Origin of the sequence: Paenarthrobacter sp. NPDC090520 (genome assembly GCF_044769205.1) — a bacterium.
Taxonomy (GTDB): Bacteria; Actinomycetota; Actinomycetes; order Actinomycetales; family Micrococcaceae; genus Arthrobacter.
The window spans coordinates 280,050-333,938 of record NZ_JBIVXM010000003.1 but is presented as its reverse complement, the minus strand read 5'-3'; the positions used below and the strand labels follow the sequence as shown (position 1 = coordinate 333,938).

General features: G+C 64.8%; 57 protein-coding genes (2 of these 57 running past the window's edge). 26 read left to right on the top strand and 31 right to left on the bottom strand.

Translation table 11 applies throughout. The features are described 5' to 3' along the window. Positions 1-456, top strand: partial view of a Dps family protein gene (locus tag ACIQTZ_RS06350; RefSeq protein WP_402951399.1) — the 3' portion only. Its footprint begins 24 nt before the window's first position; only the last 456 of its 480 coding nucleotides appear in the window; the start codon falls outside the window, past its left edge; its stop codon occupies positions 454-456. Between the two features lie 33 nt (positions 457-489). Next, complete coding sequence (locus ACIQTZ_RS06345; protein ID WP_402978604.1) at positions 490-1,446, top strand: DNA topoisomerase IB; 957 nt, start codon at positions 490-492, stop codon at positions 1,444-1,446. Here ACIQTZ_RS06345 and ACIQTZ_RS06340 read toward each other — a convergent pair whose 3' ends face one another. Beyond that, entirely contained in the window at positions 1,447-2,199 is a 753-nt protein-coding gene (locus ACIQTZ_RS06340; RefSeq protein ID WP_402978601.1) for an FCD domain-containing protein, read from the bottom strand. A gap of 170 nt (positions 2,200-2,369) precedes the next feature. Here ACIQTZ_RS06340 and ACIQTZ_RS06335 point away from each other — a divergent pair, with 170 nt between their 5' ends. From ACIQTZ_RS06335 to ACIQTZ_RS06300, 8 genes are all read left to right on the top strand, one after another. Continuing rightward, entirely contained in the window at positions 2,370-3,329 is a 960-nt protein-coding gene (locus ACIQTZ_RS06335; protein WP_402978599.1) for a polysaccharide deacetylase family protein, read from the top strand. Beyond that, positions 3,326-4,780 (top strand): aldehyde dehydrogenase family protein, encoded by a 1,455-nt coding sequence (locus ACIQTZ_RS06330; protein WP_402978596.1) that lies wholly within the window; start codon positions 3,326-3,328, stop codon positions 4,778-4,780. The genes ACIQTZ_RS06335 and ACIQTZ_RS06330 overlap by 4 nt, the downstream gene beginning before the upstream one ends. Continuing rightward, a complete protein-coding gene (allB, locus tag ACIQTZ_RS06325; protein ID WP_402978651.1) occupies positions 4,780-6,171 on the top strand; it encodes an allantoinase AllB in 1,392 nt (463 codons plus the stop codon). Before ACIQTZ_RS06330 ends, allB begins: the two co-directional genes overlap by 1 nt. After that, the gene (locus ACIQTZ_RS06320; protein WP_402978594.1) at positions 6,168-7,253 is read left to right on the top strand and encodes an NAD/NADP octopine/nopaline dehydrogenase family protein; all 1,086 of its coding nucleotides are present in this window, start codon (positions 6,168-6,170) and stop codon (positions 7,251-7,253) included. The genes allB and ACIQTZ_RS06320 overlap by 4 nt, the downstream gene beginning before the upstream one ends. Continuing rightward, the gene (locus ACIQTZ_RS06315) at positions 7,250-7,987 is read left to right on the top strand and encodes an SDR family NAD(P)-dependent oxidoreductase (RefSeq protein WP_402978591.1); all 738 of its coding nucleotides are present in this window, start codon (positions 7,250-7,252) and stop codon (positions 7,985-7,987) included. Before ACIQTZ_RS06320 ends, ACIQTZ_RS06315 begins: the two co-directional genes overlap by 4 nt. A gap of 178 nt (positions 7,988-8,165) precedes the next feature. Next, positions 8,166-9,608: an MFS transporter gene (locus tag ACIQTZ_RS06310; RefSeq protein ID WP_402978587.1), complete on the top strand. Its 1,443-nt coding sequence runs from the start codon at positions 8,166-8,168 to the stop codon at positions 9,606-9,608. Beyond that, the gene (locus ACIQTZ_RS06305) at positions 9,601-10,554 is read left to right on the top strand and encodes an ABC transporter substrate-binding protein (protein ID WP_402978584.1); all 954 of its coding nucleotides are present in this window, start codon (positions 9,601-9,603) and stop codon (positions 10,552-10,554) included. The genes ACIQTZ_RS06310 and ACIQTZ_RS06305 overlap by 8 nt, the downstream gene beginning before the upstream one ends. Next, positions 10,544-11,638: a membrane dipeptidase gene (locus ACIQTZ_RS06300; RefSeq protein ID WP_402978648.1), complete on the top strand. Its 1,095-nt coding sequence runs from the start codon at positions 10,544-10,546 to the stop codon at positions 11,636-11,638. The genes ACIQTZ_RS06305 and ACIQTZ_RS06300 overlap by 11 nt, the downstream gene beginning before the upstream one ends. Before the next feature lie 78 nt (positions 11,639-11,716). Here the strand turns inward: ACIQTZ_RS06300 and ACIQTZ_RS06295 are convergent, their stop codons facing one another. The 6 genes from ACIQTZ_RS06295 to ACIQTZ_RS06270 form a co-directional block, all read right to left on the bottom strand. After that, positions 11,717-11,992, bottom strand: coding sequence for an HPr family phosphocarrier protein (locus ACIQTZ_RS06295; protein ID WP_397324854.1), 276 nt, complete (start codon positions 11,990-11,992; stop codon positions 11,717-11,719). 29 nt (positions 11,993-12,021) lie between these two features. After that, positions 12,022-14,079, bottom strand: coding sequence for a fructose-specific PTS transporter subunit EIIC (locus ACIQTZ_RS06290; protein ID WP_402978577.1), 2,058 nt, complete (start codon positions 14,077-14,079; stop codon positions 12,022-12,024). A 2-nt stretch (positions 14,080-14,081) separates the two neighbouring features. Continuing rightward, complete coding sequence (locus ACIQTZ_RS06285) at positions 14,082-15,068, bottom strand: 1-phosphofructokinase family hexose kinase (RefSeq protein ID WP_402978574.1); 987 nt, start codon at positions 15,066-15,068, stop codon at positions 14,082-14,084. Then, positions 15,065-15,859: a DeoR/GlpR family DNA-binding transcription regulator gene (locus ACIQTZ_RS06280; RefSeq protein WP_402951390.1), complete on the bottom strand. Its 795-nt coding sequence runs from the start codon at positions 15,857-15,859 to the stop codon at positions 15,065-15,067. Before ACIQTZ_RS06280 ends, ACIQTZ_RS06285 begins: the two co-directional genes overlap by 4 nt. A gap of 578 nt (positions 15,860-16,437) precedes the next feature. Next, a complete protein-coding gene (locus ACIQTZ_RS06275) occupies positions 16,438-16,647 on the bottom strand; it encodes a hypothetical protein (protein WP_397324862.1) in 210 nt (69 codons plus the stop codon). Between the two features lie 54 nt (positions 16,648-16,701). After that, a complete protein-coding gene (locus ACIQTZ_RS06270) occupies positions 16,702-17,133 on the bottom strand; it encodes a hypothetical protein (RefSeq protein WP_402951385.1) in 432 nt (143 codons plus the stop codon). 161 nt (positions 17,134-17,294) lie between these two features. Here ACIQTZ_RS06270 and ACIQTZ_RS06265 point away from each other — a divergent pair, with 161 nt between their 5' ends. From ACIQTZ_RS06265 to ACIQTZ_RS06255, 3 genes are all read left to right on the top strand, one after another. Beyond that, entirely contained in the window at positions 17,295-18,068 is a 774-nt protein-coding gene (locus ACIQTZ_RS06265; RefSeq protein WP_402951383.1) for an ANTAR domain-containing protein, read from the top strand. A 242-nt stretch (positions 18,069-18,310) separates the two neighbouring features. Continuing rightward, positions 18,311-18,769, top strand: coding sequence for a hypothetical protein (locus ACIQTZ_RS06260; protein ID WP_402978571.1), 459 nt, complete (start codon positions 18,311-18,313; stop codon positions 18,767-18,769). A gap of 40 nt (positions 18,770-18,809) precedes the next feature. Further along, a complete protein-coding gene (locus ACIQTZ_RS06255) occupies positions 18,810-19,937 on the top strand; it encodes a glutamate--cysteine ligase (protein ID WP_402978568.1) in 1,128 nt (375 codons plus the stop codon). Between the two features lie 80 nt (positions 19,938-20,017). Here ACIQTZ_RS06255 and ACIQTZ_RS06250 read toward each other — a convergent pair whose 3' ends face one another. Both ACIQTZ_RS06250 and ACIQTZ_RS06245 read right to left on the bottom strand, forming a co-directional pair. Continuing rightward, the gene (locus ACIQTZ_RS06250; RefSeq protein ID WP_402978565.1) at positions 20,018-20,419 is read right to left on the bottom strand and encodes a VOC family protein; all 402 of its coding nucleotides are present in this window, start codon (positions 20,417-20,419) and stop codon (positions 20,018-20,020) included. A 48-nt stretch (positions 20,420-20,467) separates the two neighbouring features. Beyond that, a complete protein-coding gene (locus tag ACIQTZ_RS06245; protein ID WP_400270013.1) occupies positions 20,468-20,890 on the bottom strand; it encodes a helix-turn-helix transcriptional regulator in 423 nt (140 codons plus the stop codon). Positions 20,891-20,916: 26 nt separating this feature from the next. On the opposite strand from ACIQTZ_RS06245, the gene ACIQTZ_RS06240 reads away from it, so the two are divergent. From ACIQTZ_RS06240 to ACIQTZ_RS06225, 4 genes are all read left to right on the top strand, one after another. Next, positions 20,917-21,555 carry an alpha/beta hydrolase gene (locus ACIQTZ_RS06240; protein WP_400335701.1) on the top strand — a complete coding sequence of 213 codons (639 nt, stop codon included), beginning with the start codon at positions 20,917-20,919 and terminating at the stop codon, positions 21,553-21,555. 251 nt (positions 21,556-21,806) lie between these two features. Beyond that, the gene (locus tag ACIQTZ_RS06235) at positions 21,807-22,823 is read left to right on the top strand and encodes a LacI family DNA-binding transcriptional regulator (protein ID WP_402978562.1); all 1,017 of its coding nucleotides are present in this window, start codon (positions 21,807-21,809) and stop codon (positions 22,821-22,823) included. A gap of 8 nt (positions 22,824-22,831) precedes the next feature. Further along, positions 22,832-23,563, top strand: coding sequence for an HAD family hydrolase (locus ACIQTZ_RS06230; RefSeq protein WP_400335697.1), 732 nt, complete (start codon positions 22,832-22,834; stop codon positions 23,561-23,563). 30 nt (positions 23,564-23,593) lie between these two features. Next, the gene (locus tag ACIQTZ_RS06225; protein ID WP_402978558.1) at positions 23,594-25,954 is read left to right on the top strand and encodes a glycoside hydrolase family 65 protein; all 2,361 of its coding nucleotides are present in this window, start codon (positions 23,594-23,596) and stop codon (positions 25,952-25,954) included. A gap of 3 nt (positions 25,955-25,957) precedes the next feature. Here the strand turns inward: ACIQTZ_RS06225 and ACIQTZ_RS06220 are convergent, their stop codons facing one another. The 4 genes from ACIQTZ_RS06220 to ACIQTZ_RS06205 form a co-directional block, all read right to left on the bottom strand. Next, entirely contained in the window at positions 25,958-26,149 is a 192-nt protein-coding gene (locus tag ACIQTZ_RS06220; RefSeq protein WP_402949797.1) for a YegP family protein, read from the bottom strand. Continuing rightward, positions 26,149-26,559 carry a hypothetical protein gene (locus tag ACIQTZ_RS06215; RefSeq protein WP_402949796.1) on the bottom strand — a complete coding sequence of 137 codons (411 nt, stop codon included), beginning with the start codon at positions 26,557-26,559 and terminating at the stop codon, positions 26,149-26,151. The genes ACIQTZ_RS06220 and ACIQTZ_RS06215 overlap by 1 nt, the downstream gene beginning before the upstream one ends. 146 nt (positions 26,560-26,705) lie before the next feature. Next, positions 26,706-27,446, bottom strand: coding sequence for an ANTAR domain-containing protein (locus ACIQTZ_RS06210; RefSeq protein ID WP_400335691.1), 741 nt, complete (start codon positions 27,444-27,446; stop codon positions 26,706-26,708). A gap of 45 nt (positions 27,447-27,491) precedes the next feature. Beyond that, positions 27,492-28,304 (bottom strand): tryptophan-rich sensory protein, encoded by an 813-nt coding sequence (locus ACIQTZ_RS06205; protein ID WP_400335689.1) that lies wholly within the window; start codon positions 28,302-28,304, stop codon positions 27,492-27,494. An 88-nt stretch (positions 28,305-28,392) separates the two neighbouring features. Here ACIQTZ_RS06205 and ACIQTZ_RS06200 point away from each other — a divergent pair, with 88 nt between their 5' ends. Beyond that, positions 28,393-28,917 (top strand): MarR family winged helix-turn-helix transcriptional regulator, encoded by a 525-nt coding sequence (locus ACIQTZ_RS06200; RefSeq protein ID WP_402978555.1) that lies wholly within the window; start codon positions 28,393-28,395, stop codon positions 28,915-28,917. Here ACIQTZ_RS06200 and ACIQTZ_RS06195 read toward each other — a convergent pair. From ACIQTZ_RS06195 to idi, 6 genes are read right to left on the bottom strand one after another with little or no spacing between them, the layout of a single operon-like run. After that, positions 28,912-30,231, bottom strand: a complete 1,320-nt coding sequence (locus ACIQTZ_RS06195) for a prenyltransferase (protein WP_402978552.1) — start codon at positions 30,229-30,231, stop codon at positions 28,912-28,914. The genes ACIQTZ_RS06200 and ACIQTZ_RS06195 overlap by 6 nt on opposite strands. Further along, positions 30,228-30,593 carry a lycopene cyclase domain-containing protein gene (locus ACIQTZ_RS06190; RefSeq protein WP_402949786.1) on the bottom strand — a complete coding sequence of 122 codons (366 nt, stop codon included), beginning with the start codon at positions 30,591-30,593 and terminating at the stop codon, positions 30,228-30,230. Before ACIQTZ_RS06190 ends, ACIQTZ_RS06195 begins: the two co-directional genes overlap by 4 nt. Further along, the gene (crtI, locus tag ACIQTZ_RS06185; protein ID WP_402949783.1) at positions 30,593-32,260 is read right to left on the bottom strand and encodes a phytoene desaturase family protein; all 1,668 of its coding nucleotides are present in this window, start codon (positions 32,258-32,260) and stop codon (positions 30,593-30,595) included. The genes ACIQTZ_RS06190 and crtI overlap by 1 nt, the downstream gene beginning before the upstream one ends. Continuing rightward, entirely contained in the window at positions 32,257-33,162 is a 906-nt protein-coding gene (locus tag ACIQTZ_RS06180) for a phytoene/squalene synthase family protein (RefSeq protein ID WP_402949780.1), read from the bottom strand. Before ACIQTZ_RS06180 ends, crtI begins: the two co-directional genes overlap by 4 nt. Then, positions 33,159-34,265 (bottom strand): polyprenyl synthetase family protein, encoded by a 1,107-nt coding sequence (locus ACIQTZ_RS06175; protein WP_402978549.1) that lies wholly within the window; start codon positions 34,263-34,265, stop codon positions 33,159-33,161. The genes ACIQTZ_RS06180 and ACIQTZ_RS06175 overlap by 4 nt, the downstream gene beginning before the upstream one ends. Next, the gene (gene idi, locus ACIQTZ_RS06170; protein WP_400335678.1) at positions 34,262-34,810 is read right to left on the bottom strand and encodes an isopentenyl-diphosphate Delta-isomerase; all 549 of its coding nucleotides are present in this window, start codon (positions 34,808-34,810) and stop codon (positions 34,262-34,264) included. The genes ACIQTZ_RS06175 and idi overlap by 4 nt, the downstream gene beginning before the upstream one ends. 83 nt (positions 34,811-34,893) lie before the next feature. Between idi and ACIQTZ_RS06165 the strand changes: the two genes are divergently transcribed. Then, complete coding sequence (locus ACIQTZ_RS06165; protein WP_400335675.1) at positions 34,894-35,457, top strand: MarR family winged helix-turn-helix transcriptional regulator; 564 nt, start codon at positions 34,894-34,896, stop codon at positions 35,455-35,457. Positions 35,458-35,969: 512 nt separating this feature from the next. Continuing rightward, positions 35,970-36,437 (top strand): hypothetical protein, encoded by a 468-nt coding sequence (locus ACIQTZ_RS06160; RefSeq protein ID WP_402978546.1) that lies wholly within the window; start codon positions 35,970-35,972, stop codon positions 36,435-36,437. On the opposite strand, the gene ACIQTZ_RS06155 is transcribed toward ACIQTZ_RS06160, so the two are convergent. From ACIQTZ_RS06155 to ACIQTZ_RS06130, 6 genes are read right to left on the bottom strand one after another with little or no spacing between them, the layout of a single operon-like run. Further along, a complete protein-coding gene (locus tag ACIQTZ_RS06155) occupies positions 36,438-38,153 on the bottom strand; it encodes a CocE/NonD family hydrolase (RefSeq protein ID WP_402978543.1) in 1,716 nt (571 codons plus the stop codon). Next, on the bottom strand, positions 38,146-39,111 hold the full coding sequence (locus tag ACIQTZ_RS06150) for an MBL fold metallo-hydrolase (protein WP_402978540.1): 966 nt from the start codon (positions 39,109-39,111) through the stop codon (positions 38,146-38,148). The genes ACIQTZ_RS06155 and ACIQTZ_RS06150 overlap by 8 nt, the downstream gene beginning before the upstream one ends. After that, complete coding sequence (locus tag ACIQTZ_RS06145; protein WP_402978537.1) at positions 39,108-40,034, bottom strand: alpha/beta hydrolase; 927 nt, start codon at positions 40,032-40,034, stop codon at positions 39,108-39,110. The genes ACIQTZ_RS06150 and ACIQTZ_RS06145 overlap by 4 nt, the downstream gene beginning before the upstream one ends. 10 nt (positions 40,035-40,044) lie before the next feature. After that, positions 40,045-41,154, bottom strand: a complete 1,110-nt coding sequence (locus ACIQTZ_RS06140) for an FAD-dependent oxidoreductase (RefSeq protein ID WP_402978534.1) — start codon at positions 41,152-41,154, stop codon at positions 40,045-40,047. Positions 41,155-41,189: 35 nt separating this feature from the next. Beyond that, entirely contained in the window at positions 41,190-42,143 is a 954-nt protein-coding gene (locus ACIQTZ_RS06135; protein WP_402978532.1) for a phosphotriesterase, read from the bottom strand. Between the two features lie 2 nt (positions 42,144-42,145). Then, a complete protein-coding gene (locus ACIQTZ_RS06130) occupies positions 42,146-43,180 on the bottom strand; it encodes a phosphotriesterase (protein ID WP_402978529.1) in 1,035 nt (344 codons plus the stop codon). 216 nt (positions 43,181-43,396) lie between these two features. On the opposite strand from ACIQTZ_RS06130, the gene ACIQTZ_RS06125 reads away from it, so the two are divergent. From ACIQTZ_RS06125 to ACIQTZ_RS06105, 5 genes are read left to right on the top strand one after another with little or no spacing between them, the layout of a single operon-like run. Next, positions 43,397-45,118, top strand: a complete 1,722-nt coding sequence (locus ACIQTZ_RS06125) for an MFS transporter (RefSeq protein ID WP_402978526.1) — start codon at positions 43,397-43,399, stop codon at positions 45,116-45,118. A 26-nt stretch (positions 45,119-45,144) separates the two neighbouring features. Further along, positions 45,145-46,317, top strand: coding sequence for a cytochrome P450 (locus ACIQTZ_RS06120; protein WP_402978523.1), 1,173 nt, complete (start codon positions 45,145-45,147; stop codon positions 46,315-46,317). Next, positions 46,314-46,508: a ferredoxin gene (locus ACIQTZ_RS06115; protein WP_402978520.1), complete on the top strand. Its 195-nt coding sequence runs from the start codon at positions 46,314-46,316 to the stop codon at positions 46,506-46,508. Before ACIQTZ_RS06120 ends, ACIQTZ_RS06115 begins: the two co-directional genes overlap by 4 nt. Then, positions 46,505-47,713 (top strand): NAD(P)/FAD-dependent oxidoreductase, encoded by a 1,209-nt coding sequence (locus ACIQTZ_RS06110; RefSeq protein ID WP_402978517.1) that lies wholly within the window; start codon positions 46,505-46,507, stop codon positions 47,711-47,713. Before ACIQTZ_RS06115 ends, ACIQTZ_RS06110 begins: the two co-directional genes overlap by 4 nt. Before the next feature lie 9 nt (positions 47,714-47,722). Beyond that, positions 47,723-48,337, top strand: coding sequence for a TetR/AcrR family transcriptional regulator (locus ACIQTZ_RS06105; protein WP_402978514.1), 615 nt, complete (start codon positions 47,723-47,725; stop codon positions 48,335-48,337). Between the two features lie 7 nt (positions 48,338-48,344). Here ACIQTZ_RS06105 and ACIQTZ_RS06100 read toward each other — a convergent pair whose 3' ends face one another. From ACIQTZ_RS06100 to ACIQTZ_RS06075, 6 genes are all read right to left on the bottom strand, one after another. Continuing rightward, positions 48,345-49,595, bottom strand: a complete 1,251-nt coding sequence (locus tag ACIQTZ_RS06100; protein WP_402978511.1) for an Nramp family divalent metal transporter — start codon at positions 49,593-49,595, stop codon at positions 48,345-48,347. Positions 49,596-49,696: 101 nt separating this feature from the next. Beyond that, on the bottom strand, positions 49,697-50,500 hold the full coding sequence (locus ACIQTZ_RS06095; RefSeq protein WP_402978646.1) for a CPBP family intramembrane glutamic endopeptidase: 804 nt from the start codon (positions 50,498-50,500) through the stop codon (positions 49,697-49,699). A gap of 38 nt (positions 50,501-50,538) precedes the next feature. Further along, on the bottom strand, positions 50,539-51,288 hold the full coding sequence (locus ACIQTZ_RS06090; protein WP_402978508.1) for a maleylpyruvate isomerase family mycothiol-dependent enzyme: 750 nt from the start codon (positions 51,286-51,288) through the stop codon (positions 50,539-50,541). Next, positions 51,288-52,112, bottom strand: coding sequence for a fumarylacetoacetate hydrolase family protein (locus tag ACIQTZ_RS06085; protein WP_402978505.1), 825 nt, complete (start codon positions 52,110-52,112; stop codon positions 51,288-51,290). The genes ACIQTZ_RS06090 and ACIQTZ_RS06085 overlap by 1 nt, the downstream gene beginning before the upstream one ends. After that, complete coding sequence (locus ACIQTZ_RS06080; RefSeq protein WP_402978502.1) at positions 52,112-53,254, bottom strand: cupin domain-containing protein; 1,143 nt, start codon at positions 53,252-53,254, stop codon at positions 52,112-52,114. The genes ACIQTZ_RS06085 and ACIQTZ_RS06080 overlap by 1 nt, the downstream gene beginning before the upstream one ends. A gap of 110 nt (positions 53,255-53,364) precedes the next feature. Next, positions 53,365-53,613 (bottom strand): IclR family transcriptional regulator C-terminal domain-containing protein, encoded by a 249-nt coding sequence (locus ACIQTZ_RS06075; RefSeq protein ID WP_402978643.1) that lies wholly within the window; start codon positions 53,611-53,613, stop codon positions 53,365-53,367. On the opposite strand from ACIQTZ_RS06075, the gene ACIQTZ_RS06070 reads away from it, so the two are divergent. After that, positions 53,593-53,889 carry the 5' end (the start) of an MFS transporter gene (locus ACIQTZ_RS06070; RefSeq protein ID WP_402978641.1) on the top strand. The gene runs 840 nt beyond the window's last position, so 297 of the gene's 1,137 nt are visible here — the first part of the coding sequence; its start codon is at positions 53,593-53,595; its stop codon lies beyond the right edge, outside the window. The two genes, ACIQTZ_RS06075 and ACIQTZ_RS06070, sit on opposite strands and share 21 nt — an antisense overlap.

The window sequence follows — 53,889 nt, the reverse complement described above, 5'->3', positions numbered from 1 at the left end:
GACAACCTTCAGATCGTCCTGACAGACCTGATCGAGCTCCAACTCCAGGGAAAGCAGGCCCACTGGAACATTGTGGGCCCGAACTTCAGGGACTTGCATCTCCAGCTGGATGAACTGGTCCTTGCAACACGGCAGTTCGCGGACGATACCGCCGAGCGCATGCGTGCCCTCCACGCCCTCCCGGACGGCCGTAGCAGCACCATTGCCAAGGGCACGCGCCTTGAAGAATTCCCCGGCGGACTGGTGAACACCAAGAACGCCGTCAAACTGGTCACCGACCGAGTCGAACGTGCCGTGCAGACAATGCGCGATGTCCACGACGAAGTTGACGACGAAGACCCCACGACGGCGGACCTCCTCCATGAGTTCATCGCCCGCCTTGAGCAGTTGGCGTGGATGATCAACGCGGAGACCATGGGTTCCGGTACGGCCGTGACCGACCCCGACGAAGCCTAACCGGCCCGGGACGACGACGGCAGGGCGGCCGGAATGGCCAGGCTTCGGCGAAGCGACTTGTCCAAGCCCGGCATCGTCCGGCGCCGCTCGGGCAAGGGCTTCAGTTACCGCCACCCCGACGGAACCCTGCTCAACGAGGAGGATCGCCAGCGCATCAAAGCGCTGGCGATCCCGCCTGCGTGGACCGATGTGTGGATCAGTCCGTACGAGAACGCCCACATCCAGGCCACCGGTGTTGATGCGGCCGGTCGAAGCCAGTACATGTACCACCCGCGCTGGCGCGAACGTAAAGACACTGAGAAGTTCCAGCGCGCAGCGGAACTCGGCTCGGTTTTTCCCTCGATCCGCCGGGCCGTCACCCTGCACCTGAAGGACGCTTCCTCGCAGAAGCAGCAAACCCTGGCGGCGGCCGTCCGTCTCATGGACCTTGGTGCCCTGCGCGTTGGTTCGGAAAGCTACATGCGCCAGAACGGCTCGTATGGGCTGACCACCCTGAGGTGCAGGCACGCCCGCATCAAAGACGATGCCGTGGCCCTGAAATTTCCCGGCAAGAGCGGGCAGTGGTGGGATACGTCCATCAATGACCCCGTCCTGGCGGCCTTTTTGGAACCTTTGGCGCGCAGGCCCGGCAAGGAACGGCTGCTGTCGTACAAGGACGACGGCGTCTGGGTCCCCTTGGATGGGCACATGGTCAACGAGTACCTCCGAAGCATCGCGGGGGAGGCGTACACGTCCAAGGATTTCCGCACCTGGAAGGGCACGGCAGCGGCAGCCCTGTGCCTCCTGAAGAATGACGGAACCATGACCCGTCCCCAAGCCTTGGTGAAAGCCATGAAGGAGGCTGCGGAGATGCTGGGCAACACCCCTGCCGTGGCCCGCACGTCCTACGTGGACCCGCGGATCGTGGAGGCCTACCTCGACGGCGGGCTTGAGAAGATCAAGCCCACGGAACCCTCGATCGCCGAGTTCCTGATCGGGAAGCAGAGCTGATCACTTTCCCTTGGAGGCTGTCTTCTCCAGGTAACTCCGGACTGCCTCAATAAGGTGTTCGACGTGCAGGTTCATGAGGCGCCCGGCCAGTTCAACGTCGCGATTCACCAGCGCTGCGGCCAGTTCTGAATGGTCGTGCGCCTGCTCTGCCACGACTTTCGAATTCAGGGAGACTTCCTCGAGCACCCTGGTCAGATTCGGATTCGCCGGCTCAATGAGGAGATCTGCCATGGAGATGAGGATGCGGTTGCGCGTGGCTGCAGCTATGGAGCGGTGGAAGGTTGTTGACGATTCCCGGTCCGGCGACGAACCTGCCTCCACTGCTTTGCGGTGGCTCGCGGCCTGACGCGCGATCTCGGCAAGGTCCTCATCGGTGGCGTCCGCTGCGGCCAGGCGTGCGCCCTCGGATTCGACGGCCCGGCGCACCACCAGAATGTCCAGAAGTTCGCTGAGATCTGTGGTGCTTGCGGCGAGGACAAGGTTGGCGCCGTTTTCCTGGACCCGGAGGGCTCCCTTGAGTTCCTCCAGGCGCCTTTGCCCCAGTTCCGTGACCACGCGTCCTTGCTTGGGGCGGGGGATCACGGTGAAACCTTGCTTATCAAGGGAGCGCAGGAAACGTCCGGCCGTGGCTTCTGCCAGGTGGATGCCGGACTCGTTCAGGGCCTCCGCCAAGCGCGAGGATCCTACGGGCCGTTCCGATTCCCGGATGAGGGTGAGGGCCAGGATTTCCATCTCGATATTCGGCGATGTCACCGGGTGTGCCCTTCTTCCTCGTTGAATCGTCCGCTCGGTTGCATTCAGCCATCTTCCCATAGCCCTCCCGCCCTTGAGCGGTTTGGTGGGCTGTTGACTCCGCAACTATTGTACTTCATCATTGGTGATGAAGTAGTCGATGCTTGTAATCAGGAAAGTGGGTGGAGGCAATGACTGATTCTTCTTACGATGCAGGCCCTGCGCGGGACTTCATCGGATACGGGAGGAATAAGCCTAAGGTCACGTGGCCGGGGAATGCGGCCATAGCAGTGAATTTTTGCATCGCCTATGAGGAAGGTGCTGAGCGTAGCGTCCTGGAAGGTGATCCGCACGGCGAAAGCCTGGGGCCGGGGCGCGATCCTCAGCCGGGGAAGCGGGACCTCGCCGTCGAATCCATCTATGAATACGGCAGCCGGGCCGGCATCTGGCGGATAGCCGATCTGCTCGACGAATACGGACTGCCCGCCACGCTTTTTGCGCCAGCTGTGGCTCTGGAGAAGAACCCCGAGGTCAGCGGATGGGTTGCCGAGCGGGGCCATGATATCTGCGCCCACGGATGGCGGTGGACGGACCCGGCAGAGCTTACGCCGGAGCAGGAACGGGAACGTATCAAGCTTGCCGTGGAATCGATTGAGCGGACGTGCGGACGCCGCCCCGTGGGATGGCGATCCAGAACCGGCCCAAGCCTGCACACCAGGCGGCTCATTGTTGAAGAGGGCGGGTTTATTTACGACTCCGACGCCTATAACGACGATCTCCCCTACTTCCTGGACGTCGGCGCCCGCGAGCACCTGGTGGTTCCCTACACGCTGACTTATACCGAGGGGCGGCTGGTCCAGCCCATGGGGTTCACCAGTCCTTTCGATTTCTGGGAGACCTGCACGCGCGGCCTTGATGAGCTGAGGCGGGAAGGTCACCGGGGCACGCCAAAAATGATGTCCATCGGAATTCATCCACGGCACACGGGCCAGGCGGGCCGAATGGCCGGCCTCCGTGATTTTGTGGAGCACGCATTGGGTGCGGGCGATGTCCTGTTCAGCACCCGCGAGGCCATAGCCCGGCACTGGATCAGCGAACGGCCCTCATTCCAGGCTCCACTCCATCCAGCAAAACCAGGAGGAAAACCATGACGCAGCAATCACTCGGCACGCAGCGCCGGACGGGACACATCAACGGCAGGGCAGTAGACACGGACGACTCTTTCGTCGTCCTGGACCCCGCCACCGGGCGGCCACTGGCGGATGTTGCTGCCTGTGGTGCGGAACAGGTGGACCAGGCCGTCACCGCCGCCCGGTTGGCCTACGAATCCGGGTGGAAGCGAACTTCAGCCGCCGAACGGGCAACGATGCTCCGGAAAATTTCTGCGGCCATCGTGGCCAACGGCCAAGAATTGGCCAGGATCGAAAGCCAGGACACGGGCAAGCCATTGCGTCAGGCCGTGGTGGATGTGAATTTCGCTGCCCGGTTCTTCGAGTTCTACTCCAACATGGTGGAGGCGGTGTTCGGCAGCATCATTCCGGCGGGGACGGACCGTGTGACGTTCTCGATCCGCGAACCCTATGGCGTAACCGGCCACATCACCCCCTGGAACTACCCGCTGGGGCTGGCCACACGGACCATTGCCCCTTCTCTGGCTGCCGGTAATTGCTGCGTGCTTAAGCCGGCCGAGGAAGCTCCGCTGTCCACCCTCCGCCTGGCCGAAATCATGAGCGATGCCGGGCTGCCGGACGGAGTGCTCAACGTGGTACCGGGCAGGGGACCGGAAGCGGGCGCTGCGCTGGCAGCGCACCCCGGTTTGGGAAAGCTGTCCTTTACGGGATCGGTTCCGGTGGGTATCCGGATTGGCCAGGCGACCGCAGCCAACCTGGTCCCTGCGGACCTTGAGTTGGGCGGCAAATCGCCAAACATCGTGTTCGGCGACGCCGATCTCGCCGCCGCATCCAAGGTAGTGGCGCAATCGATCCTTCAAAATGCCGGCCAGACGTGCTCTGCAGGCTCACGCTTGCTGGTGCACCGGAGCGTCCACCAGGAACTCGTTGAGCGGCTGGTGCGGATCTTCGCGGACACCACGCTTGGCCATGGACTGGATGACCCCGGCCTTGGACCCGTGATCTCGCGGAAGCAGCAGCAGAGGGTGCTCGATTACATAGCCCTGGGACGCGGCGAAGGCGAGCTTTTAGTGGGCGGGGGAGCGCCGGGCGACCCTGCGTTGGAGGGCGGTAACTTCATCCTGCCCACGATCTTTGACGGCGTTTCTTCCGCGGCGTCCATCGCGCAGCAGGAGATTTTTGGACCTGTCCTGACTGTCACCACCTTCGATGACACTGACGAGGCGGTCTCGCTCGCGAATGGTACCGACTATGGGCTGGTCGCCGGGGTATGGACTGCGAACGTCGGCCGGGCGCACCGGTTGATCCGGGACCTGAACTGTGGCCAAGTCATGGTCAATACGTTCTCCAATGGTGTGGAACTTCCTTTCAGTGGCCGCAAGCAGTCGGGCTACGGGACTTCGAAGAGCTACGAGGCACTGCTTGGTTTCACGCAGACAAAGGGTGCCGTGATCATGATGTCGGAGCAGTGATGGAACAGTCCGGGATATTGATAGCTGGTGGGCGTGTGGTCCTGCCGGATCGCGTTGTCGAGGCCGACCTCCTGGTGAAGGACGGCAAAATCTCTGGCCTCATGGACCGTGGTGGAATTACTCCTCCGGATGTTTCCCAGTCCGTGGAAATCGTAGACGCCAGCAACCTCGTCGTCATGGCCGGAATGATCGACACGCACGTGCACCTGCGCGATCCGGGCCACCCGCACCGGGAAACCTTTGCGACCGGAACCAGTGCCGCCGCCATTGGTGGCGTGACCACGGTTTTGGAAATGCCGTCCGGGATCCCTGCGGTGGCGGATGCGGAAAGCTGGCATTACAAGAATCAGGTGGTAGCGCCAAAGGCCTACGTCGATTACGGACTTTATGGCGGAGCCGGGCACACCAACACCAACCGGATAGCCGAGCAGGCCGCCGCGGGTGCGGTGGCGTTCAAATCCTTCATGAATGCACCCGCACCCAACGCCGATCCGGGGTTCGATACCCGGGCACTGCCTGACGACGCTTCCTTCCTTGCCGCCATGGAGGCGATCGCAGTGACCGGCCGCGTCGCCGTCGTGCACGCCGAAAGTGACTCCATCTGCGGGTGCCTTGCCGCGCAGATGAAGAACCTCGGACGAAAGGACCTGCGCGCCCACGCACAATCCCGGCCGCCGTTGGCCGAAGAGGAAGCGGTGGCGCGGGCTATCCTCCTGGCTGGCGCTGCGGGTGCCAGGTTGTCCATCGCGCACATCAGTACGGGTGCTGCGGTGGAGCGGGTCCGATGGGCGAAAGCCCAGGGGCAGGCGCTGACGGCCGAAGTGTGCCCGCACCACTTGTTCCACACCTTGTCCGCCAGCGAGCACCTGGGACCCTACGCTAAGGTCAACCCACCGCTCCGCGGAGACGAGGACGTCGAAGCGCTCTGGGCAGGACTGGCCGATGGAACCATCGACTACATCGGCACGGACCACGCCCCCTACACTCCCGCGGACAAGGACAAGGGTTGGAACGACATTTGGAGCGCCCCATCAGGGGTCCATGGCCTTGAATCCGTGGTTCCGGCCCTGCTGACGGCCGTCAACGAGGGGAGGATCACCCTGCCCCGGCTGACCCGCGCCATCTCTCAGCGGGCCGCCGAAGTGTTCGGGCTGAGATCCAAGGGCGAACTGCGGGTAGGCGCCGACGCCGACCTGATTCTGGTTGACTTGGAGCGCGAGGGTGTGATTGATCCCTCGGGCCAACACTCGGCGAGCAAGGATGCTGCCAAGCTCTGGGCGGGGCGCCAGACAAGGGGCGCAGTCACGGCGACGTACGTCCGGGGACACCTCGTTGCCAAGGACGGGCAGGTGACCGGACGTCCCGGTTTCGGCGAACTGGTGTGCCCGTGACACGCATTGGTATCGTCGGCTGCGGCAGCACGGGCCTGGCTTTGGCTGCCCACCTCATGCAGCAGGGTGCAACTGTCCAGTGCATGGTGGATCAGGGGCATGCGCTGCTGCACCGGCTCCGGCACGCAGGACGGATATCCCTGACAGGGCACTTGGGGATTGCCCATTTTCCGGCTCCCCCGTACACGGATGACTATGCCAGCCTGACGGGCTGCGACGTGGTCTTCGTTGCGACCACTGCCGACAGGCACTTGACGCTGGCCCGCCACTTGGCGCCGGTTCTGCGATCCGGCCAGCTTTGCGTCCTCGTCACCGGGTACGTCAACGGGGTTGCAGCCTTCGAAAATGCGCTCGCCGCCGCCGGTGCCACTGTCGGCAGTGCATGCGTGGCAGCACTCAACACCACACCCCATCTTTCCTACGCTTCGGGCGATGGAAGCGTGCACGTCGCCGCGGTCAAGACGTGGTTCGAAGTCTCGGCCAGCACGACGGCAGCATCCAAAGAAGGGGCCATCCGCTTGGCCGAATGGTTTCCGGCCGCATCGCCGGCGCGCCATCAATTCTCTTCTTCCCTTAACAATCCGAACCCCACAGCCCACGTGCCCGCTGCTGTTCTAAACGCAGTCGCCGCCTCCAAGGAAGCTCACGGGTTGGTGCCGCCCCAGGGGGCATTCCATTTGGGCGACTTTGGCGCCCCGGCGCTTGAGGCGCTTAGGAACGTACTCGACGCCGAGCGGCTGGCTGTGATGCGTGCCCTCGGGTTGGGTGCACATTTCGTGGGCAGAAATGACTTTGGCCTGCGGGCTTATGGTCCCGGCGCCCGTGAACCAGATCCACCGAGAACCGGCCACACGTTCCAGCGACGATTCGTAACTGAAGATGTTCCATGCGGCTTGGTTCCGATTGAGTCGCTGGGGATATGGGCCGGGATCCGGACTCCGTCCATTTCCGCCCTCATCTCCTTTATCTGTGCCTTGGAAGGGCGTGATTTCCGGGTTCACCCGACGGTAGGACCCCGTCTGGTTGGATGGCGCGGGGCGGGCAGGGCACACCAACCAGTCGAAATAGGAGCCTCCCCATGAACAGTTCATTTCCCTTTGCAGGCAAACGGATCGCAGTGACAGGCGGCGCCCGGGGGATAGGCAAGGGCGTCTCCGAACGCTTCGCCGGAGCGGGCGCTTCGGTTTTCTTGCTGGACATCGATGGTGAAGAGGTTGCGCTGGCGGCCGAAGCCATTCCCCGTGCGACGGCGGTGCATCTGGACGTTGCCGACGGCCCCGCCACCGAATCCTTCTTTGCCGCCCAAGCACCCTTCGATGTAGTGGTAGCCAACGCCGGGGTCTCCTTGCCTAAGGCAGCCGCCGTGGACACCAGCAACGAAACCTGGGACTGGCTGATAGACAACAACCTCAAGGGGGCCTTCAATACCATGCGCTCCGGGGCGGCTGCGATGCTGGCACATGGACGTCCCGGCAGGATCATCGTGACTTCCTCAGTGGCAGGCCTCACCGCAGAGCCAGGGTACTCGGTGTACGCAGCAGCAAAGTGGGGTCTGATGGGACTCGTGAAATCGATGGCCATGGAACTGGCGCCGTCCGGAATCCTGGTTAACGGCGTGTGTCCTGGCGATGTCCGGACGGGCTTTCTGGATGCTACCGCCGGAAGCGACGTCTACAGCGGTGCACTGGGAAGGCCTGCCGGCATTGCAGAGATGACAGGCATCTACCTGTGGCTTGCGGGTCCCGAAGCAAGCTACGCGGTGGGCGAGATGGTGGTCTTGGACGGCGGACTCTCACTATCTGCGATGGCTCAGTAACTTGCTTCGCCAGCAAATAAATCTATTGCATCATCATCGATGATGAAGTAGATTTATGGTACGGATCACAGAAGCCCATAGGCCCGCTCTCCGGTTCCAGGAACACCTCACCCGGCGGCAAAGATGCCGCCACCACTGAATCTTCGATGCACTCAGCCATCTCCAGGAGGCACCAAAAATGAGTTCTCTAGACATCAAGGGCGGCAGCCCCAGACTTAATTCCATGCTGTTGAAACTGTCCGAATCGGTGGACAAGATCCCGCTCACCCGGACTCACTGGGCGACGATCCTGTTGGTTGTTGCCGGCATGTTCTTCGACATCCTGGAGTCCAACTCCCTGGGCCTGGCCGGCCCCCAAATCATTGCGACCTTCGGGATCTCCAAAGCTGAATTCGCGCTGATCAGTTCCATGACATTCATTGGACTGACCGTTGGGGCCTACCTCGGCGGCATGCTCTCCGATATCAAGGGCAGGAAATTCGCCCTGGTGGCCAACCTCGTTGTGTACTCCGTGGGCGGTGTGCTGTGCGCACTCGCCCCCAACTACGAAGTCCTCATGGGGTCCAGGCTCATTGTCGGCATCGGCCTGGGCGGCGAGTTGGCCGTTGGCATCGCCCTCATTTGTGAAATCATGCCCACCAAGTACCGGGCCCAAGCCGTGGCAGCGCTGAACGTCGGGTCGGGCGGGCTCGGAAACGTCGTCGCTCCGGCCTACGCGGCGCTGGTCCTGGTGGCCCTCGGCAACTTCTTCGGCGGCCCACAGGTTGCCTGGCGCTGGCTGTTCGGCCTGCTGATCCTTCCCGTACTGCTGGTCCTGGTTATCCGACGAAACATGCCGGAGTCGCCGCGGTTCCTGCTTACCCGTGGGGACATAGCCGGTGCGAACAGGAGCCTGTCCGCCTTGGCCGCGGGCAAGGTGCCCGACGAAGAGATCCACATCCGCGAGGACCAGCTGGAAGCCGACAGCAGCGTTGTCCCGGTCCGTCCGGAGAAGATCCGGCTCGGCGAAATCTTCACCCGCGGGCTGCGTCGCCGCACGGCAACGGCCAGCGGCGCGTACTTCATGGTGGTGGCCGCGCAGATGTCGCTGCTGACGCTCATGCCCACTTTCCTGGTGGCCCGCGGTTCCACCCTGGGCCAAAGCCTCCTCTACACCTTGATCATGCAGATCGGCAGCCTCCTCGGCGCCCTTTGCGCTGCGACCGTCACGTACCGGTTCCGGCGACGGACCGTCATGGTCACCGGTGCGATCCTCGGCTGCCTGGTTGGCCTTGGCTTTGGCCTCCTGGCCACCACTGATCCCCTCATCCTGATCTTCGGTTCACTGTTCCAGTTCTTCACGCTGCTGCTGACCACCACCCTGTGGTCGTGGGCTCCCGAATTGTTCCCCACCCGGGTTCGCGGCTTCGGAGTCTCCTTCGTCAAGGGCACCGGTGGCCTGGGCATCATCGTGATGCCGCCACTGATCGCCCTGATCTTCGACAAGGCCGGACTGCCAGGTGTATTCACCACCATGGCCATCATGTTCGCCATAACCGCGGTGCTTGGACTCGCCGGGGTGGAAACCAAGGACCAGACGCTAGAGGAAGCCAACGAAGCGAGGCCGGTCTTCCATGCTTGACCACCACACGGGCCGCGGCGTTGTCCGCATCGCTGCAGCCCGCAACCTTGCCTATCTGCCGCACTACGTGGGGCTCTCCCGCGGCTACTTCGCCGAGCGCGGCCTGGACGTCCGGATCATCGAACAGACCCCCGGACACAGCACCATCACTGAGGCCGTGGCACGCGGAGAAGCGGACCTGGTGCTGGGAAGCGTGGTCTTTGCCGACAGGCTCAACAGGACAACGCCCAGTGTGGTCGCGGCAGTCAGCAATACGCAGACGCGGCATTTCCTGTTCAGGAAAGCCGACGCCGAAGCATCACTCCAAGCACCAAAGGCCTTCGACTGGCAGTCCCTTCGCGGCAGTGTGGTGCTGGTGGCACCGAGCTATGTGCCGACATCGTGGGTTGCCTTCATGGAGATCCTCCACCGGAACGACGTTCCGTTGGGCGATATCAAGCTCCTGATCGGGTACCAGCCTGAAGCAGTGGTGGAAGAATTCATCAACGGTCCGGGGGACTTTCTTCTGGCAGGCGGCCAGGAAGCACAAGACCCACGCTTGGCCGAAGCTGTTGCACTGGCCGAAGGCCTGGGTCCGGTGCCATGGTCGGTCTACTGCGCAACGCGTGCTTGGGCACAAGGCCATGTCCAGGAGCTTGAAGCGTTCCGTGCCGGCCTGGGCGAAGCCCAGCTATGGCTGGCTGGGCGTACCGCCAAGGTTGCGGCTGCAGCCGCGGCGGAATTCTTTCCGGATATCCCGGCTGTTGAACTTGAGGCCACGATCGCACAGTTCCAACGGATCGGCTTCTGGGCGAAGTCATCACGCGCCGTTCCGGAGCAGTTCGAGTCGTGGCAGTCCGCGCTGGTGCGGTCAGGGTTGCTGGCTTCCGATACCCTGCTCCTGACCATGCTGGAGGCCGGCGATGCAGAGCAGAAAGGAACGGAACGTGACACAGATGCAGCTTGAGCACCCCTATCTGTCCAGGATGCCGAGCCGGGACGAGGAACAACGGGCTTTGGAACTCCATGCCCGCGCCACCGTGGTGGATACCTGCGGAGCAATCCCTCCCGGCAGTGGGGGATCCCTGGATGAATCCATAGCCCTTTTGCGCCTCGGCGGAGTGGACTGCGTCGGAATGACCCTCTCGGCCGAGGAACATGACCAGCGAGCCGCCATGGACCAGATCATCTTTTGGAATAGGAATATCCGGAAGCATTCCGAAGACCTCGTGAAAGCCACCTGCGCGGACGACATCCGGCAGGCCAAGGAGGACGGACGCATTGCGGTCTACTACCTTTTCCAGAACGCCAAGCCTTTCGGCGACGATCCCGGAAATGTGGAGCTGTTCAAGGACATGGGCGTGGTGTCGTCAGCGATCACGTACAACAAGCGCAACTTTCTGGGGGATGGGTGCGCCGAACCCGAGGACTCGGGCATCAGCACCATTGGCAGGGAGATGATTGCCGAGATGAACCGGGTGGGTATGCTGGTTGATTTGTCGCATGGCGGCAAGCGCACCCAGTTGACGGCCGCCCAGGCCTCCATCTCAGCGCCGTATTTCTCCCATAACAACTGCTACTCCGTGTTTGGAAACCGGCGCAACGCAACGGACCAGACCATGCAGGTGGTGGCGGACAAGGGCGGCATGATGAGCACCATGCCACTGGAGATCAACCATGATCCAGAAGCCACAGTAGCCAATATGGTGGACCACCTCATGCACACGTTGGACATCTTCGGACCCAACGGCGCGGGCATCTGCACTGACTTTCCCAAGGGCCGCCGGAGTGTCTACGAGACCGCCTACATCGATCAGGAGGGCTACCTCAATATCCAGTACGACGGCACGCTGTACGTCAAACGCATGAAATGGGAGGGGCCGGGCTGCTTGCAGACTCCACCGTGGTACCCCTATGCCGAAGGCGTGAAGAGCTACGAGGGTTTGCCTAACATCACGCGGGAGCTGGTACTGAGAGGCGTGGAGGACAGCACGATCGTTGCGGCGCTCGGCGAAAACTTCATTGACCTGATGAGCCGGGTAGTTGGCTAAGCAAACAACTGACACTGAAAGAGCCTGGTGACACCCATATCCGGGTGTCACCAGGCCCTTCTGTTGTTCAGGCAACGATCAGGCGTCGTGGTCCGTTTCGAGGATCTTCACGAGGCTCTCCAGGGCGGCGTCCGCACCTTCACCCTCGGCCCGCAGCACCACGACGTCGCCGTGTGAAGCGCCGAGGCTCATAAGGGACAGGATGCTGGCAGCATCCATGGCGTCGTCGGCCGGCTCGCCTTCGCGGGCGATGGTGACCTCAAGGTCCAGGTCCCCCGCGGCTTCGGCGAAGATGGCTGCCGGACGGGCGTGGAGGCCGACACGGCTGGCGATGGTGGCTGTACGTTCAGGCATTGGTGCTCCTTTGTGAGGTTGTGGAGAGTCTAGACGGTTGCGGGTACGGGTTCGGCCTCAACGGCCTCCGGCTTGCGGACGGCCCAACGCTTGAGGGCGATGACCAGGAGGGCGGTGATGACAACGCCAACAGCGATCGACAGGAAGAACAACAGGAAGTTGTCGATGGCGAAGAAGACGAACAGGCCACCGTGCGGTGCCTTGGAGGTGACAGCGAAGGCCATGGACAGTGCACCGGTCACTGCGCCGCCCACCATGCTGGCGGGGATGACGCGGAGCGGATCGGCAGCGGCGAACGGGATGGCGCCTTCGGAGATGAAGGATGCCCCCAGGAGCCAGGCGGCCTTGCCGTTCTCACGCTCGGCGAGGGAGAACAGCTTCTTGTCCAGCACGGTTGCCAGGGCCATGGCCAGCGGCGGAACCATGCCTGCTGCCATGACTGCGGCCATGATCTGCCACGGTGCCTGGTTGGTCACTGAAGCGGTACCGAGGCCGGCAACGGCGAAGGAGTAGGCAACCTTGTTGACCGGGCCACCCAGGTCGAAGCACATCATGAGGCCGAGGATGATGCCCAGGATGATGGCACCTGCGCCGGTGAGGCCGGACAGGCCGGTGTTGAGGGCGTTGGTCAGGGCGACGATCGGTGCACCGAGGATCAGGAACATCAGGCCTGAGGCCACCAGGGAGGCCAGGAGTGGAATGATCACCACCGGCATCAGGCCGCGGAGCCAGCGGGCCACGTTGAGCTTGCCCAACTGGTAGGCGATGTAGCCGGCCAGGAGACCACCGACGATGCCGCCCAGGAAGCCTGCGCCCATGAACCCGGAGACAGCACCGGCCACGAAGCCCGGCGCGATGCCCGGCCGGTCGGCAATGGCGTAGGCGATGTAACCAGCCAAAGCCGGAACCAGGAAGCCCAGGGACAGGGCGCCGATCTTGAAGAGCACTGCGCCAAGGTAGGCGCCCAAGGGACCCCAGGCGTTGTCCGGGAACTCGGTGGGCAGGTTGAAGATGCTGTTCTCAACCACGATCTTGTCCGCGAAGCCCGTGATCAGGTAGCCGCCCAGGAGGAAGCCCAACGCAATCAGCAGGCCGCCACCGGCAACAAACGGAATCATGTAGGACACACCCGTGAGGAGGGCGCGCTTCAGCTTCTGGCCGATGTGCTCGCTCTTCTCCTCGGCCTCACGTTCAGCCTGCTCTTCTGCCCCAAAATGGGCCACGCGGTGTGCGTGGGGATCGTCGGCGGCAGCGAGGGCTTCCTGGACCATCTTGGCGGGCTCGTCGATGCCGCGCTTGACCGGAGCATTGATGACCGGCTTGCCGGCAAAGCGCTCCTTGCCGCGAACGTCCACGTCGACGGCGAAAATCACCGCATCTGCCGCAGCGATCACCGCCGGGTCCAGCGGCTTGGCGCCCGAGGAACCCTGGGTTTCAACCTGCAGGTCCACGCCCATCTCGGCAGCAGCGGCAACCAGCGAGTCCGCTGCCATGTAGGTGTGCGCAATGCCGGTGGGGCAGGCCGTAACTGCCACGAGGCGCTTGGGCGCGGCGGCCGCCGTCGGGCTTCCCGCGGGGGCTGCAGAAGCGGCCGGTGCGGCCGCAGCAGCAGGTTCCGCGGCGTGCGCTGCGGGCTTGTCCGCCAGCGCGCCGTCTACCAAGTCCACGATCTCCTGCTCCGACGAAGCCGCACGGAGCGCCGCCGTGAAGTCCTTCTTGATGAGTGAGCGGGCCAGCTTGGAGAGCAGCTTCAGGTGTTCCTGGTCCGCGCCGTCCGGGGCTGCGATGAAGAAGATGAGGTCCGCCGGACCGTCCTTCGCGCCGAAGTCCACTTTGTGGGACAGTCGGGCCATGGCCAAGGCGGGTTCCGTGACGGCGGCCGAACGGCAGTGCGGGATGGCAATGCCGCCGGGAACGCCGGTAGCGGTCTTCTGTTCACGGGCGAAGGCGTCAGTGAAGAGCCCTTCAACCTCGGAAGCACGGCCAGCGTCGGCTACTTTGCCGGCCAGGACACGGATGACGTCGGCGGGGGCATCGCCCAGGTTCTGGTCGAGGGTGACCAATTGGGGTGTGATCAGCTGGGTCACTGTTAGTCCTTCTGGAGGGCCGTGATGGTTACGGCGTCTGGGGTTGTCTGGTGGACTGCCGGGACAGTGGAGCCCGGCAGCGATGCAGCAGCGGCACCATGCGCCACGGCTTGACGGAGGCAGTCCGGGGCGGAACCACCTTTGCTTGCAGCCAGCAGGTAGCCGGCCAAGGACGAATCGCCGGCACCGACAGTGCTGACGGCTTGGATCGGCGGATGCGTGGCAAGCCACGCTCCGTCTGCCGTCACCAGGACTGCGCCCTTGGATCCGAGTGTTGCGAGTACAGCACCCACACCGCTTTCGACGACGGCGGCAGCAGCTTGGGCGGCTTTGGCCGGGTCTGCCTCCAGTTCCTCAGCGGTGGAGACTTGGGTGAAACCGGCCGCGGCGGCAAGCTCCGCAAGCTCTTCGGCGTTGGGTTTCAGGAGATCCGGCTTTCCGGCGGGGTCCCCTTCCAGGGCCGCCGCCAGCGGAGCGCCGGAGGAGTCGATGGCGATCTCAGGTGCGGCGAGCCCATCGGAGCGGGAACGGAGCCGGCGTGCGATGGTGGCGTAGAAGTCGGCGGGAACCCCTGGTGGGAGCGAGCCGGCAAGGACTACCCAGCTGGCGCCACGGGAGCGCTCCAGCAGCAACCCGATCAGGGCCTCTTGCTGTTCGGCGCTCAACTCCGGGCCGGGTTCATTGATCTTGGTGGTGATGCCATCCGGTTCGGTGAGCGTCACGTTGCTGCGCAGCGCCTGGCCGATCGGCAGCGCCGCAAACGGCACACCGCCGTCGTGCAGTCCTGCGAGGACCGGATCCGAATCGGCGCCCGGGAGGACGGCGAGGGTTTCGAGGCCGGAGGCCACGAGTGCCCGGGAAACGTTGACGCCCTTTCCACCGGATTCCTGGTGGACGTGGGTGGCACGCTGCACTTCGCCGCGGGCCAGCGGTCCGGGCAGCTCCACCGTGCGGTCAAGGCTGGGGTTGGCGGTCAGGGTGACGATCATGCGACCACCACGTCTACGCCGGCGTCGGCCAGGGCTGCCGCGAGTTCCGCGGAGGGCTCCCTGTCTGTGATCAAAGTATCCACATCCTTCAGAGTGGCGAACTGGACCAGGGTTTCGGCGTCCAGCTTGGAGGAATCGGCCAGGGCCACCACGCGGCGGGCCGACTTGACGAACGCGGCCTTGACCGCGGCTTCCTCGGGATCGGGGGTACTGAGCCCGAAGGTGGCGTGGATGCCGTTGGCCCCGACGAACGCGATGTCCGGACGGAGCTTGACGGCGGCGTCCACGGTGGACTGTCCCACTGCCGCCTGCGTTAGTCCGCGGACGCGGCCACCAAGGATCTGGAGGGCGACGCCGGGAGTGGCGGACAGCTTGCCGGCGATGGGAATGGCGTGCGTAATCACCACGAGCTCGTCCGTTGACCCGTTGGATGCCGGCGTGCGCTGTGCCAGCAGGTCCGCGAGGGTTTCGGTGGTGGAGCCGGCATCAAGCAGGATGCTGCCGGTGGTGGGCCCGGGAATCATGGCGAGGGCGGCGGCGGCGATGCGGAGTTTCTCTGCCTGGCGCTGAATGGCGCGCTCCAGGATGCTTTCTTCGCGGGTGCTGAGCCGGTCCGAGGGAACCGCGCCGCCGTGGACGCGGCGCAGGTTGCCGGAAACTTCGAGCGCTGCGAGGTCCCGGCGGATGGTTTCGGTGGTGATGCTGAATCGGTCCGCCAGCTCGGTGACACTGACGCGTCCGCGCTCTGTGACGAGTGCGGAGATCAGTTGCTGGCGCTCTTCGGCGAACACTTACCCTCCATTGCGTCATGCGTGAGTCGTTGTCTTCATTGCCTTCCACTCACGGTGACTGCTGTCACACGTAATGTGGAATTGCTTGACTCTATCTGTGTTTGTGTTGGTAAGTCAATAGAAAACAACATAAACACAGATTGCTTGGTGAGGGCGGTGAAACCGGGTTGTGACACGAGGGTGTGGTGACTGCGCCCGGACGCTGGCCCGGGCATGGCAGAGGGCATGACGCACTCCCTGTAGTGCGTCATGCCCTCGTTCGGATCCTGACTGGGGGATTTGCCAGGATCCGGTCTTAGGGGACCTGTCGTCGATGCGGCGCTGGTCCGGGGGTGCGTCAACCTATGGTTCGCGCGGTGTGGGTCCGTCCGGTGGGGTGGGTCCGTCCGGCGGTGTGGTTCCCGGTACGGGTTCCCGCTCGGGAGTGGGCTTGGGAACCGGCGGTGGTCCGGGCTCCGGTAGCGGCACCGGCTCCGGCGTGGGCGCAGGTTCGCGTGCTGTTCGTCCCTCTGGCCCGGACTGCCCCGCCGGGCTGGACTGGCCCTCCGGCCCGGGAGCCCAAGCGGAGGTTGGCTCTGTCATGACTTCCCGTTCCGTCCGTGGCTCCGCTGCTGGGGGCGGAGGGTGCGCGGCGTGGAGGAGGGATACTTGCTGGAATCCCAGCCGGAGCCCAGGTAGTCGATGGGGAGGTTGTCCGGATCCGGCGGATCGGGCAACTTGTGCTTGCGCCCGGCCTGGGGTCCCGCATTGGTGGCCAGCGACTCTTTCCTGCGCTTCTCTGCGTGCATGCGTTCTCTTCCTCTATGTCCGGACCAGGCCGGATTGAACCGAAATGGTGCGGGTTAGTCCGGAATCTCCATCCGGAAGCCGCACGTGCATCCAAGGACGCGGGTGTTGATGTAGACCTCGTAGAGCCGCAACGGTGCCCCGGGCTTGAGCGCCAAGGGTGCCTGGATGCGGCGAAGCTCGCAGCTGCGCGTTTTCATGGGGTTGCCGCAATGCAGGAACTGGCCGCCGAATTGGAGGATGCCCTGGGCACCGCTTGGCCGGTTCAGGATGGCGGCCACCCGCTGCACGCTTGCCAGGTGTTCGTAGGTGTACCTGCACTCCGCGCACTGATAGCTGACGTCCACCCTGTTGGGCGCGGGCGGATAGTGCGACTGGATGGAATCCACCAACAGATGCTGGTCGGTGTTGCAGCGTGGGCACCACAGCGGCTCGTCGGGTGGTTGGTGTGCTTCGTCGGGAACCCTCGAGGCAGGCTGGGCCGGCATGGCATTCACCTCTGTGTGAATATGGGGGCGCCCGTCTGCATGAGCTGTGAAGCGGGGTCCGTCGACGCAGACCGTAGCTAGATTGTGCACATAGGTGCACCGCAGATGCAAGGATTTTTGGGGGATCCGCTCGGGGTGGAAGAGGTGTAGATAATAGTGGCATGGACCAAATTCATCCGGACACGGCCATGCCCGTGGAGGCGCCTGCTGCCGACGACGTCCCCGTGGCCGAGCAGCTCCAGGACCTGGTGATCGACAGTGAGGATGTGGGCGGATTCCTTGGCGAACTCGCCGTGTTCTCCGCCGATTCGGTGTCCGCCACCGTAGGGCTGGGCGTGCTCTGCGGCATCACCTTGAGCCGCCGTCGCAAGGCCTTGACGGTTGCCGGCAACAGCCACGAGGCGCGGTTGATCGACGAGGTCCAGCGGACTTTCGGCGATGGTCCCTGCCTGGAAGCCATGCGCACCCACACCACGGTGCTGGTGGAGGACACTGCCACTGAGGAGAGATGGTCCGACTATTGCAGCGTGATCGCCGGTCGCGGGCATTTGTCCGTGCTGTGCGTGCCCCTGGAATTGGACGAAGGAGCCACCGCCGCGCTCAACTTTTTTGCTCCGCAGGCCCACATTTTCGATCCTGCAACCGTCCGCAATTGCGAGCTGTATGCGAGCCAGGCAGAGCGTTCGCTGCGCTTGGCCGTGCGGATCGGAACCAAGCAGCAGCATGCCGAAGACCTGCAGGATGCCATGGCCTCGCGCACTGCAATCGACCTTGCCTGCGGAATCATCATGGGCCAGAACCGCTGCAGCCAGGCTGAAGCCTTCGGGATGCTGAAAAAGGCCTCCAACGGCCGTAACCAAAAGCTCCGGGACGTTGCTGAAGCCATGATCAAGGCTGTTGCCGGGACCGCCTCGGTATCCCATTTCGACCTCTAGGCGCATGCTGTTAAGCCACTCGTGTCTTGTGACGTGCGGCACTGTTGAACTACATTCATTACTGGGTTAAGCCAATAGCCCCTGGATCCTTACGACCTCGGAGCGCGGCTGACAAGCCCTCTCCAGGGACGCGGGCTCCGACAGGAGCATCAGCTTCTCCCGACCGCTGTTCAGTGTGTCCCGCAAGGGACGGTTGTCGGAAACCACCGCTTTGGTGGTGCTTGCAATAAAGGAGAATGGCAATGACGCTTGGTTCCCCGATTCCTGCCCCGAAACGCTTGCCTGGGGCAACTCCCGCCACTGAAGACGCCGGCTCACGCCCGTGGTGCACAGTGTGCGATACCGATTCGTACATTTTTGTTGAAACAGTGGTTGAGGCCACGCCGAACCAGTCAGAGATTGTCGAAGTCAGCTACACCTGCAGTGAATGCGATACCTTCTACGCCCACGCCGTCCCGTTGGCCGAACTGGTCCCGGAGATCCAGTCGGAATTCCTCTCTACGTCCGCGGCCGGCCTGTGGTTCAGCTGCACCCATTGCGGCGAGCCCATGACACTTGGCCGCCCCACCGAACGGTTCATCGAAGCACCCCGGACCACTGACTATCCGGACACTCCCAGCCTTCTGGAGGTCTACCTGCAAACACAGGTGCTCCACTGCCGGTGCGGCTTCCAAATGGAGGTTCCGCGCCACGTGGGATGACGGGCGTCTCTGAAAACATGACCCGTGGGGAGGGGTGGCTATGCGAACGTTTGGCGTAGAGGAAGAGCTCCTCATTGCCGATCCGATTGATGGGATGCCGCTGGCCCTTGCCTCCGGAGTCCTGGATATCGCCGCGCACCACGAGCAGGATGATGGGCCATCGCTGAAGTCCGAGTTCAAGCAGGAACAGGTGGAGGTGAACTCCCGGCCCTGCACCACCGCCGAGGGCCTTCGCCAGGAAATCCAGCGGGGGCGGGCGCTCGCGGACAAGGCCGCCAGGACCGTGGGCGCACGGGTTGCAGCCCTGGCCACGCCACCTGTCTTCCATGCGACGCCAACCCTGGGCAACCAGCGCTACGCCACCATGGGCGATGAGTTCGGCCTGATTGCCCGGGAACAGATCACGTGTGGTTTCCACGTGCATGTTTCCATCGGGTCGCCCGAAGAGGGCGTTGCAGTCCTGGACCGCATGCGCCACTGGCTTCCGGTGTTGCTGGCCTTGAGCGCCAATTCGCCGTACTGGATGGGCACGGACACGGGTTTCGCCAGTTACCGAACCCAGATCTGGAACCGCTGGCCCACCGCCGGACCCATGGACGTGTTCGGATCGGCGGATGGATACCGGAGTGTCCTGCGGGAGCTGCTCAAGACCGGCGTGCCCCTGGACGAGGGCATGATCTACTTCGACGCGCGCCTTTCCCGCGGCCAGCCCACAGTGGAATTGCGGATCGCCGACGTCTGCCTTTACGCCGGGGACGCCCTGACCATCGCGGTCCTCGCGCGGGCCTTGGTGGAGACCTCGGCGAGGCAGTGGCGGGAGGGCGCGCCGCCGTCGGACGTTTTGACCAGCGTGCTGCGCATGTCCAACTGGCGCGCCAGCCGTTATGGCGTCAACGAGCAGCTGATCCACCCCGGGGAGTTGGAGCCCTGCCCGGCGGAGGATGCCGTGGGTGCGCTGCTGCGCCACGTGGGCCCGGCGCTCACGGAGACGGGAGACCTGGCAGTGGCCCGTGCCGGGGTGGCGGCGATTCTCCGGCGAGGCACGGGTGAACGACTCCAGCGGCACGCCTACAGCCGCCGTTTGCGGCTGGCTGACGTGGTCTCCGCGGCCATCGCTTCGACGCATCAGGACGGCGAACGGACCGACGCCGGACTCATGCTCCGGTAAGTACCGCTCAAGCACGACGACGGCTGGCTGGCTTGGGTGCCCAAGCTGACCAGACCGCCGTCGTACTTCATGTGGGGGCGTCAGCCCTGGTTGATGCGGATCATGTTGCCCGAGGGGTCGCGGAAAGCGCAGTCTCGCGGACCCCATGGCTGGTCGATCGGTTCCTGGAGGACCTCGGCGCCGGATGCGCGGAGCTTCTCGAACGTGCCGTCCAGATCGTCCGTGCTGAAGACGAGCATGGGCATGACGCCTTTGGTGAGGAGTTCCTGGATGGCGTCCCCGTCGGCCTGGGAACGGCCGGCGTGCGGCGGGGAGAGCACCAGTTCGAGGTCCGGCTGGGCGTCGCTGCCGAGGGTGACCCAGCGCTGGCCGTCCGAGCCGACGTCGTTCCTGACGTCCAAGCCCAGTGCGTCCCGGTAGAAGGCGAGCGATTCGTCCACATCGTTGACAGTTACGTGTGCGTATTTCAGTGAGATGTTCATGACTCACACGCTATTGCAGTCGCGAAACGGGCGCTTCTTCGATCCTGCTCAGCTTGTGGGTGCTGTGGTGGCTTTGCGTCGTTCGGGGCGGGTGTGCTGCTTGGCGATGCAGTTGGGCATGGCTTTCACGGCCTCATGTTCGCGGGTGCGGTACTCGCTGGGCGTGATGCCAACAATCTCCGTGAACCGTGAGCTGAAGGAACCCAGAGAGGTACATCCGACTTCCATGCAGGCATCGGTGACACTGGTGCCGGCCCGCAGCAAGGCCATGGCCCGCTCGATCCTGCGCGTCATGAGGTAGTTGTAGGGTGATTCGCCATAGGCTGCCTTGAACTGGCGGGAAAAATGGGCGGGGGACATGAGGGCCCCGGCTGCCATGGTGGGCACATCCAGCGGGCGCGCATACTCCCGGTCGATGAAGTCGCGTGCGCGCCGCAGATGGGCCAGATTGGCCAGTTCCTGCGGTGTCATGCGGTCAGTCTACTAGGCTCAGGCTCATGGATTCAGTGGTTTGGTCGAAGCCCGAAAGTGAGCGCGCGGGCACTCCTTTGTTGGTGATGCTGCACGGCTACGGGACCAGCGAGGAACGCATGGTTTCCCTCTTTCCGCACCTGCCGCAGGAGTTCACGTGCGTGGCCCTGCGCGGGCCGAAGGTGATCGGCGACCACTATGGCTGGTTCCTGCTGGACTACTTCCTGACCAATGATTTTGCCGACGTCATCGCTTCCACCAACAAGGTCTTCGAATGGATCGGCTCGGTGCGGCAGAACCACAGCAGCGTCAGCCTGCTGGGCTACTCGCAGGGCATGGCCATGGCCAGCACCCTTCTGCGCCTCAAGCCGGAACAGTTCGCAGCCACCGTTGGCCTCTCCGGGTTTGTCCTGGACAACGACCTCCTGGCATTGTCTGAGTCCTTCGACACTCCGCCGCCGTTCTTCTGGGGAAGGGACAAGGCCGATCCAGTGATCAACGAGGATGCCATCGCCCACACCAAGGAATGGCTCAACGCAAACATGGCCCTCACCGCGCGCACCTATCCCGGGATGGGGCACCGGATCGAGCCGCCGGAACTGGTGGACGTGAGTGCCTTCCTTCGTTTCTACGTCCTCGGCCCCGCGCCAACCCCGCCCAACTAGGTCGCAGTTGTGCGCGTTATGACAGCTCAAAACGCGCACAAATGCGACTCAGTTGGGGGAGGGGTTGGGATTAGACGGCATGCCGGCACCCCGGCGCAACACCGGCGGTGAGGTCCACGTCACATTTCCGAATCCAGCCCCACTCTGTTGAATGACAAAATTGTAAGCGCTTACACTTTTGGCTGCGGCGCTCCCCAAGCGCCGCCACCACAGGGTGAACTCGAGCATGGAAAGGGTTGAGGCCGTGTTGCATGGTTAGGACGCACCGGGCGACGATCCAGGACGTTGCCCTCCTCTCCGGATTGTCTATTTGCACCGTCTCCAGGGCGCTCCGGAACCTCCCCAACGTTTCAGAAAAGGCCCAGCGGCAAGTGTCGGACGCCGCCAGCAAACTGGGTTACAAGGCCTCGGCCGCGGCAGCCCGCCTGGCCGGCGGCCGCACCGGCTCGGTGGCGATCATCGCCCCCACCGCCACCACCTGGTTCTTCGCCCAAGCCGTGGAAGCGGCCGAGGAAGTGTTCGGCGACAGCGGCTACGACACCGTGCTGATCAGCCTGCGCAACAAGAAAAGCGTGAAGCAGCAGGTCTTCGGCAACCTGGAGCAATTGGCCCAGAGGGTGGACGGGCTGCTGCTGCTCAATGTTGACCTGGACCCCGGCGAAGTGGAAGCATTGGACGCTTCCGGTTTGGCGGTAGCCAGCGTGAGCATGCGGAATGTTCCGTGGGACAATGTTGGTATCGATGACGAACATGCGGCGTGGCGGGCCACCTCCCACCTGCTGGAGTTGGGGCATTGGGACTTGGCTGTCCTTGCGGGCATTGAGCCCGTTGTGAAGGACATTCCCCGCTTCCAAGGCTTCAGTCGTGCACTTGATGAACACCACCTCACCGTCCACCCGGACCAGGTGGTGGGCTGCGAGCCCAGCATCGACGACGGCCGCCGGGCGATGACCGAACTCATGGCCCGCGGTGGAAAGCCCACTGCAGTGTTCGCCCATTGTGACGAGGCGGCGTTCGGTGCGCTCATGGCGTTGCGCGAACACGGCCTGGCCGCGCCAAAGAACATGTCCGTGATCGGCATCGATGACCATCCCATGAGCTGGTTCCTTGGTTTGAGTACCGTGGCCCAGCCCGTAGCGGACCAGGGTGCCTTCGCGGCGAACCTGCTCTGCGAACGACTCGTGAATACCGAAACCCCCAACCCACCCGCCAACCACCTGCTCGATACCAAGCTCATCGAACGCAAGACCACGCGTCACAAGCGCTGAACGGAACAATGCACATGACTGACCTTCGTACTGCCTGGACGGGCGCCTCTGCGCTCCTTTTCGACCTCGACGGCGTGCTGACGCCCACTGCCGTGGTGCACGAGCAAGCGTGGCAGGAACTGTTCGACGGCTACCTCGCGGAACAGAACCACCCTGAGGGCTACCAGGAGAGCGACTACTTCGACCACATCGATGGCAAGCCGCGCTTCGATGGCGTGCGGGACTTCCTGACCTCCCGCGGCATCACCCTGCCCGAGGGACCGACGGATGATGCCCCCACCAACCAGACGGTGCAGGGCCTGGGGAACCGGAAGAACGCCATCTTCAACGAGATCGTGGACACCCGCGGCGTGGAGCCGTACCCGGGCTCGGTGAAGTTCATCAACGCGGCCCTGGAGCAAGGCCTCCACGTTGCCGTTGTTTCCTCGTCCCGCAACGCTCCCGCGGTCCTGAAGGCCGCCGGACTGGACCACCACTTCGAGGTGGTGGTGGACGGGCAGGTGGCTGCCGCCGTCGGGCTTCCCGGAAAGCCGGACCCCGCAACGTTCACCTATGCGGCCTCGCTGCTGGGCGTCCCCACGGAGGAATGCATTGTGGTTGAGGACGCCGTGTCCGGTGTCCAGGCCGGAAGCGCGGGAAATTTCCAGGCCGTGATCGGCGTGGACCGCGGCGCCGGCCGCCAAACCCTTCTTGACGCCGGTGCGACGCTGGTAGTCGAAGACCTCAACGACCTTCTCTGACCCGACTTTTTCAAAGGACTTCATCAGCCCATGGCACTCATCAGCTCTGACCGGCTGCGCTTCCCCTGCGAGCCTTGGAAACTTGTGGAAAACATCCACGTCCCTGGCGACGAGGGAACCCTGGAAACCCTCTTCGCGCTGGGCAATGGCCACCTTGGCATCCGTGGCTCGCACTCGACTCCCGGCGAAGGCGAACTCCCGGGCACCTTCATTAACGGTTTCCATGAGATCTGGGACATCAAGCACGCCGAAAATGCCTACGGATTCGCCCGTACCGGCCAGCGGATCGTGTATGTCCCTGACGCCAACAATTTCTCCATCTGGATCGACGGCGAGGCCCTGAGCCTGGCCGAGTCGACGGTCCTGGACTACCACCGGAGCATCGACTTTGCCACCGGCGTGTACGAGGAAACCACCACGTGGGCCTGCCGTTCCGGTGCCACGGTCACCACGGTGGAGCGCCGCGCGGTGGGCTTCGATTCCCGCGGCTGCCTCGGCCTGGAGCTGTCCGTGAGCGCGGACCGTGACGTGTCAGCGGACATCAGCTCCGCCGTCGTCAACCGCCAGGACCAGCCTGTGGAGGACCACTCGGTCCACGACCCCCGGCGTTCCGGCCGCCACGCCGGGCGGGTGCTCCTGCCGTTGCACCTGCAGGGCGCCGATGGTTCGCTCCGCCTCGCCTGGGAAACTTCGGAATCACGCCAGCGCGTGGCCATGGCAGTGGACCACTGGATTTCGTACGAGGGGCAGCCGTTCGAGACTGCCGTGGCGGAAGACGAGTCATCCGTCCGCTATGTGCTGGCCATCAACGCCGGTGAGCCGTTCCGGCTGGAAAAAGCAGTCAGCTACATGGTGGCCGGATCCGCGGGTGACGCAGAGGACCGCGGCGAGAGCCTGGTTGCCGAAGCCGAAGCCAACCTGGTTCCGTTCAACGAGATCCTGGCCCAGAGCCTTGCCCACTACAACACGTACTGGACCACGGCAGACGTTTCGATCGGCGGGCAGCCCGAACTGCAGCAGGCGGTTCGCTGGGCCATGTTCCAGCTGGCACAGGCCACGGCCCGAGCGGGTGTTGCGGGTATCCCGGCCAAGGGTGTCAGCGGATCCGGCTACGAGGGCCACTACTTCTGGGACCAGGAGGTCTACCTCCTGCCGTACCTGACGTACACCAACCCGGATGGTGCCCGGAAGGTCCTGGAGTCCCGCCACGCCATGCTGCCGGACGCCCGCGTGCGGGCCAAGGAACTGAGCGTGGACGGTGCCCTGTTCCCGTGGCGGACCATCAACGGACTGGAAGCCAGTGCCTACTACGCTGCCGGAACCGCGCAGTTCCACATCGCCGCGGCCATCGCCTTCGCAGCAACCCGGTACCGTTGGGCCAGTGCCGATGCGGGATTCGAGTCCGAGGTGGGCGCGGACCTGCTGATCGAGACGGCGCGGATGTGGGCCTCCTTGGGCTTCTTTGGCAAGGACGGCATGTTCCACATCCACGGCGTCACCGGCCCGGATGAGTACACGGCCGTGGTTAACGACAACCTGTACACCAACGTCATGGCGCGCTTTAACCTGCGGGCCGCAGCGGCGCTGGAGAACGAGGGCATCGCCGATACAGAGCGCATGGTGTGGCGCCAGGCGGCCGAACGCATGTCCCTGCCCTACGACCCCCACCTTGAGGTCTTCAGCCAGGACAACGACTTCATGACCCTGGAGCCGTGGGACTGGAACACTCCCCAGTCCAAGTACCCGTTGCTGCTGAACTTCCATCCGCTGGTGATCTACCGGCACCAGGTCCTCAAACAGGCCGATACCGTGCTGGCGATGTTCCTCCAGTGGCAGGACTTCTCCGCGGAGGAGAAGCAGCGCGCCTTCGACTTCTACGATCCCATTACCACCGGCGACTCAACCCTGTCCGCCTGCGTGCAGGGCATCATGGCAGCCGAGATCGGCTACGGCGAACTCGCGCTGAAGCACTTCACCGAGGCATTGTTCATCGACCTGGACAACTCGCACGGCAACACGATCGACGGTGTCCACATCGCCTCCACCGGCGGGATCTGGAGTTCCCTGGTGTGCGGCTTCGCGGGCATGCGGGACCAAGGCGACGTGCTGCGCTTCGATCCGCGGCTGCCCTCCGAATGGGAAGACCTGGCGTTCCGGCTGAAGGTCCAGGGGCGGTTGCTGTCCGTGGAGCTCTCCCAGGGATCCATGGCGCTTGGTCTGGTCGAAGCGGCCGGATACAGCAATGAGCCGCTCCGTGTACAGGTCCGGGACCACGGCGTCACGGTCGGCCCGAGCACGGTAACGGTGCCGCTTGAGGCGGTACCGGTGCCTCCGGCGTCGGTCTTCCCGAGTTCGTTCCCGACGGCGGGACTTCCGATCGTGGGTGCGTGACCGCTAGCTGGCGCTGGCTGTGTGGTCCTCTACCAGGCCGCTCGCTGCGATTTCACGCAGGGAGTAGATGCCCTTCGCGGCAGTTTCCTTGTCCTGGAAGCACATGGACAGCGCCAGTTCGGTGCCGTTTGCGTCCACGAGCCGTACACGGCAGTCGCCGCCGGCGGCATCAATGAGTTCAAAGTGCCCGGACATTACTTTGCGCTCCTCTCTCCGACAACCGGTTTCTCCGGCTTCGGTGAGGTGGGCGGTTTCACCGGAGCCAGGGGGCGGCCGCCTGCGGGGTGGGCCGCCTTGGCGGCTTCCCTGCGGTTGTTCAGCTCCGATGTGATGAGGTCCAGGAGGGCCTGGGCCGGTTCGGACAAGTGGTGCGTGTCCGGGGACCCAAGTTGGTCGCAATGGACCAGGACGTGGCGGATGCGTTCCAGCTCCCGCGTAGGCACCAGCGGCCAGCGCCGGAACAACTGCCGGACGGCGATGGCGCCAAGGAGAGCGTCCGGTTTGTTGGGCAGGTCATGCGGCCTCGATGCTCCTCGTCGAGCGATCGGGGCAGCGAACGGCGCTACGCCATGGGTATACGTGGTTTTGACTGAATTGGGGGCCATGCGGACCTCCCCGGAGTAGAGCGAAGGAAGCCGGCTGCGTGACTGTAAAAGCAGCTTACAGAATGTGAGTTATGTCATGTCAATCATTACGTGCCGAATTCGTCAAGCGAGTTTAGAATAAGCAGCTTGCTGATCAATTCCAGTGGTCAGTCCTCGAAATGTGCCGGTGCCGTGTGCGGCTGCCCGGCCATCCGATTAACGATCTCCTGGGCGATGTCCCGCAGCTTGCGGTTCCGGTCACTGGACGCCCGGCGGAGGATGTCGAAGGCTTCGTCGTGCGAGCACCGGTTTTGCGCCATGATCATCCCGCACGCGAGGTCGATCACGGTCCGGCTCTCCATGGCGGCCTTGAGGTCATCGCCGCGCTGGTCCGCAGCCGCGATCCGAACCGCCAGCCGCAGTGCCTTACTGGACATGGTGACGAACCGGACAGCGTCATCCACGGTCTTCTTGGTGAACAGCCCGGGCTCGGCGGCGAAGAAGTTCAGGACGGCCGCCGATTCGTCGCCCAGGTCCATGGGAACGCCCAGTGCGCTGCTGATGCCCGCGGCCAGCAAAGCCTCCGAATAGTCCGGCCAGCGCGGATCAGTCGCGGCGTCCTCCAGGATCTTGGGGACGCCACTGTCCAACGCGTCAACGCAAGGGCCCTCCCCGAGGCTTTGTTCGATCCGGTCCAGGACGACGGCCCGCTCACTGCTGCCGCCGATGGTTGCCGTGCGTTTCCGGCGCCGCAACGTCACGGCGCACTCGATGTGAACGCCGGTGGCCTGGCTCATCATGTCGGCGGAGAAGCCCGTGAGCCCGCCCAGGAACTCCTTGATGTCTTCGGTGCCGGCGATAAGGTCCACCAACCGTTCGAAGTCCTCGGCCTTATCTTCAGCAGTCATGGCTTCCAATGTAGAAGCATGGCGCGGCGCTAACAAGCACGCCGGTCAACCGCGCCCACCGCGCACCCGCACCGGCGCCGCCGTCGTTCGCGTCCGGACGATTACCGCGGCTCCCAGTACCGCAACCGCCGCCACGGCCGCGGCGATGGCTGTGGGCGTCGACTGGGGTGCGTCGGCACTGCGGCCCACCGTGATCCACGCGAGCCCCCAGGCGATGGCGGCTGCCAACGCAAGCCGGCCGTGGCCTTTGACCGCCAGGGCAATGCCGACGACGGCGACTACCGCCAGGACCGCTACGGACCACACATCCGGACGCAGCCCGAATCCTGAGAAACCCGCTGCCTTCAACGCCGCGGCAATGTTGGCGCACACGGCCACGCTGGTCCATCCGAGGTAGAGGCCCAGCGTGCCATCGACCACCACGGCCTCCACCCAGGACGAGGCCCGGCTCCGGCTGTAGCGGAGGAAGGCCATCACCAGCACTGCGAGCAGGGCAACAATGACCACGACGCTCACCGGGAGCCAGCCGGCCTGCACCGACAGGATCCACGCCGCGTTCAGGAGCATGGACCCCGCCACCACCCAGCCGAGGGAGCGCTGCCGCGGGTTGCTTCGCTGCGATGGCAGCCATTGCCACACCGTGAAGGCCACCAATCCCGTGTACACCACAGACCAGATGGAGAACGCCGGCGTTGCCGGGGCCAGGAGGGTGGAGTCTGCGCTGAGCGCTCCACCTGCGGCCTGTGCGATGGGCGTGCCGCCGAACACGCCTACCCCGATCATGGAGCCGACGATGCAGACCACCAGGCTCACGGTCACCAAAATTTGGCGTACAAAATCCGAGTTTTTCGTTTTCACGTGCAGAGCCTCTTTCCTTGAGGGACCTCTCCGGACTTACTATCAGATGCTAGGTAAACGAGCTTCATGTTTTGCGAAGGACTGTTGGATGGACGCAGACGGCCACGCCAAGGGCTATTGGTACGGGAAGGACCCGGGACAGAAGGAACTCGCCGTTGGCGTCCTGAATGCCCTCCGGGACTACCGGGTGTCCGAACAAGCCATGCGCAAACGGACCCGGTCCTCCATGCTGATGGGTGAAAAGGACCTGTTGGCGCTTCGGTACCTGTTTGAGGCCGAGGCCGATGGCCGCGTGATGAAGCCGAAGGACCTCGGTGACCGGCTGGGCATAACCTCGGCATCCATGACCACGCTGATCGACCGGCTGGTTGATTCCGGGCACATCCGGCGGGAGCCGCACCCAACGGACCGCCGGGCGCTGATCCTGCGGCCCACGCCGACGTCGGACCAGGAAGTCCGGCACACCTTGGGCGCCATGCACCGGCGCATGCTGGATGTTGCCAGCGGACTGGACCAGGAGCAGGCCCACGTGGTGATGGATTTCCTCCGGCACATGAGCGAGGCCCTGGACACGATCGACCACGAACCCGCCGACGGCCACGAACCATCATGAGCTGAGGCTCCACTGCAGGATCAGGATCAGCGTCACCAGGAATCCTGAACCGTAGTTGAGCCAGATGAAGCGGCGCCAGGCCTTGTTGGTGCGTGCCGCCGTCGTATCCGTGACGTTCCACCAGGGCGCACAATTGGCCACGTACGGCAGGGCCACCACGGCCGCGAGCGGCCCGGGCCACGGCGTCGCCAGCATCGCGAGTCCAGCCAGCAGCCACAGCACGACGGCGAGCCGCACCGTGGCGCGGGCGCCGATCACCGTGGCGATGGAACCGATGCCGGCCTGCCGGTCCGGAACGATGTCCTGCACCGCACCGAACGCATGCGCCGCCATGCCCCAGACGAAGAACGCGGCCAGCAGGATCAGAAGGCCCGCGGTTACGTCCGCCCCGGCCAGCGCCAAGCCCACGACGGCGGGACTGACGAAGTGCGTACTGGACGTCATGGAGTCCACCAGCGGGCGTTCCTTGAAGCGGAGTCCGGCCACGGAGTAAGCCACCACGGCGAAGGCGCTCACCGCGAGGCTGATCCAAGCGGCCGGCCCACCGGCGAAGGCCAGGACCACTAGGAAGGGCACGTTGGTGATGGCGGCCAGCCACAGCATGGGCCGGTGCAGCCGGGGTGGCAGGAGGGCGCCTTCGATGCCGCCCTTGCGGGGATTCTGCAGGTCCGAGGCGTAGTCGAACACGTCGTTGATTCCGTACATGGCCAGGTTGTAGGGGATCAGGAAATAGAACGTGCCCACTACGAGCACCCAGTCGATCTCCCGGGTGGTCAGCAGCATGGCCGCGGCAAAGGGGTAGGCCGTGTTGATCCAGCTCACGGGACGTGAGGCAAGGATGGCCTGGGAAAGCAGTCCGGCGGGACGGGATCCGGAGGGGGCCGGGGGGTTGGGGCGCACGGAGTCGCGGGCACCTTCCGGGGTGGCCGCGTCCGTCTGGGCAGCCGTGCGGCGCGTCAACCACAGCCAGAGTCCGGGCAGCAGCAGGACGGCGGCCAGGGGATAGGCGAAGTCCTCCAGTGGTGCCAGGCCGATCTTTGCGCCGAGGAGATGGGCTTCGTCGTAGTGGAATAGCTCCATGCCGATCATCACCGAATCGAACACCGCCGTGAGGACCGCGAGGGCAGCAAAGGCCAGCCCGACGGCCCGCCAATGCGCTGCAGAAGGCCCCCTGGCGGTGCCGTCCCGCTCTCTGTCCCCACGTTGGGTGCCGCCAGCCGCTATGGCGGGCGCCGCCGTCGTGCTCCTGGCAAAAGCCGCACCGGCAACAGCCGCGGCACCCACGAACGCCAGGGCGAGCCAGAAGTAGGTCATGCGTTCTCCCGCTCCCGTGCGGAGCTGCCCGGAGTTGCCTGCACCAGCGCCCGCCTCTCGAGGATCCGTCGGGCACCCGTGTACAGGACCATGGTGCAGAGAACCAGGAACAGCAGGAACACGGGCTCTTCGAGGGGGAGTTCGGGCGCCAGCAGGATCCCCGTGGCTATGGCCCCTTCGCCACGCAGGAAGATGCCCAGGCCGATTCCCGCCAGGTCCCAGCCGAGGAGGAACACCAGCCCGACGGCGGTGACGATCGCCGCTGCCTTGGCGTCGTGCCAGAAGAAGAGCCGGAACCGGTGGTCAAGGAGCAGCATGCATCCGATGCCGGCGAGCAGCGCTGCCAGGTATACGAAGCCCATCAACCCACCGTCCTGCGGGTGGTGCTGCGGTGGCGCACGGGGCTCGGCCCGGCGCTGTGGTCGCCACGGATCCGTTTCAGGACCAGCTCGGCGCTGATCAGGCACATCGGCACACCGACCCCGGGGGCCGTGGTGGCCCCAGCGTAGTACAAACCATCTACCTTCTTGGAGGCATTCTGCGCCCGGAACATGGCGCTCTGGCCCAGGGTGTGCGCCGGTCCCAGCATGCCTCCCCGCCAGGAGTTGTAGTCCCGCGCAAAGTCCGCCGGGCCAATCGTGTGACGGACAACGATGCGCTCGCGGAGGTCCGGAATGTCCGCCCAGCCGGCGATCTGGTCAATGGCGGCGTCGGCGATGTCCTCGATCCGCGAGTCTCCCGTGCCCTCCGCCCCGCCTGAACCCAACGATGGATCGGCCGGGACGGGTACCAGGACGAACAGGTTCTCGTGGCCGCCGGGTGCCACGCCGGAGTCCGTTGCGCTCGGCTTGCAGACATAGATCGACGCCGGATCGGGAATCCGCGAAGGCTTGCCGAAGATCGCTTCGAAGTTGGCTTGCCAATCACGTGTGAAAAACAGTGAATGGTGCGGCAATTCGGGGAGCTGGCCGCGGACTCCCAGCATCACCAGTACCGCTCCTGGACCGCTCGTCCGGCGCTGCCACCACGAACGGGGGTAGCTGCGGTCCGTGATGTCCAGGAGTTGCGTTTCCGTGTGATGCAGGTCCGCCCCCGAAACGACGGTGTCTGCCACGCTGAAATGCTCCGCTCCGCTTGCGTCCCGCCATTTGACGCCCGTGACCTCGCGGGAGCGCTTGCTGCGGAACGGTGCCGGACCCTGGAAATGGCCGTGTGGCGTGAAGCGATCCTGGGCCTTGGGTTGGGCCTGCCTGGTGGCGATACGCAGCACCTGGGCATCGGTGTGGATCCGGACCCCTGCCTCCACGGCCAAGGCTTCAAGGCGTTGGACGAGTTCCCAGAATCCACCCACCGGATACTGCACCCCATCGCCCAGGTCCAGGGCGCTCATGAGGTGGTACATGGCGGGTGCATCGGCGGGATTGGTCCCCAGGAACACTGCCGGATAGCCCAGTACCTGGCGCAGCACGGGATGCTGGAAGCGCTGCGCGATGAACTTCTCCAAGGGCGTGGCCAACAAACGGGCCAGTTCGGGGAGCCCCCGGAGCACTTCGGGCTGCAGGAGTGCCTTGAGCCGGGTGAACGGGTTGTAGAGGAAATACCGTTCGGCCATGTCTGAGGTGTGCCGGGCGGAGTCCAGATACGCCTTCAGTTGCTTGGCGCTACCGGGTTCAAGCCGTTCGAACGCGTCCCGGACCTGATCGCTGCCCAAGGGGACGGTTACCGGCTCGGGCCGGGTGCCGGCGTCGTCCGGTTCGCTGAAGACACGGTAGGCGGGACTCAGCGTGCGCAGGTCCAGCTGTTCTTCCGTGCTGGTTCCAAGCAGCTCGAAGAAGTGGTCGAAGACGCGCGGCATGAGGTACCAGGACGGGCCGGTGTCGAAGCGGAAGCCGTCCCGTTCCAGCGTTCCCGCGCGGCCTCCCACCCGCGGAAGCCGTTCAAGGAGCTGGACCTCGTGGCCTTCGTGGGCAAGAAGTGCGGCGGTGGCAAGCCCAGCAATGCCACCGCCGATCACTACTGTCCTGGTCATCCGCGGGGTTCCAACCAGGTTGCGGCGACCGCCCGGGCGGCCAGTCCGGCTTTGAAGACATCGGGCACGCGGACCCGTGACTCGTAGAGTTCGGCAACGGATGTCCGCTCGATCCGCCGGGTCAAGGCTGCGAAGAGTGCCAGGGCGCTCCGGACGGCGGCCCTGGCATCGTGGGGGAGGAGCGGGATGACGGCGTTGGCATCGGCCAGCTGGGTGTGGATGGTTTTCACCCATTCGGCACGGTCCGCGTCTTCGAGGTGGTCCGCGGTGCCGAGGTAGCTGCGGCCCAGGCGTGTGGTGTCGTCGGAGAGGTCGCGCAGGAAGTTGATGTTCTGGAAAGCAGCCCCCAGCCGTCCGGCGCCGTACTCCAAGGCCGCAGCGTCGGCGTCGTCCATGGCCTGGCCCCGCACGAAGACCTTGAGGCACATCAGTCCCACCACCTCGGCCGAACCGTAGACGTAACCCTGGTGGGCGGCGGCGTCGAAGCGGAGCGGTGCGGCCGGGGCCGAGTCCTGGTTGCCCAAGTCAGTGCGCATGGAAGCGAAGAACGGGTCCACCAGGGTCTCATCGATTCCCGCCACCCGGGCAGTCTGTGCGAAGGCGTGGATGATGAGGTCGCTGCTGTACCCGATCTTCAGCGCCCGGTGGGTTTCGTCCACAAAGTGGTCCAGGGCCTCGCATTGCTGCTCACGGCTCAGTCCGGCCTCGGCGGTGACGCCGTCCACCAGCTCGTCGGCCACGCGGACCAGGGCGTAGATATTGCGGACGTGCTGGCGATGCCGCGGACCCAGGAGGCGCGTGGCCAGGCCGAAGGACGTGGAGTACGCCGCGATGACCTGGTTGGCGGCGCGTTCGGCGGTGCGGGTGAACTGGCTGAAGGAGGTGTCCACGTCAAGGCTCATGATTGGCGTCCTTCGAGTTGTCCGGCGAGCTCCAGCAGCACATCGCGGGCTCCGCCGGGGATGCCTGCGCTGGAGATGGCCTTGCGGAATTCATTCGTTTGCTGGTCGATGTGGCCTTGGACGAAGGTTTCCGCCCCGCACCCGGACAGTTGCTCCCGGACTCGTTCGGCGTCGCGGCCGCCCAGGTCCGCGCGGCCAAACCATGGTTCGATCCCGGCCCACGCGCTTGTCTTCCGCGCGTAGGCGATGATCGCCGTTTGCTTGCCTTCGCGGAGGTCGGAAAAAGGATCCTTGCCGTGCTGGCGCGGATCCCCGAAGGTGGACAGGAGATCGTCCTGGAGTTGGAACGCCAGGCCCAGGTGGCGGCCCGCCGCCGCCAAAGTGGACTCGGTGGAAGGCTCGACGCCGGCAAGCGTCGCCGCGGCGCGCAGGGGCAGTTCGAACGTGTACGTCGCAGTTTTGTAGCCGCACATGGTCAGGATGGTTTCGAGCTCGGGGGCGACGATGCCGTCTCCAAGGCCCACATCGAGCTGTTCTCCGGCCACTGTCTCATTGATGGTGTGTTCCAGCAGGTCCAGGAGCCTGATCCGGATTTCCTGCGGCAGTTCTGCGCGGGCAAACGCCTGGTGGGTTGCGGCGAGCAGCATATCGCCCATCAGGATGCCGCCCGTCTGTGCCCAATGCAGGGCGCTGTCCGGACGGCCGGCGTCGGGCCTTCCCCCGGACGGCGGCAGTTGGCCGGCCTCTGCAAGGAGGGACCCGATCAGGTTGGGGCGTCCCCGGCGCACGAGGTCGCCGTCGATGACATCGTCGTGCAGCAGGAAGGCGTAGTGCAGGAGTTCGATGGCGGCGGCGATGGAGATGGCAGTGCCTCGGTCCCGGGCGTTTGCTTCCGTCAGCGAGTCGTAGGTCTCCACGAGCAGCAGGGGGCGGACGAACTTTCCGCCGAGCACGTTCTCACCGGCGATCTGCCACAGCCGGTGGAATTCGGGGCCGTACCGGACAGCGGCCTTGGTCCGCTCGCCAATGAGCGTGGACAGTTCGCCCTCGATGGCCGAGCAGAGATGTGGCCTGGCCCGGACCATGTTCGGCATGGTGGTCATGCCGAGACTCCCAGGGTGAGGCCCTTCGCCTCAAGGAGTTGGGGGAACTGCAGGGCGAGCCATGGGCTGAACGCGCTGGCTGTGTGTTCTAGTGCTCCAGACAACAGATCCGGCGAGACCCACACCCAGTCCGCCACCTCCGTGGGGTTGGGCTGGAGTTCACCATGGATCTGTGCAACGTAGACGGGGCAGAGTTCGTTTTCCACTACGCCCGTAGGGTCAACCGCCCTGTAGCGGAAGTCCGGAAGGGCCAGTTCCAGGCGGGTGATGTCTGTCCCGAGTTCGAAGCGCGCCCGCCGCATGACCGCTTCCTCCGGATCTTCACCCGGGCCGGGGTGTCCGCAGAAGCTGTTGGTCCACACGCCGGGCCAGGTCTTCTTTTCCGGGGAGCGGCGGGTCAGGAGCAGCTCGCCGGCGCGGTTCATGAGGTAGCAGGAGAAGGCGAGGTGCAAGGGCGTGTCCTCTGTGTGCACCCGGGATTTGAGGGCTTCCCCGATGGGCGTGCCGGCATCGTCCAGGAGGACAACCATCTCTGCGGTGTTCATGGTGAGCCTTCCTCCAACGCGAGTATTGCTAGACAAGCTAGAAAAAAGACTACCATGTAGGCAGTTAGGTGTAACATACTTTCATGCTCAAAAAGGGAGAAGTTGACGCAGCGTCCTCCTCCCGTCTCTACGACATGGAAGCCAACGATCCGTTGCAGCAACTTGTGGACAGGAGTGGGCTCAGCGACGCCGACCTGCGGCAGATCAACCAGCTGATGGCCGCCATGGGCCGGCTGCGCGACGCGGAAGAGCGCTTGTCGGAGGCCTCGCTGAAGTACATGAAGCTCAACCCCTCGGACATGCGGGCGCTCCACTACCTGATCGTCTCTGCGAACAGCGGCATCATCGCCACCCCGGGCGCCATCGCCGCCCAGTTGCAGATATCGACGGCGTCCACCACCAAGTTGCTGGACCGCCTGGAACGCGCGGGCCATGTCACCCGGCAGCCACATCCCTCCGACCGGCGGGCGCTGGCCATCGCCATCACACCGGAAACCCATGAGGCTGCCATGCAAACCGTGGGTAGGCAGCACGCCCGGCGCTTCCTGGCCGCCGCGCGCCTGACGCCGGCCGAAAGGGACGTGGTGATGCATTTCCTGGATGACATGGCCGAGGAGATCTCAGTGGATAAGGATTCCTGGGAGTAGGGGGATTGCTCGACGGGGTGTGCCTGGTGGCCGTCCGCTACCCGGCGAGCCGACCGCCGTCGTAATCCGCTACGCAGTGCTGTGCCGCTACCACCGACTTTGACGACCGGAAGGTGGTCGGAAGCCCACTGGCCCGGCGCGTCGGCACTCTCCCCATCCAAAGGGGGTCGTGGCGGTACGCCGGACTCGCGAAACACGGGTGCCGTTGGCTGCCGGAGTGCAGCTGATAGAGCATTCCGGTAAAGGGGGTGTTTGGTGAGAGAGGGTCGGCGGGTGAGGGGGTGTTTGGTGAGAGAGGGTCGGCCGGTGAGGGGGTGTTTGGTGAGAGAGGGTCGGCGGGGCCGATTGGGCCTTACGGACGCCGTGTGCAGAATCACACAGTGAGGTGGCTGATCACCTGTTGAACGGTGGCCTGTCCGGTTGATAAATTTGGTAGCGGCAAGTCATGCCACTCCCCATTTTTTCCCGCACAGCACCTAAGCACGACGGGCACACATTTTTGAAAGGCCACCATGGAATTGCTGTGGGAAATTGCCGGTTGGACGGGCGCCGTACTCATCCTGAGTGCCTACTTGAGCGTCTCCATGGGCTGGTTGAAAGCGGGCCGGCGTTTCCAGACGGCCAACCTGATCGGGGCGGTCGCCTTCATGATCAACGGCGCTGTCCACGGGGCATGGCCGTCGGTGGTCACCAACGTGGCCTGGTTCCTGATTTCCGCGATAGCACTGGTCCGGATGCGCGCCACGACTGAAGCCCCCTTGGCCGTGGTGGAGGAAGTTCCGCAGGTCCAGTTCCCCGGCGTCCCGGACACCACCGGCCAGATCGCCGTAGTGGAAGCCATCACCTCGGCCGTGCACGGCGACGTTGAACACCGCGTGGCTGAGTGCCAGGCGAGCCTGGCCGGCGGACACGCAGACTACGTGCCCGCCGAGGACTGCACCGGGAAGCAGCCCGTAGGCCTGGCCGCTGGTGTCGCCTAGCTAGCGGGTCAGGGGCAGCACGATCCGTGACGGGTGCGCAGCATCCCTGAAGATTTTGTGCGTCACGGGCCGTCCCACAGGCAAATGGAACGCATCCGGTGGAAGCAACGCGTTGTGCTCGTCTGCCAGCGGCTCGTTGTTGGACAACTCCAGCGTGAGCCGGTGCCCCGGCCGGAAGGAATTGGCGAACGGGTAGAGCCGGATGACGTATTCTTCCACCTGGCCCGGCTCAACCGGCACCGAACGAGTGTGCGGGTGGTAGGGGTCGCCCTCGCTGGACCGCTCGCCATCCAGTTCCCGGTGTGAGGCCTTGAGGTAGCCACTGGTAATGAGTTGCCGCTTTCCGGCCGGAGCTTCGTCCCACAGGCGCAGGATGAAGTTGGTGTCCGGCTGGTCGATCTCCACGAAGAGATGCGCAGCACCGGTGCCGATCATTTCCGTGGCTTCCTCGAACGGCGGAGTGCTCCAGCTCAGGATCTCCACCTTGTCCGTGACGGTGAGCGGCGCCTGATAGAAGCCATCCGGGGCAGCATATTCCGCGCCCATCAACTCCGGCTCGGTGGACAGCTTGCCGCGGGGGCGCAGGTAGAGGGACGTAAATCCAACGTCCTTGGGTGGCCATTGCGCGGAGGTCACCACCTCGCGCGAACCTTCCACGAAGACACTGACCGCGGGCTCATCCATGATGCCGTTGTCGATGCCCTTGATCCAGTAGTCGTACCAACGGAACATCTTGTCGTGTTCCTCGATGAACGGCCGGGACTGCATGGGTGGGTACGGGCCGATGTCGAGCTTTTTAGGGCCTTTGAGTGCGTGGAACAGTTCGATGGTGCCGTCCATGGTCCAGCCGCGGCCCTGGTCGATCTGCAGCCACACAGGGATATCGATGTTCGGAGCCAGGGTTATGGGGTTCCGCTCCTCGTACCATTCACCGTCCAGGTGGTTCATGACAATGTCGAACCAGGCCTCGTGGTTGGTGGGGTAGTTCAGGGCGTGGACCAGGTTGGGCCACGCGGCAATGTCCGGGTCCTGCAGGCGTTTCTGGACCAGTTGTTTCAGCTCCGCCGGCGTGTGCGACTCCACCATGCGCGACTTCACCCTGTCCGTGAACGCCCAGCCGGAGTCTCCGCCGCGTCCTTCCCGGGCGGCGCGGGGCATGAACCACATGACTCCGCCGTGATAGGTGGTTTCGTAGAAGTCGTAGTGCCCGCCCGAGACGAAGATGGCCTTGAGGCTCGGCGGGCGTTCGGCCGCGGCGAGGACCTGCATGGACCCGAAGTAGGAAATTCCCACCATGCCCACGTTGCCATCACACCACGGCTGTGCGGCCACCCACTCGATGAAGTCGTAGGCGTCCTGGCCCAGGGATACCCCGCCGGCGTTGTAGTTGCCGATGTGGTCGCCGCCGGAATGGCCGGAACCGCGGAGGTCGCCGATGACGTGCACATAGTCTTCGGCGACAATGCGGGCGATGTCTCCGGCCTCGATGCAGCCATCCCACATGGGACTGGGCCTGCGCTGTGGAGGAGTAGTCAGCGCGAGGGCCTGCAGTTCCTTCCCATAAGGGCTCAAAGCAACGAGCGCTGGCCGAGGCTTGTCCTCAACGCCCTGGTAGGCGTCGGCGGCGAGTTGCACTCCGTCCCGCATGGGTATGCGGAGGTTTTTGCGGACAGCGATTTTCCCGCTGCCGGTGTCAATCAACTGGATGTCATCCATGGGTTGCTGTCTCCTCTTTCATCGACTCTTCCGTCGGCAGGAAATTGGTTCGGTAGCCGTGCAGCGACGTGAAGAACGGCGAAGGCTCCAAGGAGGGATCGCCGTCGTACCCCAACGCTTTGGCCACCGGCTCAAAAGGCGAGTAGGGAGAATCGGTCTCCCGCAGGCCTGCAGCGAGGCAGCCGCGGGCGGCGTCCCGGACGCGCGCCTCAAGGCTGATGCTCGCGTCCAGGGCGCGTCCCGCCTGCGTTTGGTCAAGCACGACGCCGAACGGCTCACCGTTGGGGTCCCGGTACGGATGCCCGAGGTACAGGCGTTCGGGCCGGACGTCGTCGCGCAGGTACTCCAGGCTGGCCCGGTAGCCGTCCGGATCGACGAAGCCGGGGAAGCCGTTGGCCGCGCCGTGGGCCTGGACGGCGTCGCCAACAAACACGTCTCCCTGGCCGTCAAGGACGTAGGCCACTGAGCCCGGGGTGTGGCCCGGAAGGGCATGGACCGAAACGGTAACGCCGCCGCCGAGCGGGATGCGCTCACCGCCGCGGACCAACAGGCCAGGTTCCATCTCCCCTGAAATCACCGCTTCCGCGGCGGCGCCAACCTTCAGGCCGCCGTCGGGATCCCGCAGGTACTTGCCGCGATCGGCGAGGTATTCGTCAACGTGCGCTTGCCGGGAACGCAGGAAGGGGGCGTCTGCTTCATGGATCACCACCGTGGCCCGGCGGCCCGTGAGCTCCCACAAAGCATGGGCACCACCTACGTGGTCGATGTGTCCGTGCGTCAGCAGGATCCAGCGGACGTCCTCGATCCTTCGGCCGATGGCTTCTAGCGCCGGAACCATTCCCTCAGCGGGGGAGGAAGCGATGCCGGTGTCCACGATTGCCGGTTCGGGGGCGTCGATGAAGAAGCTGTAGAGCCCAAAGCGGCCCCACGGCGACATGATGGGATGCACGCTGGTCATAGCCCGGGTCTCCCGCCGAGGAACTCCGCCGTCTCGGCGAACACCTTGTGGAACTCCGGGATCCAGGAGAAGTGCTGTACGAAGCCATGGTTCGCTCCCGCGTAACGGCTCACGGAAACCTCGACGCCGGCCTCCGCCAGCCGCTGTCCGTACAGTTCACCCTCGTCGCGGAGGGGATCGAACTCGGCCGTGATGATCAGCGCCGGCGGCAGCCCACCGAGGTCCTCCCGTTTGAGCGGGGAGACGAGCGGGTTGGCCGGCTCCGCGCCGCCGTCGAGATAGAAGGCATTGAACGGTGCCAGCCCGGCGGTCTCCAGGCCGAAGCCTTCGGCGTTGTCGCGCAGCGAGGCGTAACGGTCCACGTCGAAGTCCAGGTCCAGCGAGGGGTAGTACAGGATCTGGTGCGTGATCCCGTGGAAGCCGTCGTCGTGCGCTTTGGCCGCAACCGCGGCCACGAAGTTCCCGCCGGAACTATCGCCCGCGATCGCAAGGTTGCCCCCGCCCAGGAGTTGCTCCTGTTCCACGGCCCAGCGGACCACCGCGTAGCAATCGTCCAGCCCGGCCGGGAACGCGGCCTCGGGCGCCAGCCGGTACCCGACAGACACCACCGTGTGGCCGGTTTCCTTCGCCAGCGCACGGGCAACGTGATCGTGCGTGTCCAGGCTGCCCAGGAAGAACGCGCCGCCGTGGAAGTAGATGATCAGCCCATGCTGCGCCGAGCCGGTAGGTGTGTAGATGCGCACTGGCACGGGCCCGGCGTCGGTTTCCGCGAGGGAATCCACGACGTCGGGAAGCGGCAGCCGCTGTTCGGGCGGCGGCACCTGGGCTGCTTCGTGCGCGCGCATGGCCGCCGGATCGAGCGGCGAGCCGTCGGGAGCGGGCAGGGTGCTGAGGACCTTGGCGATCTCGTGGTGGATTGGCATGGCGGGTCCCCTAGGCGTTGGCCGGAAACGCGGACTCCACGGCGTCAGCGTGCCAGCCTTGGCGTGAAACACGCTGCAATTCGTCCGTGAGCGGTTTGCGGTGTGTCTGGTAGAGAGCCAGCGCTTCTGGCACCGATGATCCCTGCAGCAGGGCTTCGGTCAGGCCATCGGCGTCCAGGATGGCGGAATTGGCCCCCTGGCCCTGGTGGTGGAGCATCGCGTGCGCGGCGTCGCCGAGCAGCGCCACACAGCCGGTGTGCCAGGAATCGAGGGGGTCGATGTCGAAGACGGAGCGGCTCGTGACGGTGCTGAGGTCCAGTTCCTTCGCCACCTGGATAATCCGCTCGTCGAAGCCTTCCAGGAGGTTCACGAGGTAGTCGGTGGTGATCTCTGGAGCCCACGATCCGTCCTCGGAGCGTGCCGTGATGTCGTAGGAGAGCTGGCCGCGGTGGCGCAGGGGCAGGTTGTAGGCAATGGTGCCGTTGTCGCCCATATAGAACCGCGGGTTGTCATCGGTGACAAGGCCATGGGCGTCGTCAATCGATATGACGGCGCGGTAGGCGTGCTCGCCGGAGAACACGGGTTCCTTCTGCGAGAAGAGTTGGTGCCGAATGGTGGAACGGATACCGTCGGCGCCGATCACGAGGTCGGCGGTGACGGTGTTGCCGTTCTCGAACGTCAACGTGGCATCCGTGCCGTTGTCCTCGATGCCGGACAGTTTGTGGCCCAGGTGCACGGTGCCCTCCTTGAGGACACCGAGCAGGGCATCAATGAAGTCGCCCCGGTGGATCATGCGGTTGTGGTTCACCTGGGCATAGGCGTGCATGAAAGGCCACTCCTCGGTGGCCAGGATGTGCCCGCCGTCCGCGGTCAGGATTTCCAGGTGGTCGCTGGGGGAACTGACCGCCTCGATGGCCTGGAACATGCCCCACTTGCGGAACAGTTCAACCGACGGCGGACGCAGGCCAATGCCTGCACCCACCTGGGCCAAGGCAGGGGCTTGCTCATAGACGTGGACGTTCTCCGCGCCGATGCTCTGCAGGGCCTTGGCCGCGGAGGCGCCGCCATAGCCGCCGCCGATGATGGCGATCCTGAGGTTCTTGATGTCTGAAATTTCCATGGCTTGTTCAGCTTTCTTGGGTAGGTCGGTGGGGCTCAGGCCTGGAGCGTGAGGAACGCGGCCGGGTTGTCCACAAAGATGGTCTTGATGGCTTCTTCTTCCAGGCCGGCTTTGCGCAGGTCCGGGATCAGGTCCTCGAAGATGTAGTTGACGGTGTGGCCTTTAACGCCGGGCCAGCCGAGGGGGCTGCAGTTGGCATCCGCGCCGGCCAGGGCCTTGTCCAGATGGCCGGCGTTGAGGAACCGCAGGAAGTGGTCCAGACGTTCCTGCCGGGGGCGGGCCCAGAAAGGCGGGTCCTCCAGTTCGGTTTCGTAACCGAAGGTGTCGAAGCCAACCCGACCGCCCTGCTCCGCAATCCAGGTATCCCGCGTGTTTTCGGCGTTCACACCGTCGTCGACGTGGCCGAAAAGGACGCGGTCCAGCGGCAGTCCCTCCTCGGCGAAAATGGCGATGGCGTTCTCGGCGTCGATCGCGAGGTGGGTCAGGATCGGCGCCCCGGTCTGCACGGAGGCGCGGGCGGCCGCGCGGTAGATGCGCTTGTCCAAATCAGTCATGCGACCACCGCGGCTCACACCCACCTTGATCACACCGGCCCGGCTGCCGGTGGTGCCGATGCCCACCGTGATCTCGTGGACGAACACCTTCGCGAGGTAGTCCACCGAGGCACGGGCAAAATGCGGCAGGGCAGTGTCCCCGCCAACGAACCCCGTGCAGGCCACGATGTGCACGCCGCTCTTGGCGGAAAGCGACTTGTAGTAGTCCACGTCGCGGCCGTTGCAGATGCCGGTGGCGTCAACGAACGTCCCGCCGCCGTACTCGTGGAACGCGCGGAGCTTGGGGACGGTCTCCGCGTACCGTTCTTCCGGCGTCTTCCACCAGGTGGTGTCCAACTCGCTGCCGGGCATGCCGTACCCGATGTGTTCGTGGATGGCCACGAGGCCCAGTTCCTCGGCCGGGATGGTTCCCAGCACGGTGTTTACTCTTGCCATGGTTACCGCCTTGGGGAAGGAGTCAGAAGGTCGCGGGGGTTGTCCACGAGGATGCGCCGGGCGTCCTCTTCACTGAGGCCCAGTTGCTTGAGCAGGGGCACGAACGAGGAAAGGACGTGGCTGAACGGCAGGTGGTACTCCGGATGGCACTTCGCCACACCGACCGCGTTGCAGGACAGGATGATCCGGTTGCCATGACCGGCCTCCACCAGGTCAAGGACCAAAGCCGCGCGCTCGCGGTCAGTCAGGTACTGGGGGTCTTCGTTGAGGCCCACATGGTCCAGCCCCACGAACGCGCCCCGGCCGGCAACCTCCAGCACGGAGTCTGCAGCATCCCTGCGGTCCAGTCCGCCTACCAGGACCCGTTCCGCGGGAAGTTCCTCGGCCAGGACGATGTCCAACTCGCCGAGGGCATCCGCGCCGAAACGGATGGAAAGTGGAGCTCCCGTGCGCAGCGCAGCCCGGGCTGAGCCACGGAACAGGCTCTCCTCCGTGGGAGTCATTCCGCTGCGGTCTGCCGTGGTGGTCACCAGGCCGGCACTGCCCCTGCGTTCAATGCGCGGGACCACCATGCCCTCGGTGACTTCTTTGCTGAAAAGCTCCGCAAACCTGTCGGCCGGCCACGGGGTGGGCGGATTGGTCTGCGGTGTCAGGAAGTAGCCGCCGAGCATCTCTTCGGGGCCCATGCCCGTTGACGCGATGATGTGCACGCCCGTGGAGCGGGAGAGTGCCTCGTACAGGGTGACGTCCCGGCCATGGAACATGCCGGTACTGTCCACGATGGTCCGGCCGCCGTGGCTGCGGAAATCGATGAGCTCGGCCGCGAGGGCCTCGAAGATCTCCGCGCGGTCCATGGAAATATCCGGAGCGTACTGGGCGCCCGGAACTACCGAGAGCAGCGCTTCGTGCACTGCCGTCACGCCCAGTTCGTGGGCGGAGACCGGGCCGAGGACGGTGTTGACGGTCCGCGCGGACAGGTCCGTGGCGGCGGGTCTCCCGGCGATTTCTGCGCTGTCGGGGCTGAGGGGTTGGGTCATTGGCTTCTCCCTTGAAGTCCGGGGTAGCTGTGTGGAGGAAACAGCATCTCCGATTTCTTTACATTGTGTCAAGTAAATAATCTGAGAGATTATCTCTTGACATAGTGTAAATTTTTCATCCAGACTGTGATGCATCACACCCCTCCCCACCAATCGACCCGAAACGGTCAATCGACCCGAAACGGTCAATCGACCCGAAACAAGGGAGTTTCATCGATGAGCCAAACCCCCGTAGTGGCAAGCCAGGGCTCGGCCCGTGCCACCTTTGTTGCCGCCTACAGCGCGGTCACCCTCGCCCAAATCACCAACGCACTCCCGGGCGCTCTCAACGGCACGTTCGCAGCCGAATTCCACACGTCGGGCGCGGGACTGACCTGGATCGCGGGGATGTTCATGATGGGCATCGTGGTCTTCGAACTCAGTTGGGGTCTGTTGGGTGACCTCTTCGGCCGGAAGAAGCTGCTCTATGCCGGTGCCGCCCTGAGTATCGCGGGCTCGGTAGTGGCCGCCTTGGCCACCAGCACCGGCATGATGATCGCCGCCCAAGCGATTGGCGGCATCGGCGCTGGCATCCTCTTCCCGATCTCGCTGTCCATGCTCGCCGCCATCACCCCGGACCACCGCGCCCGCGCCAAAGCCATCGCCACCTGGGCGGGGTTCCTGTCACTCGGCGCTGTCATCTCGCCGTTGCTCGCAGGGCTGACGGCCCAGTTCTTCACGGTGCCCGCCGCCGGGCCCGGCGCCCCGGCTGAATTCAGCGGTTGGCGTGTGGCGTACTACGTCGCAGCCGGGATCGCCGTGGCGGTGCTGCTGGTGGCACTCAAGGCGAAGGACTCCGCCGTCGCCAGTTCACGCAAACTTGACCTGCCAGGCCAGGTGACCTTGGCGCTCGGCCTCATCGCGGTGCTGTTCGCCACGGTCCAGGCTGTCGACGCCGGCTTCGCCGCCTGGGAGGTTGTTGCCAGCTACGTGCTCGGCGGGGTCCTGCTGGTGGCCTTCGTGGTCATTGAAATGCGCAGCGACGATCCCCTCATCCACTTGTCCCTCTTCAAGAACCGCGCCTACTCCATCACAGGCATCGTGGCCATGACCGGCATGTTCGCCTTCCTGGCCATTTGCTACAGCACCAGCGTCGCCGTGGGTGGCCTGGCCCTTGCGGAGGCCTGGAAGGTGGGAGTGCTGTTCGTCTTCATCCAAGGACCGGCCTTCGTCCTCATCCCTGTGGTCGGATGGCTCATCCACCATGTAGCTCCGCGCTGGGCGCTCACCGCCGGCTTCGGCTTCATGGCGCTTTCCGGCTTTTGGTTGTCCACGTTCTCCCTGGGCACGCCTGAGGCATTTGGCGGCACCGCGTGGACGGCCTTCATTCCACCGCTGCTGATGCTGGGGGTCGGCTTCGCCCTGACGGTCGGTTCCATCACCGCCGTCGCCATCAATACCGTGGAACCGCACCACATCGGCATGGCCTCGGCCACCACCAATCTCCTCCGCGATTTCGGTTTTGCCCTGGGTCCCGTGATCGGCTCCGCCGTCGCGTTTGGTGTGGGAGCAACCGCCTTTGCCGGACCGCTGGCCGGAATCCTTGGCGGGGCAGGCCTGCCTGCTGAAGCCGCAGCGGGACTCAGCCACGTGCCACCCTTGGGCTTCCTCTCCGGGTGGGACGGCGTCATCGCCCAATTCTCCGGCGAAGCCGCGGCAGGCGGAGCGCCCAGGGAAGCCGTTCAAGGCATGGTCCAGGCGCTCGCTTCCGCGCAGCCGCAGATCCAAGGAGCGGCAGGTGTTTCCCTCGGCCAGGGATTCCAGGTGGTCTACCTCGTTGCAGCCATCGCGGCCAGCGTGTCCGCTGCCCTCACGCTGTTCATTTCGAACCGTTCGTCCGCAGCTGCCCATGCGCCTGCCCAGGAAGCCGCGCAAGCGTCCGCGAACGCCCCCGTCTAAACCCACTCCCACGAAGGAGCAGAACCATGAGCACACCTACAGAATCCCCCCTCGATATTTGGGATGACGCCGTCCTGGTGGACCCGTACCCGGCCTACGCCACCCTGCGGGACCAAGCCGGCGTGGTGTACCTGCCCAAAGACGATCTCTACGCCCTCACCCGTTACGACGTCATCCGGGATGTCCTCGCGGATCCGGCAACATTTTCGTCCACCAGCCTCGGCTTCAATCCCATGGTCAACGAGGCTTTGCAGGGAACTTCGCTCGCTTCCGATCCGCCCGTCCACACCCAACTCCGAGCCACCTTGTCCGCCAACCTCACACCCCGTGCCCTCCGCGGCCTGAAGGTTGTCATTGACGGAAAAGCGGACCAGCTCGTGGAGGAGCTCGTCGAGAAGGGCAGCTTCGACGCGGTCGATTCCTTGGCGCGCGCCTTCCCGCTGGAGATCGTGGCCGATCTCATCGGCTTCACGGGACCGGTGAAAGCGAACATGCTGCGCTGGGGACAGGCCGCGATGCAGGTGATCGGCCCGCTGAACCAGCGCACGCAGGAAAGCTTCCCGATCGCCGGGGAACTCTACGGTTGGTGCTCCTCCGTGACGGCCGGGGACCTCGCCGAGGGATCCATTGGCCGCGGCATCTTCGACGCGGAGGCCCGCGGCGACATCCCGGAAGGCGCAGCCGGCCACATCATCCACCAGTACTTGGGCGCTGGCGTGGACACCACCATCGCCTCCATCGGCAACATCGTGGCCCTCTTCGCCCGGCACCCGGAGCAGCTGGCCCTGGTCAGGGAAAACCCCGAGCTGGTCCCCGCTGCTTTTGCCGAGGTGCTCCGCTACTGGGCTCCCGTGCACATCTGGGGCCGGACCACCACCCGCGAAGTGGAGATCGACGGCGTACTTGTGCCCGCGGGCGCCCAGCTCGGCATCCTCTTCGGTGCCGGCAACCGCGATCCCCGGCATTACGACAACCCCGACGTTTTCGATATCACCCGCAACCCGGTGGACCACCTCTCCTTCGGTTACGGACCGCATGGATGTGCCGGCCAGGGCCTGGCCAAGTTGGAGGCCCACGCCGTCATCGATGCCCTTGCCCGGCGGGTCAAGTCGCTCGAGATCGGCGGGGAACTGCGTCTTCCCAGCAACATCACGCGAAGCCACGAAAAGCTTGACGTCCTGAAGGTGGTGGCGGCATGAGGATCGAACTCGACCGGCCACGTTGCGAAGGGCACGGGCTCTGCGAGGAAGCCGCACCGAAGCTGATGCACCTGGACGACGACGGCGAGTTGCTCATCGACGTGCCGGAAGTCGACGGTGCGGACGCCGAGGCGGCAAGGGCAGCGGTGCGCGTCTGCCCTGTGGCCGCACTCCGTTTGGCGGCCGCATGAGCATGCGAAGAATCGTGGCGGTCGGCAACGGCATCGCGGGGCAGACGGCGTGCGAAGCGCTCCGCGGCGCAGGTTTCGACGGCGAGCTGACGGTTGTCGGCTCTGAGCGCCATCGGCCTTATAGCCGCCCGGCGCTTTCCAAGGCGCTGCTGCACGGCGACGACGGCAGCGTGGCGGGTGGGGTGCGGGCCCACCAACTCCCGGAACCGGCCCACGGGGCTGCCGAACTGCTGGGCGTCAGTGCCTCCGGCCTGGACGTGGACGCCCGCCTGGTGACGCTCGACGACGGCACACGCCTTCCGTACGACGGCTTGGTGATCGCCTCGGGGGCCCGCCCGAAGCAGCTACCGGGCACACCCGACGACGCCGCCAACGTCCTTACCCTCCGCACTCTCGAGGACGCAGGCGCACTGAAACGCCGGGTCTCTGGGCGGCCCTCGGTGATCGTGGTGGGCGGCGGCCCGCTCGGCATGGAGGTGGCCTCGGGCTGCCTGCACGCTGGCTGCGACGTCACGCTCGTCTCCGACGCCCGGCCCCTGTCGAAGCAACTCGGACACCATCTGGCCGGAATCTTCACCACGGCAGCACGGGCCCGCGGCCTGAAGCTCGCTGGCGGCGGTCCGGCGCGGCTCCTGGAGGGGTCGAAAAACCCCGACGGCGGCGCCCGCGTTGCGTTGGCGGACGGCACCATACTGGAGGCCGACCTCGTGGTGGTGGCCATCGGAGACCAGCCCAACACCGAATGGCTTGCCAGCAGTGGGCTCCTCGTGGACGGCACGCTCCGGGCGGATTCCCGGGGCCGCGTCCGGCCGGACGTCGTCGCCGCCGGTGACGTTGCCTTCATCCCCACCCGGCAGGGACTGCGGCGCGTCCCGCTGTGGACGAGCGCCATAGACCAAGCCAAAGCGGCCGCCGTCGGACTTCTCCTGGGTGACGCGGCGCCCGAACTGGACGTACGGCCCTACTTTTGGACCGAAGGGTTTGGGCTCTCGCTCAAGGTCCTTGGGCCTACGCCAGTGATCGGCGAGCCGGATTATTGCGAGCCGGGCCAGGAAAGCGGATCGCTGCTGATGCGTTGGGTCGATCCCGTGAACGGGGGAACGGCCGCAGCCATTAATTACCGCATACCGATCCCGAAGCTCCGCCGCCTGGCCCAGTCAGGTCCTGTGGCGGACGGCTCCAGGACGGTAGCAGCCCACCGATAGGATTGGCCCATGTCCTCCCTGCGCGAAGCCCAGAAACAGCTGACCCGAGACACGATCATCGACCGTGCCCTGGAGCTGTTCACGGAGAAGGGTTACGCCGCCACCACTATTGACGAGATCGCGGCCGCTGCGGGCACCACCCGGGTGACGTTCTATGCCTACTACCCCTCGCGTGCGGACCTGATGAAGGATTTCATGGGCCGCGTCAACGCCGTCTTGGACCGTGCGAATGGCCCGGACAGCGCTTCTACCGCGCCCGAACTGGTGGACGTGGTGAAGGCCGGCGAACTGGACGGCATCCGGGAGTGGCTCGAGTCGCGGGCTGCCCTCTGGCCGGTCTTCCGCCCATACCTGGATGTGCTGGACGAGGCCGCCGCCGTGGACCGCGATGTGCGGGAACTGGTGGACGGTTGGCATGAGGAAGTCATCTCGGACATCGTCCGGGGCTTGGAGCAGGCGGGACGCTTCAATCCGGAGACGCACCACATCCGTGGCACGCTGGCCTTCACCCAACTGGACTACGTCGCCACCCTCTGGACCCGCCGCAAGCTTGAACCCAACCGGGAGCATGCCTTGGAGGTACTGGCCGATGCCTGGCACCACCTGCTCTGCGAAGCCGACTGAGCCGGACCTAGCCCTGACCTGACAGTGTCAGGGTAATCAGCACGCAGTTCAGGCCGACGATCAGGGTGGCGCTGGTCCAGCCTGCGATCTTCAGCGGCAGGGAGTCGGTGTGGATGCCCATGACGTCCTTCTTGCCCGTAAGTCGGATCAACGGAATCAGGGCGAAGGGGATGCCGAAGCTCAGCAGCACCTGGCTCAGGACCAGCGCCAGGGTCGGTTCGATTCCGGCGCCAAGGATGATCAGTGCCGGGATGAGCGTAATCACGCGGCGCGCCAGCAGCGGTACGCGGACCTTGAGCAGACCGCCCATGATGGTGGCGCCCGCGTAGCAACCCACAGAGGTAGAGGCCAGCCCGGAGGCCAGCAGGCCGATGGCAAAGACGACGCCGATTGCCGGACCAAGCGCTGCTGTGACGGCTGCATGTGCTCCGTCGATGGTGTCCGTTCCCTCGATCCCGCGCAGGCTGGTGGCCGCAAGCAGCAGCATGGAGATGTTGACGACGCCGGCCAGCAGCAGGGCGCCGACGACGTCGAACCGGGTGGCTTTGATGAAGCGGGTACGCACCACCGGATCCGGGGAGAACCCGTGCCGGTCACGGGCGAGGGCCGAATGCAGGTAGATGGCGTGGGGCATGACCGTTGCGCCAAGCATGCTGGCGGCGAGCAGTACCGTGTCAGTGCCTTCGAAGCGCGGGAGCAAGCCACCCAGGGCCTCGCCGGCATCGGGCGGACTGACGAAAAGGCCTGCCATGAAGCCGACTGCAATGACCCCGAGCAGCACCAGGATGGCGTACTCGAAGGAGCGCTGCCCCCTCCGCGATTGCAGGGCGAGGAGAAGCATGGATGCGATGCCGATGATGACGCCGCCGGTGAGCAGGGGGAGGCCGAACAGCAGGTTGAGTGCCACGGCGCCGCCGATCACTTCGGCCATATCAGTGGCACCGGCAACGATTTCCGCCTGCAGCCAGTAGGCACGCCTCCGCTTGGTGCCAAGGCGCTTGCCGAGGATTTCGGGGAGGCTCATACCTGTGGCCAAGCCCAGCTTGGCGGACTGGTATTGCACCAGTACGGCCATGGCGTTGGCTACCACCAGGACCCAAACCAGCAGGTAGCCGTAATTGGCGCCCGCAGTGAGGTTCGCGGCCACGTTTCCCGGATCGACGTAAGCAATGGCTGCCACAAAGGCAGGGCCAAGCAGGAGCAGTCGCGACCAGACGCGGCCGGGGGCTGCTCGTTTTTCCAGGGTGGGTGCTGCCATGGTCAATCCTCATCATTGGGGCGTAGTGATACTAGGAGGATAGCGGAAAGTTAGGCGCACCGAAAAGTACCTGTTAGGTATACCGTCTTATGGGCGGATTCCTAGTAAAGGAAGACCGGGAGCCATTCCCGGTTGTGGGCGTGCACCAGCGCCAGGAACAGCACGAAGTCGAAGATCAGGTGGACGGAAACCACATACGTGAAGGACTTGGTCAGCTTGAAGGTGTAGCCCTGCAGGAGCGCGAACGGGAACGTCAGCAAGGGACCCCATGACTGGTAGCCGATCTCCCACAGGAAAGAGCTGAACACCACGGCCTGCAGCAGGTTGGCCAACCAGTCCGGAAAATGGTGCCGCAGCAGGGTGAACGTGGTGCAGATGAAAAACAACTCGTCCCAGATGCCCACGGTATTTACGCCGAGGAAGAGCCGCCAGAAGATGGTGGGGTCCGAGGCGTCGGGCCAGTTTCGGTAGACGCCAGTGGTGATCAGGTAGGCCGGCAGGATGAAGTAGCCCAGTGCCACCACTCCCACCAGGTAGAGCTTCGCCGCGAGGGGCCACTTTCGGCCGGTGTTGACCGGGAACCTGATGATGTGTTCCCGGTAGGCGAAGCGGGAAACCAGCCAAGGAACCAGCACTGCCAGGGCCAACGCGCCGCCCATGAGGGCCATGTGCTCCAGGCTCAGGTCCGCATTGAGCGGCACCAGGCTGATGATTACCATCCCCGCGGCGATCAAGGCGAGGTGCCGCAGCAAACCCCGGTCAATGAAGGCTCCAGTGACCAAACCCAAAGCAATCAGCGAGTACCCCAGCAGGTCGATGCCAAGGGCGAACAACGGGATTCCGGACACCGAAAGAAGCGCCGCGGGCAAGAGTTTCCAGCTCAGGGCGGTCCGCGGCGCGTCCATCGAAAGTGTGGTCACCCCTCCAGCATCTCAAGAGTTTGCTAGATCCACTGAGGAGCCGCCGGAACTCTTTCGTTAGCGGCTGGTCCGGCAGCGGTTACTCCGTTGCTGCCTCGCCCTGCGGCCCATTCGACAACGGCGGGCAGGGGCCCGGTGATGATCGTGGGGTCCGCGGCGCTGGAGTCGCCGAACGGTACGTTGTTTCCGTCCACCCTGACGAGCAGCCCGGTATCGGTGCCACGGGTGCGCCAGGCGCCGGTGATGTCCGTGAGGAGCCGTTCCAGGACGGGCGTTGGAATGTCGTTGAAGGTGGCACCGTTGTCCAGGTCCACGGCGTGGATCCAGACTTCGCGGGTGCGCAGCCACGCGGTTTCCGACGCCGGCACGGTGCGGCCTTGGGCGGTGCGGACTTCACGGGCCCATGATGTGTCCGGGAGGTCGCGCCATTCCACGGACAGGTGCACGGCGGAGTGGTCGAAGAGGTTCCGCAGGGCGACCGGGGACAGCGTGGCGCCGAAGTCGATTTCCTGCTTCCGGGCCTCTGGTGAGGAGTACATGGGGGTCTCCACGCCCGTAGCTGCCCATTCGATGAGCCGCGCCAGGGCCCGGGCGTTGTACCCGACATGCGCCACGACGTGTCGGCGGGTCCAGCCGGGAAGGCGCGTGCCGCCGTCGAGCTCTGCGTCGCTGAGTTCGTTGAGCTTTCGGGCGAAGAATGCGGTACCCCGCCGCGCCTGCAGGAGGTCCTCCTGCAGGCGCGGATCGGTGGTGAGGTCGTGGCGCGCGACCATCAGGCTTCCTTGACCACGCGGTTGTTCAGCTGGCCCAGGCCCTCGATGGTGGTAACCAGGAGTTGGCCTTCCTGCAGGTACCGTTTGGGGTCCTGCGCGTGGCCAACGCCGCCGGGCGTGCCGGTGGCAATCACGTCCCCGGGATTGAGGGTGATGATCGTGGAGATGTAGGAGACCAGGAACTCCGGGGTGAACACGAGGTCGCCCGTGGGCGTGGACTGCTGGATTTCGCCGTCCACGGCCGAGGTCATGAGCGGGCCGGCGGTGAATTCGTCCTGGGTGACCAAGGCCGGGCCGAACGGCGTGGAGTTCTCCCACGTCTTGCCCTGCAGCCACTGGATGGTGCGGAACTGGTAGTCGCGCATGGAGATGTCGTTGAGCACCGCGTACCCGGCGATGTGCTCTTTCGCGTCGGCCTCGGCGATGCGGCGGCCCTGCTTGCCGATGATCACTGCGAGTTCGGCTTCCCAGTCCACGGTGTCCGATTCCTGCGGCAGCGGCAGGTCGTCGTTCGGGCCGATCAGCGATTCCTGGTACTTCGCGAACAAGGTGGGGAACTCCGGGATCTCCCGGCCCATCTCCTTGATGTGGTTGCGGTAGTTGTGGCCGACGCAGATAATCTTCCCCGGGTAAGGCACGACGGCGGCGAGGTCGGCGCCGTCGGCTGCATGGGTTGCGCCGTTGGCCGCCTTCGCCGTGGCTTCCCACGCGGGATCGCGCAGCAGGGCGCCGACGTCGGCGAACCCCGGAATTTCGGTGAGGGTGTCGCCGTCCTGGCGGACGGCGCGGGTGCCTTCAGAAGTGCGGAGGGTGAGGAGTCTCATTACTTGCGTCCTTCGGTGTAGCTGCGGTTGAAGTTCAGGCGTTCGAAAATGGGGGCGTCGCTGAAGCGGAAAAGATCGAATTCTGTCTCCGCGGTTAGGGACCATTCCTGCCAGGACGGCACAACGAACAGATCGCCCTTGGCCAATTGTTTGGTTTCACCGTTCAGGATCACGGTTCCGGTGCCCTCGAAGACCTGCCACACACTGGAGCCGACTTCGTGGAGAGGCTCGGTGGAGGCCCCGGCCCGCAGTCGGTGGAACTCGGCCCGGATGGTGGGCATCACGTCCCCGCCGGTGGTCGGGTTGGTGTAGCGGATCGCGGCGTGGCCCTGGGACACGGTGGCCGGGTGGCCCTCGTCTTCCAGGAGCAACTGCTCGCGAAGGGCAGCATCCGTGTGCTCCCAGCGGTAGGCAGCAATCGGGGAATTGACGGTGTCCTGCAACCCGGAGAGCGGTCGCAGGCCCGGGTGGGCCCAGAGCCGCTCGGAGCGTGAGATGTCCGGGGTGGCTTCGTCGGTGACGCGTTCGGTACCGAACTCGAAGAACCCGGCGTCCGCGTAGTGCACGAACGGGATGTCCAGCCCATCGATCCAGGCCATCGGCTGGTCAGTGTCGTTGTGGTGCCCGTGGAAGTTCCAGCCGGGGGTGAGCAGGAAGTCACCGCGGCGCATGGCCACAGGGTCACCGTTCACCACTGTCCAGACGCCCTCGCCCTCCACCACGAAACGGAAAGCGTTCTGCGAATGGCGGTGCTCCGGCGCGGTTTCGTGGGCGCCCAAGTACTGGATCGCAGCCCACAAGGTAGGTGTGGCGTACGGTGTGCCGGCCAGGCCCGGGTTGGCCAGGGCGATGGCGCGGCGTTCCCCACCCCGACCCACCGGAACCAAATCTCCGGCACGGGCGGCCAGTGGATACAGATCATTCCAACGCCACACATGCGGGATGGCCTTCGGGGTGGGAACCATCGGCATCAGGTCACCGATCTCGGTCCACAAGGGGATCAAATTCTCCGCGTCGAAGTCCTTGTAGAGCTGATCCAGCTGGGCCTGCTCCTCCGGAGTGGGCGCGGGCAATTGATGGCCTGCGGCCTCGTGCGCGGCGGCGATTGATTCATGGGTCGTGTTCTCGGCGCTGATGGACACGAAGGCCTCCTCGATAGGGTCCGAACGGAATGTGGCGTAGTTCGACACTAGGGAGGGCCGCCTAGTGATCCCATAAAATTCTGTAGAACAGAATCTCCTGCCGGGATTAGTCAGGCAGACTCGGCCGGGTTGGCCGCGATCTCGATCTCCACCTGACGGCAGGTTTCCCGCAGGTTGGCGACCAAGCCGGCGTCGAACACCTTGCGAAACCGGGTGGAGGGGGTGGCGACTGTCAGGGCCCCCACCACCGCCCCGGCCCTGTTGTGCAATGCCATGCCCAGGGCGCTGACGCCTTCTTCCGTCCCTTCGAAGTTGGCCGCGAAGCCGTTGCGGACCTCATTGTCTACGGCACCGTGCAGTCCTCGCTGATCGCCGACACTACCTGGGGACTCACCAAGGCCACGGCAGGAACCATCGGTTCCATGGCCTTCCTGGGCATGATGATCGGTGCCATCTTCGCGGGTCGAATGGCCGATTCGTGGGGACGGCGAAAGACCATCCTCGGATGCGCCACGGTTTTCTCGGTCTTCACCATCCTCTGCGCGTTCGCCCCGAACGCCGCGGTTTTCGGTGGTCTCCGCCTGCTCGCGGGCATCGGCCTGGGCGGTCTGGTGCCGTCTGCCAACGCGCTGGTA

What these genes read in the sequence shown, in the direction of transcription:
- ACIQTZ_RS06345 (WP_402978604.1), top strand. Translation starts at nt 490, where the DNA reads ATGGCCAGGCTTCGGCGAAGCGACTTGTCCAAGCCCGGCATCGTCCGG.
- ACIQTZ_RS06335 (WP_402978599.1), top strand. Translation starts at nt 2,370, where the DNA reads ATGACTGATTCTTCTTACGATGCAGGCCCTGCGCGGGACTTCATCGGA.
- ACIQTZ_RS06330 (WP_402978596.1), top strand. Translation starts at nt 3,326, where the DNA reads ATGACGCAGCAATCACTCGGCACGCAGCGCCGGACGGGACACATCAAC.
- allB (WP_402978651.1), top strand. Translation starts at nt 4,780, where the DNA reads ATGGAACAGTCCGGGATATTGATAGCTGGTGGGCGTGTGGTCCTGCCG.
- ACIQTZ_RS06315 (WP_402978591.1), top strand. Translation starts at nt 7,250, where the DNA reads ATGAACAGTTCATTTCCCTTTGCAGGCAAACGGATCGCAGTGACAGGC.
- ACIQTZ_RS06310 (WP_402978587.1), top strand. Translation starts at nt 8,166, where the DNA reads ATGAGTTCTCTAGACATCAAGGGCGGCAGCCCCAGACTTAATTCCATG.
- ACIQTZ_RS06305 (WP_402978584.1), top strand. Translation starts at nt 9,601, where the DNA reads ATGCTTGACCACCACACGGGCCGCGGCGTTGTCCGCATCGCTGCAGCC.
- ACIQTZ_RS06300 (WP_402978648.1), top strand. Translation starts at nt 10,544, where the DNA reads ATGCAGCTTGAGCACCCCTATCTGTCCAGGATGCCGAGCCGGGACGAG.
- ACIQTZ_RS06295 (WP_397324854.1), bottom strand. Translation starts at nt 11,992, where the DNA reads ATGCCTGAACGTACAGCCACCATCGCCAGCCGTGTCGGCCTCCACGCC.
- ACIQTZ_RS06285 (WP_402978574.1), bottom strand. Translation starts at nt 15,068, where the DNA reads ATGATCGTCACCCTGACCGCCAACCCCAGCCTTGACCGCACGGTGGAG.
- ACIQTZ_RS06275 (WP_397324862.1), bottom strand. Translation starts at nt 16,647, where the DNA reads ATGCACGCAGAGAAGCGCAGGAAAGAGTCGCTGGCCACCAATGCGGGA.
- ACIQTZ_RS06270 (WP_402951385.1), bottom strand. Translation starts at nt 17,133, where the DNA reads ATGCCGGCCCAGCCTGCCTCGAGGGTTCCCGACGAAGCACACCAACCA.
- ACIQTZ_RS06265 (WP_402951383.1), top strand. Translation starts at nt 17,295, where the DNA reads ATGGACCAAATTCATCCGGACACGGCCATGCCCGTGGAGGCGCCTGCT.
- ACIQTZ_RS06260 (WP_402978571.1), top strand. Translation starts at nt 18,311, where the DNA reads ATGACGCTTGGTTCCCCGATTCCTGCCCCGAAACGCTTGCCTGGGGCA.
- ACIQTZ_RS06255 (WP_402978568.1), top strand. Translation starts at nt 18,810, where the DNA reads ATGCGAACGTTTGGCGTAGAGGAAGAGCTCCTCATTGCCGATCCGATT.
- ACIQTZ_RS06250 (WP_402978565.1), bottom strand. Translation starts at nt 20,419, where the DNA reads ATGAACATCTCACTGAAATACGCACACGTAACTGTCAACGATGTGGAC.
- ACIQTZ_RS06245 (WP_400270013.1), bottom strand. Translation starts at nt 20,890, where the DNA reads ATGACACCGCAGGAACTGGCCAATCTGGCCCATCTGCGGCGCGCACGC.
- ACIQTZ_RS06240 (WP_400335701.1), top strand. Translation starts at nt 20,917, where the DNA reads ATGGATTCAGTGGTTTGGTCGAAGCCCGAAAGTGAGCGCGCGGGCACT.
- ACIQTZ_RS06235 (WP_402978562.1), top strand. Translation starts at nt 21,807, where the DNA reads ATGGTTAGGACGCACCGGGCGACGATCCAGGACGTTGCCCTCCTCTCC.
- ACIQTZ_RS06230 (WP_400335697.1), top strand. Translation starts at nt 22,832, where the DNA reads ATGCACATGACTGACCTTCGTACTGCCTGGACGGGCGCCTCTGCGCTC.
- ACIQTZ_RS06225 (WP_402978558.1), top strand. Translation starts at nt 23,594, where the DNA reads ATGGCACTCATCAGCTCTGACCGGCTGCGCTTCCCCTGCGAGCCTTGG.
- ACIQTZ_RS06220 (WP_402949797.1), bottom strand. Translation starts at nt 26,149, where the DNA reads ATGTCCGGGCACTTTGAACTCATTGATGCCGCCGGCGGCGACTGCCGT.
- ACIQTZ_RS06215 (WP_402949796.1), bottom strand. Translation starts at nt 26,559, where the DNA reads ATGGCCCCCAATTCAGTCAAAACCACGTATACCCATGGCGTAGCGCCG.
- ACIQTZ_RS06210 (WP_400335691.1), bottom strand. Translation starts at nt 27,446, where the DNA reads ATGACTGCTGAAGATAAGGCCGAGGACTTCGAACGGTTGGTGGACCTT.
- ACIQTZ_RS06200 (WP_402978555.1), top strand. Translation starts at nt 28,393, where the DNA reads ATGGACGCAGACGGCCACGCCAAGGGCTATTGGTACGGGAAGGACCCG.
- ACIQTZ_RS06195 (WP_402978552.1), bottom strand. Translation starts at nt 30,231, where the DNA reads ATGACCTACTTCTGGCTCGCCCTGGCGTTCGTGGGTGCCGCGGCTGTT.
- ACIQTZ_RS06190 (WP_402949786.1), bottom strand. Translation starts at nt 30,593, where the DNA reads ATGGGCTTCGTATACCTGGCAGCGCTGCTCGCCGGCATCGGATGCATG.
- crtI (WP_402949783.1), bottom strand. Translation starts at nt 32,260, where the DNA reads ATGACCAGGACAGTAGTGATCGGCGGTGGCATTGCTGGGCTTGCCACC.
- ACIQTZ_RS06180 (WP_402949780.1), bottom strand. Translation starts at nt 33,162, where the DNA reads ATGAGCCTTGACGTGGACACCTCCTTCAGCCAGTTCACCCGCACCGCC.
- ACIQTZ_RS06175 (WP_402978549.1), bottom strand. Translation starts at nt 34,265, where the DNA reads ATGACCACCATGCCGAACATGGTCCGGGCCAGGCCACATCTCTGCTCG.
- idi (WP_400335678.1), bottom strand. Translation starts at nt 34,810, where the DNA reads ATGAACACCGCAGAGATGGTTGTCCTCCTGGACGATGCCGGCACGCCC.
- ACIQTZ_RS06165 (WP_400335675.1), top strand. Translation starts at nt 34,894, where the DNA reads ATGCTCAAAAAGGGAGAAGTTGACGCAGCGTCCTCCTCCCGTCTCTAC.
- ACIQTZ_RS06160 (WP_402978546.1), top strand. Translation starts at nt 35,970, where the DNA reads ATGGAATTGCTGTGGGAAATTGCCGGTTGGACGGGCGCCGTACTCATC.
- ACIQTZ_RS06155 (WP_402978543.1), bottom strand. Translation starts at nt 38,153, where the DNA reads ATGGATGACATCCAGTTGATTGACACCGGCAGCGGGAAAATCGCTGTC.
- ACIQTZ_RS06150 (WP_402978540.1), bottom strand. Translation starts at nt 39,111, where the DNA reads ATGACCAGCGTGCATCCCATCATGTCGCCGTGGGGCCGCTTTGGGCTC.
- ACIQTZ_RS06145 (WP_402978537.1), bottom strand. Translation starts at nt 40,034, where the DNA reads ATGCCAATCCACCACGAGATCGCCAAGGTCCTCAGCACCCTGCCCGCT.
- ACIQTZ_RS06140 (WP_402978534.1), bottom strand. Translation starts at nt 41,154, where the DNA reads ATGGAAATTTCAGACATCAAGAACCTCAGGATCGCCATCATCGGCGGC.
- ACIQTZ_RS06135 (WP_402978532.1), bottom strand. Translation starts at nt 42,143, where the DNA reads ATGGCAAGAGTAAACACCGTGCTGGGAACCATCCCGGCCGAGGAACTG.
- ACIQTZ_RS06130 (WP_402978529.1), bottom strand. Translation starts at nt 43,180, where the DNA reads ATGACCCAACCCCTCAGCCCCGACAGCGCAGAAATCGCCGGGAGACCC.
- ACIQTZ_RS06125 (WP_402978526.1), top strand. Translation starts at nt 43,397, where the DNA reads ATGAGCCAAACCCCCGTAGTGGCAAGCCAGGGCTCGGCCCGTGCCACC.
- ACIQTZ_RS06120 (WP_402978523.1), top strand. Translation starts at nt 45,145, where the DNA reads ATGAGCACACCTACAGAATCCCCCCTCGATATTTGGGATGACGCCGTC.
- ACIQTZ_RS06115 (WP_402978520.1), top strand. Translation starts at nt 46,314, where the DNA reads ATGAGGATCGAACTCGACCGGCCACGTTGCGAAGGGCACGGGCTCTGC.
- ACIQTZ_RS06110 (WP_402978517.1), top strand. Translation starts at nt 46,505, where the DNA reads ATGAGCATGCGAAGAATCGTGGCGGTCGGCAACGGCATCGCGGGGCAG.
- ACIQTZ_RS06105 (WP_402978514.1), top strand. Translation starts at nt 47,723, where the DNA reads ATGTCCTCCCTGCGCGAAGCCCAGAAACAGCTGACCCGAGACACGATC.
- ACIQTZ_RS06100 (WP_402978511.1), bottom strand. Translation starts at nt 49,595, where the DNA reads ATGGCAGCACCCACCCTGGAAAAACGAGCAGCCCCCGGCCGCGTCTGG.
- ACIQTZ_RS06095 (WP_402978646.1), bottom strand. Translation starts at nt 50,500, where the DNA reads ATGGACGCGCCGCGGACCGCCCTGAGCTGGAAACTCTTGCCCGCGGCG.
- ACIQTZ_RS06090 (WP_402978508.1), bottom strand. Translation starts at nt 51,288, where the DNA reads ATGGTCGCGCGCCACGACCTCACCACCGATCCGCGCCTGCAGGAGGAC.
- ACIQTZ_RS06085 (WP_402978505.1), bottom strand. Translation starts at nt 52,112, where the DNA reads ATGAGACTCCTCACCCTCCGCACTTCTGAAGGCACCCGCGCCGTCCGC.